We start from the raw sequence: 57,671 nt of genomic DNA on the forward strand, positions 1-57,671 counted from the left end.
CAGTGAAGCATGAGGCTCTGTAAGTATGCGTTTAAAGTCATTTGCAGTGAGTGCTTCAAGCTCTACGCGAATAGGTAAACGGCCTTGTAGTTCAGGGATCATGTCTGATGGTTTAGCCATTTGGAATGCGCCAGAGGCGATAAATAGCATATGGTCAGTTTTAACCATACCGTGCTTAGTATTGACAGTCGAGCCTTCAATAAGCGGTAGCAAATCTCGTTGTACGCCTTCACGGCTAACATCTGGGCCTGATGAATCACCACGTTTACAAATTTTGTCTATTTCATCAATAAACACGATGCCATTTTGCTCTACAGCAAAAATAGCTTGCTCCTTTAGCTCTTCAGGGTTTACTAATTTACCGGCTTCTTCTTCGGTAAGTAGCTTAAAGGCTTCCTTAATTTTTAGCTTGCGCTTAGTACGCTTATCGCCACCCATGTTCTGAAACATGCTTTGCAGCTGATTGGTCATATCTTCCATGCCAGGAGGCGCCATAATTTCTACGTTTGGCTGTACTTGTGCTAAATCGATTTCAATTTCTTTATCGTCTAGTTGGCCTTCACGTAGCTTTTTACGGAATGTTTGGCGTGTAGATGAGTTTTCATCACGCTGAGTTTCACCGTATTGATCTTTAACGGGTGGTAAAAGCGCATCTAAAATACGATCTTCGGCCGCTTCTTCTGCACGGTGCTTAAACTTTTTAGTTTGTTGTTCACGTGTCATTTTGATAGACACTTCAACTAAGTCACGAATAATGGTTTCAACTTCTTTACCAACATATCCAACTTCGGTGAACTTAGTTGCTTCTACTTTGATAAAAGGGGCATTAGCAAGCTTAGCTAGGCGACGTGCAATTTCTGTTTTGCCGACACCTGTAGGACCAATCATTAAAATATTTTTTGGTGTTACTTCTGCACGTAAATCATCGTTTAATTGCATGCGGCGCCAGCGATTACGAAGGGCAATAGCAACGGCTTTTTTTGCGTTAGCTTGGCCAATAATATGTTGGTCTAACTCGTGAACAATTTCTCTTGGGGTCATAGCAGACATAGCGGTTCCTATTATAATTCTTCGATAGTTTGGAAGTTGTTGGTAAATACGCAGATATCACCTGCAATAGTTAGGCTTTTTTCTACTATTTCACGAGCGCTTAAATCGGTGTTTTCTAATAACGCGGTTGCTGCCGATTGGGCAAAGTTACCACCACTGCCAATTGCGATTAAGTCATTTTCAGGTTGAACTACGTCACCGTTACCGGTAATGATTAAAGAGGCCGTTTCGTCGGCTACAGCTAAAAGGGCTTCTAACTTTCTCAGTGCACGGTCACTTCGCCAATCCTTTGCCATTTCAACGGCGGCTTTGGTGAGGTTACCTTGGTGCATTTCTAGTTTGCTTTCAAAACGTTCGAAAAGTGTGAAGGCATCAGCAGTACCGCCGGCAAAGCCTGCGATTACTTTGCCATTATAAAGACGTCGAACTTTACGGGCATTGCCCTTCATTACGGTATTACCCAATGAAACTTGGCCGTCGCCACCGATCACAACTTTGTCGTCGCGGCGTACACTTACAATAGTGGTCATGTTATTCCTCATCATCGAGTTGCAGGGGCAACTCGTTAAAAACGATTATGATGAGGTTATATGGGTGAATGGTTTATTTTCAAGTCCAGCCCCAAATTCCGCAGCCGACGACTTTTACACGCTTGAGTTTATTTTTATCACTTTCTGCTTGGCGCTTTGTTTTATAAGGCCCTAAACGTACTTTATACCAAATACCCGTTTCGCCTTTGGTTTCTCTTATTTCAGATATAAGCCCAGCAAACGCTATTTTCGCTTTTAACGATTCAGCTTGCTGATAAGTTCTGAACGAGCCACATTGCATGACGTAAGGGCCTTTTTGTTCAATTTCTTTTACTTCAACTTGTACTTCATGGTTTCTTATTTCTTTTATAAATTCAGGCGCACGAGGAACGACCACTTCTACTTTTTCTTTTGCGGCTGGGTTAGTTTGTTTTTCAACAAGCTTGGGGTCGGCGTTATTTTTAATAAACCATAATCCATAGGCAAAACCGCCTACGAGCAAAGCTGCAACAATTACCAAAAGATAAGGAAATGGCTTTTTAGCGGGTTCTTTTTTGGTGTTTTTTCTATTTTTGGGTTTTTTGTTAATGTAATCGTGCTGTGCCATAGCGTTATTTTGGCCTTAACCTAAATCATATCTATAGGGTCTACATCTAAACTCCAGCGAACTTTTTGTGCAAGTTTGCTCGTGCTTAAATAATCAACCATTTGCGCAAGATACTGATGTAATATGCGGCGATCTTGCGCTTGAATGTGCAATTGAAACCGATACATACCCGCTATTCTCTCTAAAGGGGCAGGGATCGGACCGAGCAATTGTATACCAGATACACCGTTAACTGGAACCAAATCTGTCAAAAAGTCGACGACTAGTTTAATACTAAGCCCTTGTGCACGGACTATGGCCATATGAGTAATAGGCGGTAAGTCAGCGTCATCACGCTCGCTTAACGCAAAGCGTGCAAAATCTTGGTAACCATTATTGACTAAATCTTGTAATAGTGGATGTTCAGGGAAATGTGTTTGCAATAATACTTGGCCAGGCTCTCCCGATCGGCCAGCTCGCCCTGCCACTTGAGTTACTAACTGCGCCAAATGTTCAGTTGCTCTGAAGTCGCAGGAGTAGAGGCCGCTATCGACATCTAAAATAATCACTAAGCTTACATCGGCGAAGTGATGACCTTTAGCAAGCATTTGCGTGCCCACTAATATGCGCGCACCGCCTAAGTTAATTTCGTCGAGGGCTTTTTCTAAACTGCCTTTACGGCGGGTGGAATCGCGATCAATACGGGTTACAGGCGTCTCAGGAAACTCGTTTGTTAAAAACTCTTCTATTTGCTCGGTTCCTTTTCCATTAGGGAATATTTGCGTGCTACCACAATCAGGGCATTGATGAGGTACCTGATGTTGGTCACCACAATGGTGGCAAATCATTTGACCAATCGCCTTGTGGAACGTGGCACTGGTACTGCAACGGTTACATTCACTCAACCAACCACATTCATGGCAAATAAGCGTAGGCGAAAAGCCGCGACGATTTAAAAACACCATAACCTGTTTGCCACGATTTAAGTGTTGGCGCATGGTAGCAAGGCTTGCATGAGCTATACCTGCCTGATCGGGCTGGCCTTTCATATCGAGTAATTTAAACTGGTTATCGGTTGAAGTTTGAGCGCGCTCTGTCAGGCTTAAAAGTTGGTACTTATTATTAATGGCTTTATGCAAGGTTTCGAGCGCAGGAGTTGCACTGCCCAGTATAAGTGGAATTTTATGCTGGAATGCACGATAAGCTGCTAAATCTCGTGCATGGTAACGAAGGGTGTCTTGTTGTTTAAATGATGAGTCGTGTTCTTCGTCAACGACAATCATACCGAGCTTTAAAAAGGGTAAGAAAATACTTGAGCGCGTACCTATTACAATCGCGCAACTCCCTTTTTCGCAAAAGCGCCAGGTTTGTAGGCGTTCGTTATCGGTAAGTGCAGAATGCCATAACATGATGGGAGTATCTGGAAAGCGCCGACGAAAACGGTTTACCGTTTGAGGGGTAAGGCCTATTTCGGGTACGAGCACTAAGGCTTGCTCACCTCGCTTTAACACTTCCTCAAGACATTGAAGATAGACTTCGGTTTTACCACTACCGGTAACCCCTTCTAATAAAAATGTGTTAAAGCCATCACTTTGATTAATTGCAGTGCAAGCTACGGCTTGCTCTTTATTTAGTGTAGGCTTGCTACCCACTGTTGGGGCTGTACTTTGCCACTGATTATCATGTTCTATGGTTTGTGTAATCAATGCTTTTGCAATAAGGCTATCGATAGTTTTTTTACTAAAGCCTAATGCTTTAAGCTCGGTTAATGATGATTTACCAGACTGCGCAAGTTGCTTTAATAAGTTAAGTTGAGTTTTTGCTTTGAGTGACGGAAGTTTTGCCCCTTTTTCTGTCAGCATAACCATGTTGATACTGGTTTTATCCGGTGATTCACCTTGGCGTAGCGCACTAGGTAGCGCTATATGAATTGTTTCGCCAAGTGGGTAACAGTAATAGCGGGATGTAAAACTCAAAAGCGCAATGTGCTCAGATGATAAAATAGGCGCATCATCGATGACTTCAATGATAGGTTTTATTTTGTTTTCGGGCACATCGGTCTTGCTTTTAATAGCTAAAATAACGGCTACTTTTTGTTGGTTACCAAAAGGCACCAACACACGCATTCCGGGTTCTAGTGGTGATGCCATACCATCAAGTTGCTTATCTACTTTGTAATCAAAGGTGCGCGGTAAGGGAACTTTTATAGCGACTTCAACAAAATGCATAGCAACTCAACTCATAAAATTAATGATGTAATGTACTAAAAATAACGTTAAAAACCTACTAGCAAATGTTGCTTGCTTGAGTGCCTGGCTACTTTTTTAGCAAAACAGTTAATAATAGCTTGTGTGTTTGATGGTAGTTGGATAAAATCCGCGACCAACAAATTTGTTTTAACGACGTATGGTGCCAGACTTCGGGTTTGGAGAGCGATGCGGCCTTAACTAGAGGTTTCTATGAAAGAAGGTATTCACCCTAAGTACGAAGTAATTTCTGCAACTTGTTCATGCGGCAATAAATTCGAAACAAGCTCTACTTTATGTAAAGACATTCACCTTGACGTATGTTCAGCGTGTCACCCTTTTTACACTGGTAAGCAAAAAGTTTTAGACACTGGCGGACGTGTTGATCGTTTCAACAAGCGTTTCGGTGCACTTGGTAGCAAGAAGTAATTTTTGCTGTCTCGTTAAATTAAGCACCTTAGGGTGCTTTTTTTATGCTTTTAATTTAATTGTGGCAATTTGCGAGCGATACCGTCTCAATTTGAATAATTAAATTTTACGCGAGCTGCGTTAAAATTTTTTAATATAGAACAGCTAAGTAACAAATTTTTAGCTTATTACTCGATTTTCTTATTTCTCTGCAATGCATAACTATTTCCTGTTCTTATTCTGAATATGCATAAACCCTTACAGACAAACCGCAAATTATTCTCTATATTTTTCATTAGTTCATTTTTTAACTAAGTGGTTAAATGCAGCTAACGTGAAGTTATATGTTTTTAAAGTATTTGAATAAGTCTATTTTTGCTTATTTTAATAAGACTTTATTAAGATGTTTTATAAAAAATAATGAAAGAACAAATGTGCCTTTAAAATCCGTTATTGGATGAATTTTTATTTATAAAGTGTCGATATAATTTACTAAAGTTATTGAAAAACCTCTTAAAATTAATCGAACTAGCATATAACAGGATAGACCTGATATTGCTTGGAATTTAAAAATAATAAGGGTATCGTAGCCTAAACTTCACCTCTCACTTTTACTTTAATTGCAGGATACAATCGCGTTATGTCAGACTTTCGTGAACAAGCACTACACTATCATTCGCACCCCGTTCCAGGAAAAATTAGCATTGAGCTAACCAAGCCTGCTGAAACGGTTAAAGATCTCGCATTAGCATATAGCCCAGGAGTTGCAGAACCAGTACGCGAAATAGCTGCTGACCCTGCAAACGCTTATAAATACACCGGCAAAGGGAATATGGTTGCGGTTATCACTAATGGTACTGCAATTTTAGGCCTGGGCAATTTAGGCCCACTTGCTTCAAAACCTGTAATGGAAGGTAAGGCGTTACTGTTTAAGCGATTTGCTGGCCTTGATTCTATTGATATTGAAGTTAAACATCGCACCACGGAAGATTTTATTAATACAGTGGCTAATATTGCCGACACATTTGGCGGTATTAACCTCGAAGATATAAAGGCGCCAGAGTGTTTTGAAATAGAAAAAGCGTTGATTGAACGCTGCAGTATTCCTATATTTCATGATGATCAGCACGGTACAGCTATTGTAACCGCTGCGGGTATGTTGAACGCGCTTGAGGTGCAGGGCAAGTCTATCGAAAATGCCACTATTGTGTGTTTGGGGGCGGGTGCTGCTGCGGTTGCTTGTATGGAGCTTTTAATAAAGTGTGGCGCTTTGCGTGAGCACATATACATGCTTGACCGTAAAGGTGTTATTCATACTCGTCGTGATGACTTAAATGAATACAAAAAACTTTTTGCAAACAATACAGACAAGCGCACGTTGCAAGATGTGATTGAAGATGCAGATGTTTTTGTTGGTGTATCGGGTCCTAATCTATTAGCTGCCGATGATTTAAAATTAATGGCAGAAAAACCAGTTGTGTTTGCTTGTTCAAACCCAGATCCAGAAATTGATCCTGCACTGGCTCATTCTGCTCGAAACGATCTAATTATGGCAACGGGTCGCTCAGATTACCCTAACCAAGTTAATAATGTACTGTGTTTTCCGTTTATATTCCGCGGTGCTCTTGATGTACGCGCCAGTGCAATTAATGATGAAATGAAAATAGCTGCCGTAGAAGCAATTAGAAGTATTGCTAAAGAGCCTGTGCCTGCTGAAGTACTGACGGCTGCGGGTGTTGATAAGCTGGAGTTTGGCGATAAGTATATTATTCCAAAACCAATGGATCCTCGTTTACTACCACGCATTGCAAAAGCGGTTGCAATGGCTGCGGTAGAGTCAGGTGTTGCACGAATTGATTTACCTGAAAACTACATGGAATAAGTGTTAGGTTGTAATTTTAGACACAAAAAAACCTCAATTAATTGAGGTTTTTTTGTGTCTAAAATTACGTTTAGTCTTCGTTTAACACAGGCACTTCTAGACCCATTTCTTGCATTATTTTTTTCACTTCTTCAGGGACTTTTTCGGCGTTATCCTTACGTAAGTCGTCATCGTTAGGCAAAGGTTGGCCGGTAAATGCATGTAAAAACGCTTCACAAAGTAGTTCACTGTTTGTTGCATGACGTAGGTTATTAATTTGACGACGCGTGCGCTCGTCCGTTAATACCTTTAATACATTTAGTGGGATCGAAACGGTAATTTTTTTTACTTGTTCTGATTTTTTCCCGTGTTCTGCGTATGGGTGAATATACTCACCATTCCATTTAGCCATAAGATGTATCGTCGCCTCAGATTAATAATTGCTCACATGCGCTACAATGCATATGAATATGCGTGAAATTCTATCGATTTAAAAAAGATAGTCAAATACTAGTTATTTAGCCATCTAGAGCTTTAAATGTTTTGACATCTTTAATGAGATAAATTACTCTTTTAGACGTCTAAACATCCAAATTGAACAGGTGACGAATATGAGCGAAAAAAATAAAGCAACCATTGCAGTGAGAAGTGGTGTTGAAGCCGACAAGCATCATGGCGCAGTTGTCGCACCTATTTATTTATCGACAACATATTCGTTTGCCGACTTTGATAAAAAACGCCAATATGATTACGGACGAAGTGGTAACCCCAATCGTGATATTTTAGCTGAAACGTTAGCCGAACTAGAGGGCGGAGCACGAGGCATTATTACTGCTACGGGCATGTCTGCCGTTCATTTGGCTACGCAAATTTTGAATCATGATGATACGTTGGTGATCCCTCATGATTGTTACGGCGGCAGCTATCGTTTATTTACTTCACTGCAAAAGCGCGGTTTGCTTAAGCTGGAAGTTTTAGATTTAACTCAAGCACAAAGCTTGGACAAAATTTTAGCAATTAAACCTAAGCTAATTTGGATAGAAACACCCAGTAACCCATTACTGCGCTTAACTGATATTAAAGCAATAACCGATATTGCTAAGCAGTGCGGTGCTTTAGTTGCTGCTGATAACACATTTTTATCACCGGCATTACAAAACCCCATAAAATTTGGTGTTGATATAGTGGTGCACTCGACCACCAAATACATTAATGGCCATTCAGATGTAGTAGGCGGTGCGGTAATTGCAGCTTCACAAGCGCTGGGCGATGAATTGGCATGGTGGGCAAATAATATAGGTATTACAGGTGCGCCATTTGATAGTTATTTAACATTACGTGGTTTGCGAACACTTAATGTGCGTTTAAAACAGCATCAAGAAAACGCATTAGCGATTGCTAAATATTTAGATGAGTCTGAATTTGTTCGTCAAGTGTATTACCCAGGCCTTGAATCGCACCCACAGCATGAATTAGCTAAAGCTCAGCAACTGGGCTTTGGTGGCATGGTGAGTTTTGATATTAAAGGCGACATAAACGATGCTGCGGCGTTTTTAACAAGCCTACGTGATTTCAGCTTGGCAGAGTCTTTGGGCGGAGTTGAGAGCTTAATATGCCATCCTGCAACGATGACACACGCTGGAATGGAACCTAAAGCACGGCTTGAAGCAGGGGTTGGCGACACGCTTATTCGAGTTTCAGTCGGTATAGAAGATATAAACGACTTATTAGCTGATTTAGAGCGCGTGTTTCAGCTTGTAAAGCCTGGGCAAAATAAAAACATTGGCCGTGTTGGTAAAGGGGCTGGCTCGCCTGAAGGCAATGTAAAATTAAGTGCAGCCCGCCCGGCGCTTTGGTAAGTAATACCAATCCGCAATAATACCTAATCAATTTGAGGGATTAACCGGCGCTAACTTCGTTAAAAATTTTTCATATAGAACAAATAAACAACGAAATTTTTGCCTTGTTATCGACACGGTTTTCTTATCCTCAAAATAGACAATCTAATTAAGCGAATTGGTATAAATATGGTCAATTGTGTACATAAATTTGGTGGTTCAAGTTTAAGCTCTAGTGAGCGCTATCAAAGCGTAGCTAAAATAATTATTGGCCACTCACAACCGGGTGACTGTGTTGTGGTATCTGCTGCTGGTAAAACCACAGATACCCTTGTGTCGTTGTGGCAAAGTTATCAGCAGCAAGACACACAAGCTGTCGCTGATATTTTACTGCAGTTAAATAATCATCAGAGCGATTTAATTGAGCAATTATTACAAGCTGATTTAAAGCGCAGCGCACTTAAAACATTACTCGAAGAACTAAATATAATTGCAAGCTTAGCGCAAAGTGAGCAACTCAAAGAGGCGCAATTACTTGCCCATGGTGAGGTATGGTCTGCGCGATTATTGGCTGCATATTTACAACAGTTAAACGTACATGCCTGCGCACACGATGCTCGCCTGCTTTTTACTTTAAATGATGGTGAATTACGCCATGCTCAAAATAAGCGGCAATGTAACAGTGTCATTGATGCCAATAAAGTGAATGTAGTAACCGGGTTTATAGCGGCAAATACATTTGGCGATACGGTAACGCTTGGCCGAAATGGTAGCGATTACAGCGCAACATTACTTGCCAGCTATTGTGATGCTAAGCAGGTATGTATTTGGACTGACACGCAAGGTGTATTTAGTACCGATCCGCGCAAAGTAAAAAAGGCAATTAAGTACGCTAAAGTGTGCCGCACTCAGGCCAATTTACTAGCGCGATTAGGCAACCCCGTTCTGCATGCTAAAACGTTATCGCCCTTAAAAAATACCAATGTAAAGCTAGCTGTACGCAGTAGTTTTGATGTTCAAGCAAGCTCAACTCATATTGTTAAAGAAGGTCTAGCTAAGAAAAAGCGCTTTATTACGACGCTACAAAGTGTTGATTTATTAACAGTAGAAGGTTTGAGTGAAGGTGAGGTTGCAAATGTTAGCCAGCTTATTCAGCATAGTCTTCATCACTTTAACCATAATGGCGAAGTGTATTTAGTCGTACCGGCTGCACAAACATATCAGGTTATTAATTACTTTGCTGGTAGAGCTAATATTAGTGAGTCGAATTTAAACGGCTGTGCAGTTGTTGCCCCAGAGCAAGACATCAGCACACTTAAACTACAAGCTTTAGAAGTATTAGCTGAGCAAACTATAAAACCGCGTTTTGTGCATCAAGGTAATGGTTATGTTTTATTACTAACTGATCAATTTATTGATAGCGATGTGCTAAGCACATTGCACGATAAGCTAGTCAATAAAGGTCAAGAAATTGCGATTATAGTTGCAGGGTTAGGTAATGTAGGTGAAGTGTTTATACACCAACTGGCGGATCAATTTGAGCGCCTAAGCGGTGACTTTAGTATTAAATTAGTTGCTTTGGTTCGCTCTCAAGAGATGCTGTTTAATCCAAGTGGAGTTAACCCTCAAACATGGCAAAAACAATGGCAGCTTGAGGCCAAAAAATACCAAAGTAGTGATTTATTAAATTCAATTAACGAGCTTGATTACGAGCATAAAGTAGTCATTGATATTACTGCTAGTGAGCAATTTAGCCAGCTTTATGCTGACTTTGTGCAAAGCGATTGCCATTTAATTAGTGCAAATAAATATGCCGGCACAGCGCCTACACATTGGTATCAAACACTTAGGCATAATTTGGCAGAGCGCAACTTACATTGGCGTTATAACACAAGTGTAGGAGCAGGCTTACCTATAAACTTTGCTTTAGCTGATTTACAAAATAGTGGCGATAAAATCACGCGAATAGAAGGTGTGTTTTCTGGCACGCTATCGTGGTTATGCAGTAAATATGATGGCAGTGTTGCGTTTTCAGAGTTGGTGCTTGAAGCGCAAAAAATGGGTTTTACAGAGCCAGATCCACGTGAAGACTTATCTGGGCGTGATATGCAGCGTAAGCTACTTATTTTAGCCCGAGAGCTAGGTGTAGAGCTTGAGCTTGGCGATATAAGTCTCTCGGCACTTATGCCAGTTGAACTTGCTCGGGGTAGCTGGGACGATTTTATAGATAAAAAAACGAAGCTTGATACGTTTATTGAAGAACACGCTGCAGCAGCGCAAGCTAAAAATGCAGTGCTTAGATACACAGGGTTGTTAGAAATTACATGCGATAAAGTCGTTGCAAAAGTAGGCATTGCATACGTGCCAAACGGTGATGCGCTAGCAAACTTAACACCTGGCGATAATATTTTTGTGATAAACAGTAAATGGTACAGCGACAATGCATTAGTTATTCAAGGCCCAGGGGCGGGTAGTGAGGTAACTGCGGCGGGTGTTCATTCAGATTTATATTGGCTTGTGCAAAACTTGAAATAAGCTTGTATATTGATATAAAAACGGCGGCTTAAATTAAGCCGCCGTTTTTTGTTTATAAATGCTTTAAAATAGCTCTTCTTCTGTTTTTGTATCTTCTTCAAATATATCGTTAGGCTGAGATAGCACATATTTAGTAGGTGCGGTTCCTTTGTCAAAATACTCAAAGCGACTGGTGTAATCGTTTTTGTGACTCAATAAACCGGTTTCTAAATCAATCCTAATAGACACTAAGCCTTCAGGCGGCTCGATGGGGGCCTCAGGTTTACCTTCAAGCGCGACTTTCATAAACTCAACCCAAGCAGGTTGTGCTGTTTTAGCGCCAGATTCAGCCCCTGATATTTGACTGCTATCAAGGTTGTTATTGTAAGAAGTCCGGCCCAATGGATTACCTGGGTTATCAAACCCAACCCAAACTGAAGTTATTACATTTCGGTTAAAGCCACTAAACCATGTATCTACAGAATCATTAGTTGTACCTGTTTTTCCTGATAGATCACGACGGCCTAATGCTTGAGCGCGCCAACCTGTGCCTGACCAACCCGTTTTACGTGACCAGTTACCACCACCCCAAACAGCGCTATGCAATGCTTGAGCTATTAAAAATGCATTTTGTTTGGATATGACCTGTGGCGCACATTTTATCTCTGGCATGTCAGAGTTTTGTGACTGGAATAATTCGGAGTTTATTACTGGCGTTAGCGATTCCGCAGAGTTGTCTTCACATACTTTTGTCGGGCTAGCTTTAAATAAGCTATTGCCAAACGCGTCTTGAATTTCAGCGATAAAGTATGGCTCAATTAAATGCCCGCCATTGGCAAATGCACTCATACCACGCGCGAGTTCAATAGGGGTAATTGAAGCACTACCCAGTGCCAATGATTCACTACGGTTTATGTCTGAATTTTTAAAGCCAAATTTTAATAAGTGATCTGCTGTACGTTGTAAACCAACACCTCTAAGCAAACGAACTGAAATTACGTTTTTAGATTGCGCTAACGCGCGGCGAATTCTGATCGGGCCATTGTAAACAGCCGGACTATTTTTAGGCCGCCATGCTACACCTTGGCTTTTGTCCCACTGATTGATTGGCGCATCATTTAAAATAGAGGCGAGCGTATAGCCGTTTTCAAGCGCGGCAGAATAAATAAACGGCTTTATGTTTGATCCCACTTGGCGTTTTGCTTGAATAGCTCGGTTGTATTGGCTTTGCTCAAAGCTATAGCCACCAACAATGGCTTTTATACGGCCATCTTGCGGGTCAAGTGAAACAATCGCACTTGAAGCTTCAGGTAGTTGGCTTAGTTCATACTCGTTTTTGCTGTTTTTACGCACCCAAATTTGCATGCCAGGGGTTAATATTTCAGTAGCGGTTGTTGGAGCAAAGCCTTGTCGGTAACGCGTTATGTATTTACGTGCCCATTTTAAATTGTCCCACGATAGGGTTATTTGCTCTGCATTTTTAAGCATTACCGTGGCATTGAGTTCATCCACATTTAAAACAGCCGCCGCTTTTAATGTGCCTATTTCTTTAGCTTCATTAAGTTTGGTCAGTATTTTTTCTTCGCTAAGAGCTGGTTGCTGCTCAGGATCCCATAAAATAGCGTTGGGTCCTCTAAAACCATGGCGCATATCGTAGTCATGAAGATTATTAACTAACGCGGTTTGCGCCGCTTTTTGTACTTTAGACTCAACAGAGGTGAATATTTTAAAGCCTGAGTTATATGCTTTGTCTATTCCGTAGCGTGCAACCATTTCTGCACGCACCATCTCAGAAATATACGGCGCGTATAAATCTATTTCTGCGCCATGAAAATACGCAGTGATAGGTTGGCTTGTTGCATCATCATATACTTCTTGAGTTATGTAGTTTTCAGTTAATAGGCGACCCAGTACAACATTACGGCGTGCTTTTGCACGGGTGGGGTTACGAATAGGGTTTAACGCAGAAGGAGCTTTAGGCAAGCCTGCAATCATCGCCATTTGAGCAAGCGTTAAGTCTTTTAACTCTTTTCCGTAATAAACTTGAGCTGCAGCCCCAATACCAAAGGCACGGTTACCTAGCTCTATTTTATTGAGATAAAGTTCTAATATTTCGTCTTTGGTAAGAACATTTTCAATATGCAGTGCAATGAATATCTCTTTTATTTTACGAATATACGCTTTTTCTCGGGTTAAGAAAAAATTACGCGCAAGCTGCATAGTAATGGTACTTGCCCCTTGCTTTTTTTCGCCGGTAGAAATAAGCACAATTGCAGAGCGAACTATACCAATAGGGTCTATACCTATATGATCATAAAAGCGATTATCTTCAGTTGCTAAAAATGCATCAATGAGTGGTTGTGGGATTTCGTTAATAGTAACCGGAATACGACGTTTTTCACCAAATTGATTGATTAAGAGGCCATCTTTGGTGAATACTTGCATAGGAGTTTGTAATTGCACGTCTTTTAAAACTTGCACACTGGGGATATCAGGTTTAACGTAGTAATAAAGACTGACCAAAGTTATCAGACCGATTAACGTACAAATGATAAAAAATTGTAAAGTTCGTTTTAATAAAATCACTTATATTTCCCTAAATGGACTCCCAATTGCGAGTTTGGACTGATAGTATATATTGATTAAAAAATGAATAATATTTTTTCAGAAAAAAATTATAACTTGTTTATTATTAAAACAAAGGCCAAGTTGCAAACATGCTAAGTCAACTATTTCAAAAGCCGTCACCGATGATGGTAGGAATTGATATCGGATCGCACTCGATTAAAGCGGTGCTTCTGAGAGAAATTGAAACTGGATTTCGATTAGAAGCGCTAGCAATTGAGCCAATGCCTAAAGGCGCTATGAGTGAACGAACGATTCAAGATATTGAAGCGATTGGTAATGTAATAACAAAATTAAAAAGAAAATTACCAAAATCACTTAAAAATGCAGCTGTGGCCGTCTCGGGGCAAACGGTTATAACTAAAGTGATTTTTATGGACGTGTCGTTAAGCGATGCAGAGCTTGAGTCTCAAATTGAAATTGAGGCCGACAGTTTAATACCTTACCCACTTGACGAAGTGAGCCTAGACTTCGAAAAGCTTTCAACCAATGAAGCTGATCCGAGCAAAATGAACGTGTTACTTTCTGCTGCGCGAACTGAAAGTGTAGAAGCGCGTGTTGGCGCACTAGAAGATGCAAACCTAGATACCAAAATTGTAGACGTAGAAAGTTATGCACTTAGTCGTGCTATGGATGTTTATTACCAACAGCTGCCAAGTGATGCCTTCAACAAATGTGTGGCGGTAGTTGATATAGGGGCTGTATTAATGCTTGTGAGTGTTGTGCAAGCCGGTGAAACTATTTATACCCGTGACCAGGTTTTCGGTGGCGATCAATATACAAACAGTATTGTTAACTACTACAACAAAGGGTTTGATGAGGCTGAAATAGGTAAAACATCTGGCGACTTGCCTCCTAATTATACTTTTGAGGTGTTGGCGCCGTTTCAAACAGCGTTATTACAGCAAGTACGTAGAGCGGTACAAATGTTCTTAACCACCAGTGGTAAAGAGCAAATCGATTACATTGTACTGACAGGCGGCACATCTATGATCAAAGGAATAGATCGCTTGTTAATAGAGGAACTAGGTATCCATAGTGTTGTTGCAGAGCCTTTTGCAAATATGGAAATTTCGCCCAAAGTAGATCGTAATGTAATGCAACGCCATAGAACACAGTTTGCGATTGCGACAGGCTTGGCATTAAGGAGTTTTTCATCATGCCACATATAAATCTACTGCCTTGGCGAGAGCGACAACGCGAAGAGTCTAAAAAGAAATTTGTAACCATATTGATTGGAATTGTGCTGGCGTGTTTTTTAAGTATGTACTTGTTAAGCATGTTTTATGGCGCCTTAAAAGATGGGCAAAACCTAAAAAACAATTATTTAAGTTCAGAAATCAGTATGCTTGATCGAAAGATAAGTGATATCAGAGAACTAGACAAACGAAAAGAAAACCTACAGCAACGTATGCGACTAATTGAAGAGCTGCAAAGTAGTCGTAACCTTGGCACACAAATTATGGATGAAGTAACAAAAATAGTGCCTCAAGGTATTTATTTAACAAAGCTTGAGCGCAGAGGTAGCCAAATTTATGTGCTTGGGCGCAGTGAATCAAATAACCGTTTATCCACTATGATACGTCAAGTACAAGGTTCTTATTTATTAGAGCGCTTAACAATGCAAGATATTGTTGCAGGCGATCAGTCTTCGCGTTTACTCAGTGACTTTAGTATGGAGTTTTACGTAAAACCATTTGATGAGATTGGTGAGGTGCGTGATGAACCTTGATTTTAAAGCGCTTGGCGAAATAGATTGGAATGAAATTGAATTAGATAACATTGGTGATTGGCCTGCGGCTGTAAAAGTGATTTGTTGTGCATTTGTGGCTGGCCTTATTTTGTTTTTTAGTTATAGCTTATTGGTTTCTGACGAAATTGACAGTTACCACAATGCAGTTTCCAAAGAGGTTGATTTAAGAAGTACATACCGAACAAAGTATGCTGTGGCGAGTAAGTTGGATATTTATCGTCAGCAAATGATAGAAATGGAAGATAAGTTTTCTCAATTACTTAAACGTTTACCTACTTCAAATGAAATACCGGGCTTACTTGATGATTTATCGTATGTTGGCACAACAAGTGGACTCACTTTTTTAAAAATTGGCTGGTTACCTGAGGTTCAAAAAGAATTTTATACCGAACTGCCCATTAAAATCGAAGTCGTAGGCACGTATCACGAATTTGGTGAATTTGTTGGAAAAGTGGCTCAGTTGCCACGAATAGTTAGTTTACATGACTTTTCTATTACGTCTTCTGGTGAAAAACAGCTAACATTTAGTGTTGTAGCAAAAACTTACCGCTATGAAGAAGGAGCTAAAAAATGAGGCTTCTTCATTTAATCCCGGTTTTGGCTGTTGTTGCGTTAGTAGGTTGTAACGATGATACATCGGAACAAAAAGAGTTTATTGATCAGGTAAAAGCAAGCACTACGCCTAAAGTTGAGTCAATTCCTGAACTTACTCAATTTGAAATTTTTGAATATAGTGCAGGTAATTTGAGAAGCCCATTTGTGGCACCCCAACCTGAAATAATTCAGAACAAATTGACACAAATAAAAAACTGTTTACACCCAGATCCAGACAGACGCCGTGAGCCACTAGAAAAATACCCGTTAGATAATCTGGCAATGAAAGGTACAATTGGCTCAAGTGGTCAAGTTTGGGCACTTATAACCGCGGCAGATGAAACGTTACACCGTGTAACGATTGGTAATTATTTGGGTAGTTACGATGGCAAGGTAAAAGCTGTGAGTAATGATTTCATAGAATTAGTTGAATTAATCCCTGATGGGTCTGGTTGTTGGAAAGAGCGCCTGACTAAACTGGAAATGTTAGAGGCGGCAACTGATGGCGCAAATTAATAATAAAAAAGGTAAAAATAACATGCATAAGGATGTTCTTTGGTTTAATCGCATTGCGAAAAGTTTACTTGCAACAGCCGCTTTGGTTTGTGCTAGTAATGCTTTGGCAGGACCATTGCTTTACGATGTACGTTATAATCCATTACTTAAAGGTGAAACCGAACTACAGCTTGTTTTCGACGAAGAGATAACGCTAGAGCCGCAAATTCAAGTGTTTAACAGCCCAGCGCGCATTGAAATGTTTTTTGACACCGCAGAGTTAGAATTAGGGTTAAATGACGTTGAAGTTAATCAAGCAGGTATTAGTAGCGTCACTAATGTTTTATCTGAGCAAGGTTTAAAGGTAACGGTTAACCTAGACAGATTAAAAATGTATGAAACAGAAGTTAACAATAACCTAGTTTCAATACGTGTATCAGATAATCCATTAACTGGTTCAGTGACCGAAGATGAAGCTTTACTAACAGGTGATGTGAGTGGAAACTACATCAACCGAATTCAGTCGATTGATTTTAGACGTGGTGAAAAAGGTGAGGCGAAGGTGCTTGTATTTTTACAAGATACTCAAGCTGCAATAGAAGTGCATGAAAGTGGCGGCAAAATTTACGCAGATTTTCACCATACTGACATTCTTGACGATTTACTCTATGAGTTAGATGTTTTAGATTTTGGTACCATTGTTAGTACCATCGAAACATTTAAAGAAGAAGGGCGTAGCCGCGTTGTTATTGAACCAAATGCGGAATTTACGTTCACGTATCAGCAAATAGACAATATTCTTACTCTTACGGTTGAAAAAGATGAGACTCAGAATGCCTATTTAGATGGTGGTAAAGAGTATCAAGGTCGACCAATGACCTTAAACTTTCAAGATATTTCGGTCCGTGCCGCATTACAAATTATCGCAGGTTATAACGACTTTAACTTAGTAACGAGTGACTCTGTTACGGGAAATATTACGCTGCGTCTAGACGGTGTGCCTTGGGATCAGGCTCTTGATGTAGTATTACGCATCAAAGGGTTGGACAAGCGTATGGATGGCTCTATATTGATGGTAGCGCCAGCTGAAGAACTTGCCGCCCGTGAAGCTAAAGATTTAAAAGCAAAGCAACAAGTTGAAGATTTAGAGCCGCTTTACAGCGAATATATGCGTTTAAATTATGCCAAAGCTGAAGACTTTGCTGATTTATTAAAAACTGATATTAATAGCATCATTACTCCACGCGGAAGCGTGTCGGTTGATCAGCGTACTAATACGCTACTCGTTAAAGATACTGTTAAGAGTATAGAGAATATTAGACGCATGATTGAAACCCTAGATATACCGGTTCAACAGGTTGTCATTGAATCTCGTATGGTAACAGTTCGTGATAATGTAACTGAGGATCTAGGTGTGCGTTGGGGGTTTAGCGATCAGCAAGGTAGTGATGGCATATCAGGTTCTTTGGAAGGCGCTGAAACAATTTCAAATGGGGTAATACCTGACTTAACAGATAGGTTAAATGTAAATCTGCCTATTACAAATCCAGCGGCAAGTATTGGCCTGCACATAGCAAAGCTCGCCAACGGTACACTCATCGATTTAGAGTTAAGTGCACTTGAAGAAGAAAATAAGGGTGAGATTATTGCAAGCCCGCGTATTATTGCTGCCAACCAGCAAAAAGCGCGTATTGAGCAAGGTACTGAAATACCTTATACAGAATCAGCTTCTAGCGGTGCAACAACGGTTAGCTTTAAAAAAGCAGTACTGAGTCTAGAGGTTACGCCGCATATAACGCCTGATAACAAAGTAATATTAGACTTAATTATCACGCAAGATACACGCGGTGATACTGTACAAACGGGCACTGGTGAGGCTGTATCAATTGATACGCAAGAAATTCAAACACAAGTGCTAGTAGAAAATGGGCAAACTATTGTACTCGGTGGTATTTTCCAACAACAAATAATCAACACCACAAATAAAGTGCCGGTATTAGGTGATATTCCTTATGTTGGTAGGTTATTTAAAAGCACTAGTGAATTTAATGAAAAGCGCGAACTGCTTATTTTTGTGACACCGAAAATACAAATAGATTAAAATAAGGTACTTTTTTGTTAATCGACGGGTGATTATCTAGTTTAATTGCTCGTTATGTGGCTTTTTATTCTAATTGACTTGAAATACCCCTGCAATTACTGAGATAATCCCCTCCTTAATTTTGGGGCCAGGTCGTTAGGCGGGGTTTTATTTCAAATTTTAGAGTTCGTTTGTACTAAAAGATATGGCTGAGAAACGTAATATATTTCTAATTGGCCCCATGGGGGCTGGAAAAAGCACAATTGGTCGTCACATTGCCGATCAGTTACACCTTGAATTTGTTGATTCTGATCAAGAAATCGAACGCCGTACGGGTGCAGATATTGCCTGGGTATTCGATCTTGAAGGTGAAGAAGGCTTTAGACTTCGTGAAGAATCTGTTATTGGCGACTTAACTGAAATGCAAGGTATTGTACTTGCTACAGGTGGTGGTTCAGTAATGAGTAAAGAAGTTCGAAACAAGCTTTCGGCTCGTGGTATCGTTGTATACCTAGAGACACCTATTGAAAAGCAAGTTGCACGCACACAACGCGACAAGCGTCGCCCGTTACTGCAAACCGAAGAAGCACCTCGTGATGTACTAGAGCGCTTAGCAGAAGAACGCGAACCGTTATATAAAGAAGTGGCTGATTTTGTTGTACGCACTGATGAGCAAAGCGCTAAAGTTGTTGCAAATCAAATCATTGAGAAACTAGATTTTTAAAACCAATAAATAATAAAGGATTAGCTGAGCATGCTTAAATTAACTGTTAATTTGGACGAGCGAAGTTATCCTATTTATATTGGGCAATCTGCACTTCAAGATAATGGCCGTCTAATTCACCATATTGGTGATTGTCGGCCTATCATCATTACTAATGACACAATTGAACCTTTATACTTACAAGGCTTGCTTGATTCATTAGCTGAATTAAACCCTCTTTCCTTTATCATACCTGATGGTGAGCAATACAAGTCGCTTGATTGGTTTGAGAAAATATCTGCATTTTTACTGCAAAATAACTGTGGTCGCGATACTTGCTTAATTGCACTAGGTGGCGGCGTAGTTGGCGATTTAACTGGATTTGTAGCTGCATGTTACCAACGCGGTGTGCCGTTTATTCAAATACCGACAACACTTTTATCGCAAGTAGACTCATCTGTTGGTGGAAAAACAGCAGTGAACCATCCGTTAGGGAAAAACATGATTGGGGCGTTTTATCAGCCACAAGCTGTTTTTATTGATACCCAGTCTTTGCATACACTCCCAAAAAGAGAGTTTGCGGCAGGAATGGCCGAAGTTATCAAGTATGGTTTAATATACGATACCGAGCTATTTGCTTATTTAGAACAAAATGTTGAAAACCTACAGCTGCTAAATGAGACATGCCTACAACATATTATTTACAGGTGCTGTGAGATTAAAGCGTTAATTGTTGCTGAAGATGAAAAAGAGCAAGGTCTTAGAGCACTGCTAAACTTAGGGCATACTTTCGGTCACGCAATTGAGGCCCAAATGGGCTATGGTAAGTGGCTCCACGGTGAAGCTGTTGCTACAGGTATGGTATTAGCTTCTCGGTTGGCTAGTACACGAGGTGACTTAACGCAGCAAGATGTAGAGCGTATAATAGCTGTTATTAAACAGTATAACCTGCCAACTGAAGTGCCTGCTGATATGACGAGCGAGCAATTTTTATTGCACATGCGTAAAGACAAAAAAAATAAAAAAGGGACTATCCGTTTTATTTTACCCACTCAATTTGGTCAATGTGCACTTGTAGATGATGTATCTGACGATCAAGTCCGAGCATTAATCGAGCACTAAATGCAGTCACAAATTTTACCAAGCCGTGCGGCTTTGGTGGATAGAATCGCACTGCAATTTGAATATGGCCAAAACCTCATTGTTTTACTGGGCACATCAGGCTTAGGTAAGAGTTATCTGCTTGAAACCTTTATTACCGATAAATACAACGACTTTAATAAGGCATTTGTACAATCAAGTGCAAAATTAACGGACGCTCAGTTAATGAGCGACCTATTAGAGCAGAGCTTTAACAACCCGTTAGTTGATCATAATTTGAGTTTGTCTGAAAATTTTTATCAGTTACTTAATCAACAACAACCGGGCTCATGTTTGTGGGTTATTGACGGTGGTAGGCACTTATCAGAAGAGTTTTTGATTGAGCTTGAGTTGCTAGCTAAAAATAGTCTAATCACTCTTTATATTATGATTGCCTCAGCTGCAAAACTGCCAGTTGAACATGCAGTTGAAATTCATCTTGAACGGCTCCCCATTCATGAAAGCAAGCAGTTAATGGGGTGGTATTTTGAAAAACTTCCTCATGATGAAGACCCTGTTTTCCAAGCTTTTTTAGCTGAAGCTAACGGTAACCCTAGTTTATTGCTTGCTTGGCAACAAGATGAGTATATTGCTGATATTAAAGTCAAAGATAAAGTATCATGGCGTGTACATTTACTGGTACTGATGTTGCTCATTATGCTTTTAATTATAGGCTTGTTGTATAAATCAGACATGAGTGACTGGTGGCAAAAACATTATGAACAAGGCACCATTGAGGTTGATAGCACTGCTATTCCAGTGAGTCAGGTCACAGCACCTTCTAATTTTGAAGACAATACAGCAAGTATGACTTATGTATCAGCCGACACAGAAACAAGCACCAAGCAGAGTGAGCCACCAAAAGTTGAGCTGCAAAGTACAAACGATATACCTGCAATAATGCAAAGCTTAAGTGCTGGAAGTCAGGACAATAATTCAACTAAGTCAAATAGCCCTATAGAGGATGAGCCAGTTGAAGAGTTTCTAGAGGAGAGGCAAACAAGCACTGAAGCAGGTGAATCACCAATGCCGCAGCCTATTGACGGAGCCAGCGTGTGGTACTCTCAGCAAAATGATTCAAATACAGTTATTCAGTTACTTGCAGTCACACAAAAACAAGTTGTAGATGATTTTATAGAAGAATATGCACTTCAATTAACAGCGTACACCTATCAAACACAAAGAAACGGTAAAACATGGTGGGTGGTTACAACAGGCAGTTTTACAAGCATAAGTGATGCGCAGCAAGGTATGAAAAACTTACCTGCTAGTATCTTAAAAAATAAACCGTTTTATAAAAAAATTAGTAAAATAAAACAAGAAATTGCACTACTTGATCAGTAATATAAATCGCTTTAGTGTAAAATCGCGCAACACCAGATTGAAGTAAAGAACCAATGCAGCAAAAGAGTAGAGCCTTCCTTAAATGGGCTGGCGGAAAATACAGTCTCGTTGATGATATTAACGCGCGATTAAACCAAGCAAGTTCGCATGCTGATACCTTGGTTGAACCTTTTGTTGGTGCCGGTTCAGTTTTTTTAAATAGCAATTTTAAGCATTATGTTCTTAACGATATTAATGCTGATTTAATCAACTTGTATAAAGAATTAAGAAATTCACCCGATGAGTTTATTAGTGACGCAAAAAAACTATTCGTTGATTTAAATAACCACCCCGACGCTTACTACGAATACCGAGTTCAATTTAATCAAAGTCGCGATGTATACGAACGGTCAATGCTGTTTTTATACATGAATCGTTTTGGTTACAACGGATTATGCCGTTATAACTTAAAAGGTATTTTTAATGTACCATTTGGTAAATATAAAAAGCCTTATTTTCCTGAAAAAGAAATGTATTTTTTTGCTGAAAAAGCACAGCAAGCGACGTTTACGTGCTTAGGCTACGATGACGTATTTAAATTGGTTCCCAATAACGCGGTTATATACTGCGATCCCCCGTATGTCCCTTTGAGTAAAACGGCTTCGTTTACTTCTTATGCTAAGGGCGGGTTTAATTTAGATGATCAGGCTAATCTAGCTAACTTGGCAGAGAAAGCTGCGTTTGAAAATAACACGCCAGTGCTTATTTCAAATCACGATACTGTATGGACACGAAAAATATATAGCCAAGCGTCTCTTGATCAAATTCAAGTTAAGAGAACGATAAGTCCTAAGGGGGGAACTCGTAACAAAGTCGGCGAGTTAATGGCTATGTACTTACCACTAAAGCAACCACAGCGTAAATTGAAAGCGCAAAAGCGATAAAAAGTATTACCGCAATGGCAATAATTGATGAAATCGAGTGTTCTTGAAAATCGGCACGGCGTTTTTGTTCTGATTGAACACCAAAAAATGCGGCTAGCACACTTTGCAACGCGCTAATAAAGTGCCGCATTGTTTAGAATAAAGGCTTTAAAGAAGGTGTTTTTTTGCTGTCGTCTGAGCTTGTTAATAGCTCTAATAAATCTAGGTAATGAAACTGAGCACTGCGGCTATCGCCTGTGATCCAAGAAAACCACGAAGAGTCTTCTTCAAGTACATGTAAACAGGGTTTACTTGTCTCTATTTCGTGTGTTGCTTGCGAGGCACAATTATTAACCGAGCTTAATTCTTGCCCTGAGCTTGGCGTAAAATTGACTACCCCAATCACTAATAATGCTGAAGCAATTAATATCCCAATTTTAAAAGCGCGCATGGTTTAAACCTAATATTTTGTTACTTTTTTAAGCATAGCAAAAACTGTTCAAATAACAAACTTGTTTCTAATAAAGACGATTAATTAAATTCAAAAATAGCCACTTAACCACTTTAAAAACAGCAGGTTTACGCCTTAGTTGCTTGGGTAACGTCATCAATTGAGTTACATTAACGTAATATTTGACTCATTGGTGAATCTGCTATGTTTAGCCCAGAACAAAAATACTTAATTGCCCCATCAATTCTTTCAGCTGATTTTGCAAAACTTGGTGAAGATGTTGATAACGTTTTAGCCGCCGGCGCAGATGTAGTTCATTTTGATGTAATGGATAATCACTATGTTCCAAACTTAACAATTGGGCCGATGGTGTGTAAAGCACTTAGAGATTACGGTATCACCGCGCCAATTGACGTGCATTTAATGGTTAAGCCTGTCGATAGTATCATTCCACAGTTTGCTGAGGCGGGGGCATCCATTATCACGTTTCATCCCGAAGCGAGCGAGCATATTGATCGCACTATTCAGTTAATAAAAGATCAGGGCTGTAAAGCGGGTTTGGTATTTAACCCCGCAACAAGTCTAAGTTATTTAGATCATGTGATTGAGAAGCTAGATACCATTTTGCTTATGTCAGTAAACCCTGGGTTTGGTGGGCAAAGTTTTATTCCTCACACACTTGAAAAACTAGCGCAGGCAAAGCAGCGTATTGTTGAGTCAGGCCGAAATATTCGACTTGAAGTGGACGGTGGTATCAAGGTAGACAATATTGCTGCAGCAGCTCAAGCAGGTGCAGATATGTTTGTAGCAGGCTCAGCTATTTTCAATCAACCAGACTACAAAGTGGTTATTGATCAAATGCGTAAGCAACTTGAGAGTGTAAAATAATGCAGTATGATGCCGCATTTTTTGATTTAGATGGCACGTTAGTCGATAGTGTATACGACCTCTATATTTCGATTAATTTAACTTTGAGCGATTTAGCATTTCCTATTGTAAGCCAACGCTTGGTCGAAAGCTGGGTTGGTAATGGTATAGACATGCTGGTAAAGCGAGCACTGAGTGGTGATATGCAAGTTAGTGAGCATTTAGATGAATCGCTAACGAATAAAGCCATAGCACAGTTTCATAAGCATTATGAAGAACAAGTAGGCCAATACAGCGTGCCATACCAACATGTTGAAACAGGACTTGCTGCTCTACGTGGTATGCAAAAAGCATTGATAACTAATAAGTCTCGAATTTTCACAGAAAAGTTACTCGATAAGCTAGCCCTTACCAATCATTTTGAGCTGATTATTTGTGGTGATGATATGGCAAAAAAACCGTCACCTGAGCCATTATTATTTGCGTGTGAAAAGTTAAATATTGAGCCTGCTAAAGCAATAATGATTGGCGATTCTAAAAGCGATATACTTGCTGCAAAAGCGGCGGGTATTGATGTAATAGCAGTAGGCTATGGTTATAATCAAAGTGAAAACCTTGCTGATTATAATCCACAGTACCTATGCGATAACTTCTTAGATATAATACCTGTTCTAACGCAGCGTTAAATATTAATAATTAAGTAAATAAAGGAAAATCATGAGTAAACCAGTAGTTTTAAGCGGCATTCAGCCAACCGGTGGTATGACAATAGGCAACTATGTTGGCGCTATTAACCAGTGGCTAAAGTTACAGGAAGATCACGAAAGTTTCTTTATGTTGGTTGACTTGCATGCTATCACCGTTCGCCAAGAGCCTGAATTATTACGCTCTCGTGTACTAGATGGTGTTGCGTTGTATGCTGCGTGCGGTATCGACCCTGAAAAGTCAGCGTTATTTGTTCAGTCTCAAGTGCCAGAGCATGCGCAGTTAGCGTGGGTGCTTAATTGTTATGCGCAAATGGGTGAACTTAACCGCATGACACAGTTTAAAGATAAGTCGTCAAAGCATGCTAACAATGTAAACGTGGGCTTATTTTCGTACCCAGTATTACAAGCAGCTGATATCTTACTTTATCAAGCCGATCAGGTGCCGGTAGGCGAAGATCAAAAACAACACTTAGAGCTAACGCGTGACATAGCGACGCGCTTTAATAACTTATACGGTGACGTTTTTAAGCTGCCTGAGCCATATATTCCAGAATTTGGCGCACGTGTAATGAGCTTGCAAGATCCACTCAAAAAAATGTCTAAGTCTGATGAAAATCCAAATGGCTACATTATGTTGTTAGATGAGCCTAAAAAGATTGAGAAAAAGCTTAAAAAAGCAGTAACCGATTCAGATGAGCAAGCACGTATTTACTTTGACCGAACTGAAAAGCCAGGCGTATCAAACTTACTTACTTTATTAAGCGTTGCGACTAAGCGCTCAATAGAAGACCTAGTGCCAGAGTTTGAAGGTAAAATGTATGGTCACCTTAAAAAAGATACAGCCGATGCAGTAGTAAGCATGATTGAACCAATTCAAGCACGGTTTAAAGAAATTCGTGAAGATCAAAACTTACTTGATAACATAATGAAATCGGGTGCTGAAAAAGCAAGCGTACGTGCAGAGAAAACGCTAAAATCGGTATACGATGCGTTAGGGTTTATTCCACGCGGATAGGTTTATTGAAATAAAAATGCCGCTTATTAGCGGCATTTTTCATATGGCACATATCAACATGATAGACCCAAATAAAAACAGTAGTGATACTGCTAATTTGTCTGTTTTATCCATTATTCGGCTCCTTTTGCAGTAATTTCTTGTGCGTTATTAATGCTCACTAAAGAAACGTTGTAGCCTTTATTTTCAAGTAATGTAAGCAAGCTATCTTGGCCTACAAGGTGTCCAGCTCCAACTAGTACAAACTCACTGCTATCGTTATTAAACATTGCCTCTATTTTTGGTAACCAATTATTATTTCTATCTTTAAGTAGCTGCTTGTAGCTTTCTGGGTCATTTTTCTGAATATTTTCAACCGCTACCTTGTTTAGTGCGTCGGTATCACCTTCTCGCCATGCAGCTAATAACCCTTTAAACATATCATTAAAATTATTTAGGTCTGCTAGGTTACGCTTAATAAAGTCATTTTCGTTACCTTGACCCATTGTTTTAAATAACTCTAACTGAAACTCCATTGTTTCTAAGTAGTTTTTTGTTTTGTTGTCTTTAGTCGCTTTTTTCGTATAGTAAGCATCAACACCTTCACCCAGTAAGTTTTGTTTTTGCAGTTCCATCGACATTAAAACGATACCCACCATGGCTGGGCGAAAACCATCTAACTTATCGAGGTTAGCGCCAAACTCACTCAGTTTATTTTCAAGTGAAGCTTTAACCTCAGGCTCTAACTTTTCGCTTAACGTTTCATTATTTGTATATGAAAGCGCGCCAAGCATTTGCATTTGAGCATTAGTATCAGCTGGGTCTGGTACTGGCGCTTCAAAAACAATTGTATCGGCTTGTTCATAAGCATGATTAAACTCAACAGGTAATGGCATCTCAGCTTTAGGCAAAATATGTACAGTACCGCCAATAAATAACGAGTCATTCCCTTTGCTTACTTGCCATACAGAGCTTTGTGCATGTGCTGTATTTGCTACCAAGCTACAACCAAGTAAAACGCTGGCAGACACTAATTTTTTTGTAAAATTTTTCATGATGATTCCTTAATGTAATTTCTAAATTTATTGTTTTTAGTTAGATAAAATATTGCTGAAATAAGCAGTGATTGACGATGTTACTTTTGAAAGGTTTTTGTCAATTTCTGTGTTTATTTTGCTCATTGAAGAATCAAGTTCAGCTGCTATTTTTTCATCTATTGAAGAAAGCAGTGTTTGCGTATCGACATGAGTTTTTAAAGACTCAGTTGCATTTACTGTGTTAGTTTTTTGCTGCTTTTTGTTAGTTGGTTTGTTTGTTTCTGTATGTTCACCAATTACACACTGCTCAACGCTTTTTTTAAATATGTGTTGTTTAGTATCAACTGCGAAGGCTGATGTAGTATTAAAAGCAGTTACTAGTAGTAGAGTAGATAGACCTTTTTTCATTGTGCTGTTCATAATTAAACCTTTTATATTTTTAATTGCAGCTAATTTAGAATCGCAAATGATTTTTAGTAAGCTGCTTGTTGATGACGGTTTAAAGAATATCGCTGAATTTACTGAGAGTCGCTTATCTAGTTATGAGCAATTAATAGATAAGCTTTTATTGTAAATTAATCCTTTTAATTTAATTGGTTAGAGTTAAACCTTATATTGTTAATATAAGGTTTTAAATGCTTTTTATACAAAATAATGGATACATGTGATACGGTTTATAAAAATAAAAACATGTAAAGACTATGAATTATCAAATCGGACCTTGGCAATTTATTAGTAATCGCTGTGTGATTACTTCAAACAACTTAGAAAGGGAATTAGATCCACTCTTAGTAAAGTTATTACTGCACTTTATAAGTAAGCCTCAACAAATAGTTTCCCGCCAAGCGCTTATTGAAAGTGTATGGCAACAAACTTTCGTAGACGATAATGCGATTAACCGAGCTATCTCAGAGCTAAGAAAACAGCTTGCCCATCCAATTGAAAAAGCACCTCTTTTAAAAACGCACTATCGAAAAGGCTATAGCCTAACGGTTATTCCAGAGCATTTATCGCAAGCTAATGACGCTGACAACTACGTACAAGTATTGAATGAGTCATCTGTTTTAAGTTCAAAAAATGTGGATGCTGCAGAAACAACCTCCACTCAACCTTTTAAAAAAAGTAGTTTAAAAAAGCCTATCTTTTATTCTTTATTAGCCATTGTCTGTTTATGTTTTTTTGCATGGTTGGTGTGGCTGTTTGTTAGCACTCCTTCTAAAGATGAAGTTAAACAGATCACGGTAAATAAGGTGGCGAGTACATGGAATATAGGGAGTGAGGTTCATCCTGAGCTATCTTCAGATAAGCAATATTTAGCTTATACCAATGTTGAACCTGAACAGGATTTTAATCGTGCATTTGTTAAACGTCTTTCTGATCAACGAGAAGTGGAAATTACATACCCTGGTTTTCAGGTATCTATTTTGTCGTGGCAGCTAAACCAACAGGCTGTGCTACTACAAGCTACAAACTTAAAGCAGCAGCAATGCGAAATGGTATTGGTTGATTTAAGCCAGTTTCCACTTGTTGGGAATGCTAAACGAATAAAAAAATGTGATCTAAGGTACACAGGTTATGCGCAATTAGATCAAAATGGTGAGTATATATATTATACCGAGTACAAAAATGAACAAGATGGCTCAGGTTTATATAAATTTGACTTAGATTTACAAAAAGAGTCGATTGTTATTCCTCCGCCAGGTGTAATGTATGGCGTAATAATGCCACGCTTATCTCATTCGGGTAATAAAATAGCGTACATATTGAGCCAAAAAGGCCAACCATTTTCTGTATTTAGTTACGACTTTACTTCGCGTGAAACTAAGCGATTATTTAAAGCAAAGAGAAGAACAGTTAGTTTCGCGTTCGATTGGCTTTCAAATGATAAAGGCGTCATTGTGTTTGAAGATTCAGACCTTTCAACCATTACGTTTGATAAAAATAATATAATTAAACATACACAGACGATTACCCCTGCAATTTCACCTTATTATATTACAGTTCAATCTGCTAATAGCCTGTTTTACTCAGCAAATAAAACACAAGCATTTTCATTAATTAAAGCAACAGATACCTTTGGCGATAATCCAGTTTATGAATCTTTGTATAAAAGTGATAATGATGACTACAGCATTGTTGAAGTAATAAATAAAGCAGGACCAGCGCATGTTTTTGTATCAGAGCGTTCTGGTAGTAGCCAATTATGGATTGCTCAAAATGGACTAACTAAGCAACTTAGTTTTTTTAATTACGATGACGTCTCATCTGCCTATAGGTTAAGAGGGTTAAAAGTATCTCCTAATAAGGAACGTATATTATTAATAAAAAATAAGCGCTTTTCACTTTATGACGTAAATACTCAAAAATTCTATCCGTTGGAAATGTTGAGTGGGCGTAAAATAGAGAGTTATATTTGGTCAAAAAACAACGAAAGTATTATTTATATTGAGCAGCTTGATTCAAAAAATAGAGTTGTTGAGCTGAACTTGCTAACCCGTGATACCCGCGTAATAGAAGACATTAAAGCTAATAAACTCATTTCAGATAGTGAAGGTAACCCCTACGCAATTAGCCTTGATCAGTTGATTCGTTTCGCGGATAAGCAAAGCTGGGCATTACCTAAAAATGCTAGAAAGGCGAATGTATATGGAATTAGTAAAGACTATTTCTATTATTCAGACTCTATTTCAAGAATCGCTAGGTTAAATTTAAAAGATGACAGCGTGCAAGATACTCACGTTGATTTTCGGCCTATCGCTTTTGAAGTAAGCTCAGATAACGAAATTTTATTTACGGGTGCAAAGTACAAAGATATGCAAATTATACAAATTAGTTGGGATGAATAGCGAAGTTTATAAAGGACTAACAGTCGGGCGCTAAATATAAAAAAGCACCAAACAGTTAAACTGCTTGGTGCTTTTTATAATCTATATTAAAGCAATGGCTTTAGGTAATGCCCGGTGTGCGAGCGCTCACATTCAGCTACGTCTTCAGGCGTACCTGCAATAAGTATTTCACCGCCGCCAGCGCCTCCCTCAGGACCTAAATCAACCACCCAGTCTGCGGTTTTAACCACATCTAAGTTATGCTCAATAACTACGATGGTATTACCATGATCGCGCAGGCGATGTAGTACAACAAGTAGCTGTTCAATATCGGCAAAGTGAAGGCCGGTTGTTGGCTCATCAAGTATGTACAGTGTTTTACCTGTATCGCGTTTAGAAAGCTCGCGGGCAAGTTTTACACGCTGAGCTTCACCACCTGAGAGTGTGGTAGCGGCTTGTCCTAAACGCACATACGATAAACCAACATCCATTAGCGTTTTAAGTTTACGTGCTATTGCAGGTATTTTATCAAAGTAGTCATGCGCGTCTTCAACAGTCATTTCTAGTACTTGGTGAATGTTTTTACCCTTGTATTGTACTTCTAGGGTTTCGCGGTTGTAGCGCTGCCCTTTACACACATCACATGGTACATATACATCAGGTAAAAAGTGCATTTCTACCTTAATTACGCCATCACCTTGGCAGGCTTCACAGCGTCCACCTTTAACGTTAAAGCTAAAGCGACCCACTTTGTACCCGCGAGAGCGTGACTCTTGTGTACCGGCAAATAGCTCACGAATGCCTGTAAAAATACCGGTGTACGTCGCAGGGTTTGAACGCGGCGTACGTCCAATTGGGCTTTGGTCAATATCAATTACTTTATCAAAATGATCAAGGCCACTAATTGATTTATACGGTGCTGCTTCTGCTGTAGTTGCGCCGTTTAATTCAGTATGCGCAAGTTTAAATAACGTATCGTTTATAAGTGTTGATTTACCAGAGCCCGATACACCGGTAATACACGTCATTAACCCAAATGGAATTTTCAAATCGACATTTTTAAGGTTGTTACCGGTCGCGCCAAATAGCTCAAGCCATTTATCGCCGGTTGGATTACGCTCTTTTGGTACTTCTATTTTGCGCACGCCAGATAAAAACTGGCCAGTTACCGAGTCTTTAGTGGCTAGAATATCGTCGCGTGTACCTTGTGCAATAATATGCCCACCGTGAACACCTGCACCTGGGCCAATATCAATAATATGATCGGCGGCACGAATAGCATCTTCATCATGTTCAACAACAATAACGGTGTTTCCTAGGTCGCGCAAATGCACTAATGTTTGCAGTAGGCGGTCGTTATCGCGTTGGTGTAAACCAATTGATGGTTCATCCAATACGTACATTACCCCTACAAGGCCTGCACCAATCTGACTGGCTAAACGAATACGCTGCGCTTCACCACCAGAAAGGGTATCGGCACTGCGCTCAAGCGATAAGTAATTAAGACCAACATTGATTAAAAACGATAAACGGTCGCGAATTTCTTTTAGGATTTTTTCAGCTATTTGGGCTTTTTGACCCGTAAGTGATAAGCCTTCAAAAAAGTTCATCGCTTCGCCAATGCTCATAGTAGTAATAGCAGGCAGGTTTGTTTGACCTATAAATACGTGACGTGCTTCTTGGCGTAAACGCGAACCATGACAACTAGGGCACGCTTGGCTAGTTTGATATTTAGCGAGCTCTTCGCGTACAGAGTTTGACTCAGTTTCGCGATAGCGACGGTTCATGTTGTTTAACACGCCTTCAAACTCGTGGTTGCGTGTTATTAAATCGCCTCTGTCGTTACGGTAATTAAAAGCAATTTTAGTTTGCCCTGAGCCCTCTAAAATAATTTTTTGAGAGTCTATAGCTAGCTTTTCAAACGGTACATCTAAATCAAATTTATAATGCTCGGCGACCGCCTGTAGCATTTGAAAGTAGTAAAAACTGCGCTTATCCCATCCTTTTATAGCACCACCGGCCAAGCTTAGCTCAGGGTTATGTACTACGCGGTTAGGATCAAAATATTGACGTACGCCTAAACCGTCACAGCTTTGACACGCACCGGCAGGGTTATTAAACGAAAATAAACGAGGTTCTAATTCAGTCATTGCATAGCCACAGGTAGGGCAGGCAAAGTTGGCTGAAAACAGCATTTCCTCTATCGTGCTATCGTCCATGTAAGCTACATTTGCCACACCGCCCGACATTTCGAGCGCTGTTTCAAATGACTCGGCTAAACGCTGTTGTTGGCCATCTTTTACTTTAAAGCGGTCAACTACTACTTCAATAGTGTGCTTTTTGTGAAGTTCAAGTGTTGGCGGATCTGATAGATCGCATACTTCGCCATCTATTCGTGCTCGTATATAACCTTGACTTGCTAGTTGCTCAAGCAGCTTAACATGTTCACCTTTACGCTCTTTTACTACCGGTGCCAAAAGCATTAGCTTAGTGCCTTCAGGCAGTGCTAAAACGGTATCAACCATTTGGCTAATTGTTTGTGCGGCTAAAGGTAAATCATGTGTAGGACAACGAGGTTCGCCCACGCGAGCAAACATTAAACGTAAGTAATCGTATATTTCGGTAATGGTACCCACGGTAGAGCGTGGATTATGCGAGGTTGATTTTTGTTCTATTGAAATTGCAGGAGATAGGCCTTCAATATGATCAACATCGGGCTTTTCCATCAAGGATAAAAACTGTCTTGCATACGCAGAAAGTGATTCAACATACCGGCGTTGCCCTTCAGCGTACAAAGTATCAAATGCAAGTGATGACTTTCCCGAACCAGATAGGCCTGTGATAACAATTAATTTATCACGTGGGATGGTTAGGCTGATGTCTTTTAAATTGTGCGTACGGGCGCCTCGGACTTCAATGTTTTCCATGCTATCTCGTTAATTACCAAAATTATTTACTGAGTATCTCATAATACGCTGCAATATTAATCCTTGATCATGAAAAATCCTTAGCTTTAAGCGATTAATTATTGCCAAGCTTGTGATAGAATCCTTGCCTAATTTTTTCACATCGTAAGATTTTGCTGATAATGACTGCATCTTCACTTAATTCACGAGAAAAGCGCGCCGCTGTATCGCTAGCGAGTGTGTTTGCATTTAGAATGCTCGGCTTATTTATGCTGATGCCGGTATTAGCGATTTATGGCCAGTCGCTTGACGGCTTTTCACCGATTTGGATTGGTTTTGCTATTGGTGCGTATGGCTTAACACAGGCGGTATTGCAAATACCTATGGGCCGTTTGTCAGACAAAATAGGCCGTAAAAAAGTTATTATTGGTGGTTTAGTTGTGTTTGCTATCGGCTCAGTCATAGCCGCATTGGCTGAATCTATCCAAATGGTCACTGTAGGGCGTGCCTTACAAGGTATGGGCGCTATTGCTAGTGCATTACTGGCTTTTGCCAGCGACTTAAGTCGCGACGAACAACGCCCTAAAGTAATGGCTGTAATTGGTATGAGCATAGGCATGAGCTTTGCCTTTGCGATGTTATTAGGCCCAATTGTTGCCGCTTCGTGGGGTGTAGCTGGGGTATTTTGGTTAACAGCAATACTTGCCGTGCTCGGTATTGGTATTATTTTATTTTTAGTGCCAAACGCAGTAAATAAAGCGCCCAAAGGGGATACCTTGGCAAGCTTTAGCGATATTAAAAAACTGATTAAACATCCAGAGTTATCACGTTTAAATGCAGGCGTATTATTACTGCATTTAACATTAACCACTATTTTTGTGGTACTACCAAGCCAGCTGATAAAAGAAGGTTTGGCGGCAGAGCAACATTGGTATTTGTATATTCCGGTCTTGTTTTTGGCATTTTTATTAATGGTACCTATTATGATTGTGGCCATTAAAAAAGAAAAAGAAAAGCAAGCGTTTATCGGTTCTGTAGCGCTGTTAACAGTCAGTATGCTGGCCATGTCAGTATGGATTAATAGTGTGGTAGGTATTGCTATATGTATGTTGCTTTATTTTGTCGCATTTAACTTTTTAGAAGCCACAATGCCAGCGCTTGTATCGCGTATAGCCCCTGCTAACCAAAAAGGATCAGCCATGGGGGGATACTCGTCTAGCCAGTTTTTAGGTGCCTTTTTGGGCGGGGTGTTAGGTGGTTATATTGCTCAAACTACAACAACGCAAGCTGTGTTTGCGGCAGCAGCACTTGTTGGGTTAATATGGCTTGTTGTTGCGTGGAAAATGCAAGTACCACCCAAAAGTAAAGTTATTAGTTTAATGACCAAATTAAGTTCTGAGGAGCATGCCCAAACATTGGCTTCTCAGTTAGTTGCTTTACCAGGTGTAATAGAAGCAACAGTAGTGCGCGATGAAAGCCGTAGCTACTTAAAGATTAATGATAAAGAATTTGACCTAGACCAAGCACGTAAAGTAGCTGGTTTAATCTAACGTTTATAGGAGATGGTTCCATGGCACGCGGTGTGAACAAAGTAATTTTGGTTGGTAATTTAGGACAAGATCCTGAAGTTCGTTACATGCCTAATGGCAATGGTGTAGCAAATATTACCTTAGCAACGTCAGACAGCTATAAAGATAAAAACACTGGCCAAATGGTTGATAAAACTGAATGGCACCGTGTTGTGTTTTTTGGAAAGCTGGCTGAAATTGTTGGTGAGTATTGTCGTAAAGGCTCACAAATTTACGTTGAAGGTAAACTTCAAACACGTAAATGGACCGACCAACAAGGCCAAGAAAAATACACCACAGAAATTGTTGTTGATGGCTTCACGGGTCAAATGCAAATGCTAGGCGCTCGCGGTGGCGATCAGCAAGGTGGTGGTGGCTATCAAGGTAATCAAGGCGGCCAACAAGGTGGCGGTTACCAAAATAATCAGCAAGGCGGTGGCTATGGTCAAAACAACCAAGGTCAAAACAGCCAGCAAGGTGGATATGCACCACAACAGCAAGCTGCACCTGCTGCACAGCCTCAATCAGCACCGGCTCCACAGCAAAGTAATCAGTATCAGCCACAAAATGGCGGTTTTGCTCCACAGCAAAATAGTGCGCCACAGCAGCAAGGTGGTTTTGCACCTAAGCCGCAAAATGCACCACAGGGCGGCGCATCAAATCCAATGGAACCAACTATAGATTTTGATGACGACATTCCGTTCTAACCAAAGACAAAAATTAGAATGTTGAAAAACTATTGAAGACCGCTACTTAGCGGTCTTTTTGTTTTATAGGGTTATTATACCAATCCGCAATAATACCTAATCATTTTGTGTGGCTAAACATGTTGCTACTTGCGTTAAAAATTTGTTATTTAGAATAGCTAAATACCAAAATGCTTGTCTTGTTATCGACAATGTTTTACTGCCTATAAATAGAACACTCAAGTAAGCGAATTGGTTTAAAAGTAGCGATTAGCTTACTTACGATTTTATATTTAAAGTTGATTAGCTACCTTGTACTTATGGCTTTTTTGAACAACACTTCAGTTATTAATATAACGTTTGGGTGAGCTATGTTTAAGGGGCGCTATTGGTTATCAAATCATTTAAAACCGGTATGTTTGGCCTTGCTTATTGTCTTGCTGATTGGTTTTAATTTTATATTAAGTAATGCATTACATTTAAAAATATATAGAGCTGGGCACCAGCTTGTAAAGCAAGTGTATGAATTGCAATTAAATGCGCCATTAGATCAAAAAACTTTAGCTGTTTTAGTTAAAAGCAATGGATTTACGCTTTCAGCGGAGCCGTCTTCTGGGCATTTTAAAAACCTAATGAAGCCAGAGCTTAAAGTGTTTTCGTATAAAACGTTAAATTTAGGCCTTTATCACCCTCCTGTCTGGATAATGGAAAGTTACCTCTTCATTTTACTCAACCTTATTGTTTTAGGAGCTGCAAGCTCGCTTTATCGCTGGGGAAATGCAGTTAATTTAAAACAATTGAAACGACTCAATAGTCAGCCTAAGGAGTTAAAATTACCAAGCGACACGTGCGATAGGGTAGATATAGTTAAAACCGTTAAAAGCGATGAACTAGGGTCGCTCTATGCAGCGGCTGAGCAGTATCATAGTTTATTTATTTTAGTGAGTTGGGATTGCGAGTTTGATAAAAATACTGACTTAGAAACAAGCTTTAAAGTATTAATACTTAAAAGCGTTCCTGAAATAAAAAAAATTGCTGTGAAAGTCATTAATCCTGAACAACTAACCATTACACTCTACAATGTGCCTATCGCTGAGCTTGATCGTTATACTGAACGTCTATACAAAATTATTTTTAATGTGTGTCAAAGCCATCAGAAAAATACGACTCGTAAACATGTTAAGTTAGGTGCATGTAACTTTCGCTTAGGTGCCGATCAATCCAAGGTATTGCAAATAGCAAAAGCGGCTTTAACGCTTTCTCAAAATAGTATGTTATTGCACCGTCATCGATTAGCACTGAGCAAAAGCCAAGAAGTGTTATTTTGTAATGAGCAGGTTATTAACAATATTAAAAAGAATAAGTTTATGCTTTCTTTTCAGCCTGTGTTCGATTTGATTAGTGGCGATATTATTCAGCATGAGGCATTAATAAGAGTAAGGCACGACATGCATGGTTTGCTGGCGGCTCAGTATTTTATTAATCAAGTTGAGAGTAAAAATGACGCGCTAATACTCGATAAAGCGGTGTTATCGCAAATACTCACTCTGGTAATGGCTGAAAAGTCACCATTAAGCGTTAGCATTAATATGCACCCTAACAATTGGCTTAACGAAGAGTTTTGGAGCTGGTTAAGCACACAAATGGATAGGCTGAATTTAAGCTGCCAATTACAGTTTGAAATGAGTGAAGCTTTTTTTTGCAACAACAAAGATGCGTTAGCAAATACGCTAAATATAATAAAAAAACACAGATCTAATATTATTATTGATAATGTAAAAACGAGTGAAAACATTCCTCTGCTTATTCACTGTGAAGAGGTAATAGGCTTAAAGCTAAGTTACGATCTAGTGCACTTAGTCAATGAAAAATCGCATAATCAAAAATGCATCAAAAACATTGTTAATGCAGGAAAAATGTTAAACCTTCCTGTTTATGCGGTAGGAGTAGAAACTCAAAAAGAACTTATTATGCTTACACAACTAGGTGTCGCGGGCGCGCAAGGCTTTTATTTTTCGGAACCTTTACAAGAGCTAACTCAGGCTGTTTTTCATTGATGTACTTTAGCTTTTTAATTAAACCCTACGCATTGGGTGCTCGACTGAAAAAGTATGCTTAAATAAGTTTTCTGTACTTAAGCCCTTCTAATCCTTGTAAGCCGCCGGTATGAACTGCAATTATTTTACTGCCAAAAGGAAAGTAATCTTGCTCTATTAACTGCCACAGAGCGTACAGCATTTTACCACTATAAATAGGCTCTAGCGGTAGATTGTGTGTAGTGCTCATATGTTGGCAAAACGCCCATAACTCAGGAGTGAATTTACCATAGCCACCGCCATGAAAATCGCAAAGCAATTGCCAGTTAGTTTGTGACCTTGCTTTAGCGCTTAGCTTACGGACTTCCTCTATTAAATATTGTGCTTGCTTTAAAACTGCAATTCCTATTATTTGTGTTGTTACATTACTGCCCTCAATAAGGCCCGCAAGCGTTCCACCACTACCTGTAGGGCATACTAAGTAATCGTGTTTTGGCAAACTTTGTGCAAGCTCTGCGCAGCCTGGTATTGCATAGGTATTTGTGCCACCTTCAGCAAGAAAATACGCATTGGGGAATTTTGTTCTAAGGTCTGCGAGGTATTGCGCATCGTTTCGCAACTTATATTCAATACGGTTAACAACATGAAGCTGCATGCCACACTGCTGTGCAAATTGGATGGTTGGGTTGCTTTGATCTAAATTAGGCCCGCGAATAATCCCATGCGTTGTTAAACCAAACATTTTTCCCGCTGCAGCGCACGCATGTATATGATTTGAAAATGCGCCACCAAATGTAAGCAACTCGGTTTTATTCTGGGACTGCATTTGTATTAAATTATATTTTAGTTTTCGCCACTTATTCCCGTTTATTAAAGGGTGGAGCAGATCATCTCGCTTTACTAATAGCTCAATGCCTTTACCTTTTAACCACGGATCATCGATTTTTTGCGTAATAGTGGTTTCATTTATTTCGAAAGATGCAGGCATTTTTTCTCAATTAAAAGGATAAATAATAAAATACACGGCTAATTTTATAGCTTATAAATAGAAGGGGCTATACAAAATTACGATGGATTGTTTTGTGTAACAGTGCATTGATTAAATTTTGAGTAGCTAGATTGGTTAACATGTTTTAAAGTTAACCAATTGTAAAGGGAGTTTAGTTATGAAAAAACAATTTAAGAAAACAATACTTATAAAAAAACAGATTGGCTTTTCGTTACTGCAGCTAATAATTGTTATTGTCACTTTTGGCGCGTTAGCTGTTTATTTTGCCCCGCGCTTTTTAAACCTTCAAGGGGAAGCACACGCATCCATCCTTGAAACACTGCAAGTATCAATTCAAGCTGAAATAAGCGTTGTACATGGAAAAGCCATTATTAAAAACCTCCATAATAAAGCAAATGCCAGTATCGAGCTTGATTCAGGAAAAATGGTTGATATTGTTTATGGCTATCCTGCTGCAACTGAGGCCGCTTTTAGGGCGATTTTAGATACTAAATTTGCAACTGAACACACTGGGGATTTTAATATTACGAATAGCCCACAAGCTGCTAAAGCTATTATTTACCCCAACAGTTATTCTGCAGTGGATAATTGCCGTATTGAATATGTTGAAGCTAAAAACAACACGAAACAAAATGTAATTACTGCGCCCGCTTTAAGCGTATTTATGTCTGAGTGTTAGTGCAAAAAATAAGTGTTTATAAGTTTGCTAGTTTATTTGATAACGTAATTTTTAATGGTTAACGGTTAAATAACGCAAATACGCTAGGTTTAATACAATGTGATACTCAACGGTGATGAATAACCTAAAATAAAATAGTTTCACTGTTAAGTGTAAGTTTATGAATTTAAGTAAGATCTAAGCCGTGTTTTACAATTTATTGGCTTTAGAGTAAATGATCAGGTTATTTACTAGCGTGAAACGGGCGAATAGTTGTAAACTAAGATAATAATTGAACAAAGCTTGTGTTTTGCGCTGCAAGTACATAGCATAAGACTTTAATTATAAAAAAATAATAACGACCAAATAATTGCCGCTTTTTGGGACTGGAATATATGCGAATTACTCCTTTATCTCTGTTAATTACAGCTAGTTTGTTAGCAAGTAGTGCATTTGCACAAGACACAGCTACCGTAACTGGAATTGAGTCAGAGATTAGTGTTAAACAGACAGAATACGATAACTCGACAAGAATACTTGATAAACATTTAAAAGAAGAAAGTCAGTTACAAAATCAATTAGAGCTACTTCGTTCTCGTTCAACTGAGCTAGACAAAGAAAAAAACCAAGCGCTCGACGCGATGAACGAAATGTATCGCCGTTTAATTGATGATCCATCAATAAACATTACAAGCGCTCAATCTCGCTATCAACAGGCGGTAGTTGATCACAAGCAAAATAAAGATGATATCTCTATGCAGTTGGCGGCAATTGCATCCCACCGAAAAGATATTGAGCAAATTAGAGTTGCTAAGCACACTTTACTAAATACTTTAGAAAGCCTGAAAGAGCAGTTAACAACGGCTCGTGTAGAGCGCTTGCGTAACGAGTTTACGCGTGAAGGTACGCTTGAGGTTAACCATACAATAAATTGTAAGCGCACAGAAACACTTGCGGCGTGTGAGCAACGTGGTCAGCAAATGGGGTTACAAAAAGCAACCAAACGCTTTGTAGACCAAATTTTTGCAAACTTAACAGAAGAACGCATCGTTGAACCAAAACGCAATTTAGCTGGTGCGCAAGTACAAATTTTAAGTAGCCATGTAGTGAGTAGTGCATTTAGCGGCCAAGGTAATTATAACGTTAACTTAAGCGTTTCAATGCGCGGTGAAGTTAATAGCAGCCGTTTATGTAACTTATTAAGTATAGATAACCGCTATTGTTCAGAATACGGTTCACCCCTTAATACCGCTTACCAGCCAACTTATGGCACAACGTATACGGATAGTCAGTTAACATTCAGCAATAGCGCGGATAATAACAGTGCAGTTTCGGTATCGCGCTTAAACAATAAGCCTGTACGCGATTATTCTGTTAAGCAGCCAGTACAATCTAAACCTGATTACACGGTTGTTGAACAAAAAAAAGATCAGTCGGTAGAGCTAACACTTCGCTCTAACGTTTACGACGATGAAGTGTTTATTAATGGTGTGAGCTTTGGTTCTACACGCTTAATTACGCGTTTACCAAAAGGTGTGCATGAAATTGAAATTCGTAAGTTAGGCTACAAGCCTTACCAAGCACGTGTAAACCTAAATAAAGCGCAAACAATTAATGCTAACTTAGTAAAAAAGCCTAAGTCGATTGCTGCACCGACCTATACTCGCGAGCAACCAGAAACACAAACACGTAGAGTAAGCGAAAATGTTAACGTTTTAAACGCAAATGTAGAAACACCTGTTGTGGTAATTCCTGCTGGCAAATTTAAAATGGGTGATATTAATGGTAACGGATTGGCTAATGAGCGCCCAGTTATTGAAAAAGCCATTGCTAACTCATTCGCTATGCAAAGCAAGGAAGTAACCGTAGGCGACTATGAAAAGTTTGTTGCTAATACAGCGTATAAAACAGAAGCAGAAATAAATAAAGGCTGTGCATATTATTTAAATGGCGAGCCAGTATGGGAGGCGGCTTTAAATTGGCGCAATCCTGGTTTTGAACAAGGCAGTGATTTTCCGGCTGTATGTTTAACTTACAACGATGCAAAAGCATATGCTGAGTGGTTATCGGGCCAGACAGGTCAGCAGTTTCGTTTACCTAGCGAAGTTGAGTGGGAATATGCAGCTCGTGCAGGTACAGAAACTGAGTACCCTTGGGGTAACGAAATTGGTAAAAACTTAGCTAACTGTGGTTGGTGTGGTAGTGAATGGTCAAATAAGCGTGCTGCACCCGTGGGATCTTTTTCTCCAAACGCGTTTGGACTTTACGATACGGTAGGTAACGTATGGGAATGGACCAATAAAAAATCAGGTCAATCGGATGTTGCCGTAAGAGGTGGAGCATGGAATTTTGCACCAAGTCTTGCGCGTGTATCAACACGACTAATTTTAGCGCCTGATTTTAGATCAAACTACATTGGTTTTCGCTTAGTTCGCGAGAGATAAACTTTATAAGGAAGCATTGCTTCCTTTTTTAACAAATTCACAAAGGCGCCACACTTTATATTGCTCATCAAAATAGGCATGTTAAAGTGAGGCAGCTAATATAAGAACGTATTTCAAAGGTCATCCAGCCTCATGTTTAAAAAACTCCGTGGTATTTTTTCTAACGATCTATCGATCGACTTGGGTACAGCCAATACCCTAATTTATGTAAAAGAAGAAGGTATTGTTCTAAACGAACCTTCAGTTGTTGCTATCCGTCAAGAGCGTGCTGGTGGCCCTAAAAGTGTTGCATCGGTAGGTACCGAAGCAAAACAAATGCTAGGTCGTACGCCGGGTAATATTAAAGCAATCCGCCCAATGAAAGACGGCGTAATTGCTGACTTTTATGTAACAGAAAAAATGTTACAACACTTTATCAAGCAAGTGCATAACAATAACTTTATGCGCCCAAGTCCGCGTGTACTTATTTGTGTACCATGTGGTGCAACGCAAGTAGAAAAACGTGCAATCCGCGAATCGGCAATGGGCGCTGGCGCCCGTGAAGTTTACCTAATTGAAGAACCAATGGCTGCGGCAATTGGTGCAGGTTTACCAGTATCAGAAGCAACAGGCTCTATGGTTGTTGATATTGGTGGTGGTACAACTGAAGTCGCCATTATTTCACTAAATGGTGTGGTTTACTCATCATCAGTACGTATTGGTGGCGATAAATTTGACGAAGCGATTATTAACTATGTGCGCCGTAATTTTGGTAGCTTAATTGGTGAAGCAACCGCTGAAAATATTAAGCACCAAATTGGGTCTGCGTTTAAAACAGACGAGCCAATTGAAATTGAAGTACGTGGGCGTAATCTAGCTGAAGGTGTTCCACGTTCATTTACGCTTAACTCACACGAAATTTTAGAAGCCCTTCAAGAGCCACTAATGGGAATTGTAAGCGCAGTGATGGTTGCCCTTGAACAGTCGCCACCAGAGCTTGCGTCAGATATTTCTGCACACGGTATGGTACTTACTGGCGGTGGTGCACTATTAAAAGATTTAGATCGTTTACTAATGGAAGAAACAGGTATCCCTGTTGTTGTAGCCGATGACCCACTAACGTGTGTAGCACGTGGCGGCGGTAAAGCATTAGAAATGATTGATGTTCACGGTGGTGACGTTTTTAGTTACGACTAATGAAATTAATGTTCGGGCGCACTGTCTCTTTGCAACTGCGACTTTTTGTCGCAGTGCTTTTGAGTATCGTACTCATAGCTGGAGACCGTTACACAGAAGGTGGAACCGTTGTGCGCACCAGTTTAAATACGTTGGTTAGCCCGCTTATTTATGTTGCCAACTTACCTTATGAGTTATTTAGCATTGGCGCTAAAAGCTTACACACTCGCGATCAACTTCTCACTGAAAATGAAGCACTGAAAAAAAAGCAAATGCTACAAAGTGAGCAGTTGCAACAGTATCAGTTTTTAGCCAGAGAAAACCAAAAGTTGCGCGCATTACTTGGCTCATCAGCAAAACAATCTAACCGTAAAATTATTGCGCAAGTACTTTCCGTTCACTCAAACCCCTACAGTCATCAAGTTGTTATTAACCGTGGCACCACCGACGGCCTTAGTGAAGGCCAAGCTGTAATAGATGAAATGGGAGTGGTAGGGCAGCTGACAAAAGTAGGCTCCACTACATCGCGCGTACTACTGATGACCGACACAACTCATGCAACACCGGTGCGTATACTTAGAAACGACGTGCGAACCGTCGTTGAAGGCATTGGTAAAATTAATGTAGTTAAGCTTTCGCATGTGCCTCATAGTTTAGATGTACGTATTGGTGATGTATTGGTGACTTCTGGGTTAGGTGGCACATTTCCTGAGGGGTATCCGGTGGCGATAGTCACAGAAATTAACCGCGATGAAGGCCGCCCATTTGCACAAGTATTTGCAGAGCCAATCGCGCTGCTCGACCGAATTCGCTTGTTGGTTATTTTATGGCGCAACCAACAGGAGCAAATAAACGATGATTAACCGTTATTCATTGTTAATTGCGCTGAGCATATTTTTTGCTTTAATAATGGCGCTAATGCCGCTGCCATTCTCGTTTGAACCATTCAGACCGGATTGGGTCTTATTAGTACTTATGTATTGGTCATTAGCCGTGCCACATCGGTTAAATATTGGTACTGCTTGGGTCGTAGGTTTACTCATTGATTTAGCGTCAGGCTCACCTTTAGGTGTTAACTCGCTGACATTTTCGGTTTGTATATTTATTACCGCAAGCAACTTTCAAAAAATTCGTAACTTCTCGCTTTGGCAGCAAAGTTTGTTAATTGGTTTGTTTTTAACGCTTTATCATTTAATGCAGTTTTGGCTAAACCATTTTTTGCTTGGTGTTTACTTTAACCCACAATATTTATGGCCAGTATTTACTGGCATGGTAAGTTGGTTTTGGGTGTTTTTATTACTTCGTAAGTACCGCAGACATTTTAGGATCAGATAATGAATACTGCCGTATATCTGGCATCAGCTTCTCCTCGTCGAAAAGAGCTACTTGCCCAATTGGGTATTGAATTTTCTCAATTTAGTGTTGATGCAGACGAAAGTCAGCTTCCCAATGAACTCCCTCATGATTACGTAGAGCGTTTAGCACGCCTTAAAGCGCGTTCAGGTGTTGAACTTGGTTACACAGACCGGCCAGTGCTTGGTAGTGATACGGTTGTTGTTATTGGTAATGAATCATTATGTAAGCCATGCGATGAAGCCGATTTTACTCATACACTAAAGCGCTTGTCTGGAAATACACATCAGGTACTAACTGCGATTGCTTTTGCAACCAAAGATAAAGTACTTAGCCAAGTTGTCAGTACCGACGTCACATTTAAAAAACTGAGCGATGAAGAGATCAAAGCCTATTGGCAAAGTGGTGAGCCACAAGATAAAGCGGGTGGTTATGGCATTCAGGGGTTAGGTGGTCGCTTTGTTACACATATTTCAGGTAGCTATTTTAGTGTTGTCGGCTTACCTTTATATGAGACTGAACAATTATTACACGCATTTTTGAGAGGGTAGCATGAGTACAGAATTACTGATCAACGTAACGCCGAGTGAAAGCCGTGTTGCCCTAATCGAAAACGGTGTGCTTCAAGAGATTCAATTAGAGCGCATTGGTAACCTAGGTATTGTTGGCAATATTTACTTAGGTAAAATAAGCCGTGTTCTACCGGGAATGCAGGCAGCATTTGTTGATATTGGCTTAGAGAAAGCCGCATTTTTACATGCATCAGACATAGTAAACAGTGCCTCCATTGTTGAAGGCGTAGACGATGTACCAATAAAAAAAGTGCAAGACATACGCGAACTGGTTCGCCAAGGCCAATATATTATGGTGCAAGTGGTGAAAGATCCATTAGGCACAAAAGGTGCAAGGCTAACGACCGACATTACTATTCCTTCTCGTTACTTAGTATTTATGCCTGACGCAACGCATGTTGGTGTGAGCCAGAGAATAGAAACAGAAGAAGAGCGTTCTCGCCTTAAAAAAATTGTTGCAGAATATGGCGATGAAAATGGCAGCTTTATAGTTCGCACAGCGGCCGAAGGCGCAAGCGAAGAAGAGTTAAGACACGATGCTGGTTTTTTAAGGAAGCTGTGGGAAAAAATAACCGCACGCCGTAAAAAAACTAACAAAGCAACCATATTACATGAAGACCTAACGCTTGCCTTTAGAACACTGCGTGATTACGTGGGTGAAGACATGGAGCGTATTCGTGTTGACTCAAAGCTTACCTATCAAGAGCTAAAAGTATTTACCGAAGAATTTGTACCGCAACTTTCACAAGTACTCGAGTACTATCCGGGTGAGCGCCCTATATTCGACTTATTCGATGTAGAAAACGAAGTGCAAAAAGCGCTGCATCGTAAAGTAACGTTAAAGTCCGGCGGATACATTATTATTGATCAAACAGAAGCTATGACTACGGTTGACGTAAATACAGGAGCATTTGTAGGGCATCGTAATTTAGAGGAGACTATTTTTAATACTAATGTTGAGGCAACGTCTGCCATTGCGCGTCAGTTAAGACTTCGTAATTTAGGTGGAATAATTATTATCGACTTTATCGATATGATCAGTGAAGAGCATAAATGCCGTGTATTACACTCGCTTGAATCGGCGCTTGCTAAAGATCGTACTAAAACAAATATTAATGGTTTGTCAGCGCTTGGGTTAGTTGAAATGACCCGAAAACGTACCCGAGAGAGCTTAGAGCATATTTTATGTGATGTATGTCCTGCATGTTCAGGACGTGGCTCACAAAAAACAGTCGAAACGGTATGCTACGAAATATTGCGTGAAATTGTACGCGTAAACCGCGCCTATGCAGCCGATAAGTTTATGGTTTATGCAGCACCAGCTGTAAGTGAAGCCTTACTTAATGATGAGTACCACAACTTGGCAGAGCTTGAATTATTTATAGGTAAGCAAGTACACATACAAACAGAAAGCTTATACAGCCAAGAGCAGTTTGATGTGGTAATGATGTAATGAAAGCAAAAGCGGTCTGTTTTTTTTGTTTTAGAAAGTTATGGCAAACCTGCGCCATAATTTTGGTATTACTGGCCGTTATTGTTTCAATATTAAAATACACACTCCCTTACGCAAACGATTATAAAGGTGACATAGAAACCTACCTAGATGAAAAATTTGCTATTAGTTTATCTATTGGTGCTATTTCAGCAAGTTGGCAGGGAAATGGTCCTGCTCTTGTGCTTGAAGACTTGTCGTTTAAAGATAACGAAACTGCACCTATTTCGCTAACCATTGCAAAAACCAGCCTAGAGCTTAATTTATGGGAAAGCATAAAAACACTGCAATTAAAGTCTAATTACTTTGTTATAAATGGCTTTCATACCACAGTAAATGTGACAGACTTGTTTGAGAGTAGTACTCAAGATGATGTTTCGTTTGAGCAAAAAGAGCTTATAGAAGGGTTATTTTTAGGTAATACAGGTCATTTTGCAATAGAAAACTCCAGTATTAATTTTGTTTTAGACGACAACAAAGAGCGTAAACTCCTGCTTGAAAATATCATTTGGCAAAATGAAGAGTCACAACATTTAGGCAGTGGAACATTAGCTTTACCTGGTATTTCGGTTGGCACCTTTGACGCGCGCATTGCTCTGAAAGGGGAAAGCTTAGAAGAAGTTGCGGGCAACATGTATGTCCAAGCCAATAAGGTAGATGTGTCTAATTGGTTGGCGCAATATATAAATACTGAAAAACAACAGTTAACTAGCGATATCAATTTACAGGCTTGGTTAAAAATTGAAAAAGGCCTGATTGACGATATAAAAATGCAATGGCTACCAAGCTCCGTTACTTGGTTTAATGAAGCGCAAAGCCAACAAGTTAGTTTAAGTGAAGGTGGCTTTCACCTTTATCCTGAGCAAGGTAATTGGCATTTAAAAAGCACCGGTTTAGCGTTTAATAACAACAATACGACATGGCCAAGCCTAGAGTTTGAGGCTCAACTAGGTGAAAATAATCAAATTTGGTTAAATCAAATAGATATAGCGCTGCTGGCTAACTTGGCAGCATTGACTAATTTTGATTCTCTCGATGCTTTTTTAAAGCGTAAACCAAGTGGGCAAATACAGCAGGCATACGTTAATTATGAAAGTAACCAGCAGTGGCAGGTATGGTTTAACGCCAATAACATTGGCTGGCAAGAGCTTAACTCAGTACCTGCAGCGCAAGGTTTACGCGTAAACGGGTTAATAAACCAAAATAAAGGTCGTATCAGCCTATTTGGCGAAAACGGCACCTTAATAACTGGCGACAGCTTTAGTGACAACATTAAGTATAACCAGCTAAACATAGAATTAGATCTCGCAAAGCAAAATAATAATTGGCGTATTAGCAGTGACAATATTTGGTTTGATAACAATGAGGTCACACTCGCTGCTGAGATGCAGCTTAGCTTTGGTGATTCACCGCGCCTTTATTTATACGCAGAGGCGTTTGCAGAGGATGCCAGTATTGCGGGTCATTATTTCCCGTTAAAAGCAATGAGCCCAGAACTCGTTAGCTACTTAAACGGGGCTATAAAAGGCGGTGAAATATCAAAAGCTCAAGTTTTATTTGCCGGGCCATTATCTGGGTTTCCGTTTAAAGATGGCTCAGGGCAATTTGATGTACTTGCCCAAATTGATGACGCCACGTACCAGTTTGATCCGCAGTGGCCAGCTGTAACAGATGCAAAGGTAAAACTACATTTTGCTAATGAGCGCATGGACATTTACAGCCAACAAGGCACCTTGGTTAATTTAAATGTGGGTAATAGCGTTAAAGTTAGCATTAATGATTTAATGAATGCCGATGAGCTTGTGGTGCAAATAGATAAAAAAGCGCCGATGGAAAACCTGCACACCTTCTTTAAAGCCACACCTATTGCGAGCCCGCTAGCTGATATTTTTGAGGTCATACAAGGTAAAGGTGAAGCCGATGCCAGCATTGAGTTACTGGTAGGTTCAAAGTTTGAAGGTGGTGCAAGTGTTAGCGGCACCGTCAAGCTAGATGACTTGCCAGTATTTATTGCCACACCCGGTATTGCATTAAATAACTTAACCGGCGTGCTTAACTTTAAAAACGATAATATCGAACTTAAAAATGCGAGCGCTACATGGCTTGGGATGCCGCTGGCAATTAATTACACTAGCCAAAGTGAAGCGAGTTACTATAAAGCAAACATAAATATTAATGCACAACTTGATGCCAATACCCTAATTGATAGCGGGCAAGGTATTTTAAAAGGCTCACTAGAAGGGCAAAGTGCGGTTGATATAGGGCTTGTGCTTAATTTTACCGAGCAAGGGTTTAATTACCGTGCACAGGTTAACTCTGACCTTATTGGGTTAACAAGTAAATTACCAGCACCATATAATAAAATCGACACACAACCGTGGGTTCTTAATGCGGTTGTTCAAGGCGATGACATTTCAAACCTTATAACAACACAGGTAAATAAGCAGTTTTATTTTAATGCAATATTAGAAAATGGAAAATCGCAATTTAGCAATGCGCACTTTATTATAGGTAAGCAAGACTTAGGCCTTAACTCACAAGACTTAAGCGTTACGATAAACCTAGAGCAAACAGAGCTTGTTCCTTGGGTAGATCTTATTGATCAAATTATTAGTGCAGCCCAAAACGATGACGATCCTCAATCTCAAGGCATTATGCCACCACTGAATGAAGTAGTCGCCAATATTGGCATGCTCGATATTAGCAGTATGGTATTTAACGACTTTGAAATGCGCTTAGCCCCTGAGCAAAGCAATGTGTATTTAAAATTAAACGCCAAAGAACTGCGTGCAGGTGTATTTATTCCTACATCGCAGCGCAGCCAGCCTATTAGAGTTAACGCAGATTATTTACGCGTTAATTTTGCAGAGCAAATTGAAGCCCCCATTACTGAAGCTGCAAAAGCAGAACCCGAAACCGATTTAACGTGGCTGACGAACTTACCTGCTATAGAGTTTGAATGTGCAGATTGTAAAATTACCAACTACCAACTAGATAAAGTAAGCGCTTCGTTACTTGGCGACGGTAAGCGATTGGTTATTTCTGAACTCGTTGTTGATAAAGGCGACCATATTTTACGTACTAAAGGGCAATGGCAAAATGGGCTTACCCAGCTAAGTGGCGAGGTTAAAAGTGATGATATAGGGGCCTTGTTTAATGAGTTTGATATTACCACTGCAATTAAGGGCTCTAAAGCGACTATAAACTACAACCTTGCATGGCAAGCTGCACCTTACTCATTTGATGTTCCGAGCCTCAGTGGAGAAATTGATTGGGACTTAGGAGAAGGGCACCTAACCGAAATTAGCGACGGTGGCGCCCGAGTCTTTTCGTTGTTGAGCTTAGATTCGTTGGTGCGTAAATTAAAACTTGATTTTAGAGATGTATTTTCAAAAGGGTTCTTTTACAACAGCATGCAAGGTTCTATGCAATTAGAGAACGGTATCGCTTATACAAAAGACACTAAAATGGATGGCGTTCCGGCTGATTTAACTATCAAAGGGTATGCAAATTTAAATACGCTTGATATTAACTACGATCTTGCTGTTGCACCACAGGTTACCTCAAGTATTCCGGTTATTGTGGCATGGATGGTAAATCCTGTAACAGGGCTAGCAGCGCTTGCACTAGATAAAGTAATACACTCTGCGCGCGTTATTTCTGAAATTAATTTTAAAGTGACTGGCACTATGAGCGAGCCTGTTGTTCAGGAGCTAGATAGGAAAAGCCGTGAAGTTACCTTACCACAAGCGGCGCAAAACCAGCCCCAAGCATCAGTCGATTTAAAACTTAAAGATGCTGAAGTAACCGCAACTAATGACTAATTTAGCGACGCCTAAAAACCACAATATATTTGCTTTGCAAATGTGCTCTGGCTTAAATGCCGACGACAATATTGCAGAGTTAAAAAAAGCGTTAAGCACACTCCCTGCTAAGCGGCCACTGCTTGTATGCCTACCTGAGGCCTTTTTGGTGTTTAGCAAAAGTGGTCACGATACGCTGTTAATAGCTAAACATATTGAGCAATACAAACGTCAAATAAGCCAGTTGTGTAAACAACATAATATTTGGTTAAGCGCAGGGACAATTCCTGAGCCTTACAACAATACTAAATATTATGCCGCCTCACATTTATATAATAATCAGGGTGAGTGCGTTGCAACGTATAATAAAATACACCTATTTGATGTAAACGTAGATGATAAAACGAGGAGTTACCGCGAATCCGATTTTACCCAAGCTGGTAGCGATGTGGTTGTGGTTGAATCCCCCTTTGGTAAACTAGGTCTAACAGTATGTTATGATCTGCGTTTTAGTGGCTTATTTACTGCGCTTGTGCGTAAAGGAGCAGAGGTTATTTTAGTGCCAAGTGCATTTACAATGGTGACAGGCCAAGTACATTGGCAGGCATTATTAGCGGCGCGAGCAATCGAAACCCAATGTTATGTCGTTGCTGCAGCCCAATATGGCACACATGAAAATGGCCGACAAACGTATGGTCACAGTATTATTATTTCACCCTGGGGTAACATTTTAAGTAATTTACCCAGCGGTACAGGTTTTATTAGCGCTAACGCTGATTTAGAGCAGTTAAAAAAAATTAGACGAGATATGCCTGTGCAGTCTCATCAACGATTTAGAGAGCATTTATTATGAATTCGGTTGAACAGCATTTATTACACGACAGCCAGCTAAATAGAGAAGAGCTCGAAAAAACGCTCGCTTACATACATCAGCACAAAGTAGACTACGCCGATTTATACTTTCAATCGAGTCATCACGAGTCGTGGGTACTTGAAGATGGCCTAGTAAAAGAAGGCTCTTACAATGTAGAGCGCGGAGTTGGCGTACGTGCAGTAAGCGGCGAAAAAACGGGCTTTTCATATTCAGATGCTATCAACTTAGAAGCGCTTAACAAAGCGGCTACAGCAGCTCGCAGCATTGCCGATGCAGGCGAAGATAAAGCCATTAAAGTATTTAGTGATGTATCAGCAAAAGTGCAATTTGCACCGCATCAGCCAATTTCAAGTATGAGCGATAGCGATAAAGTTAGTTTATTACGGGAGCTTGAAAACTACATTCGAGAACTCGCCCCCGATGCAGAGCAAGTAATTAGCTCTATGTCAGCAGTATACGAAGAAGTATTAATTGCAGCCAGTGACGGTACATTTGCTACCGATATTCGCCCGCTTATTCGTTTAAACTGTTCAGTATTGCTTGAAAAAAATGGCCGTCGTGAGCGCGGTGGCGCAGGCGGTGGAGCACGTTTAGATTACGGCTATTTTAAAGAGCTGGTAAACGGTAAACCACGTTGGATGGAGTTTGCACAAGAAGCTGTTCGCCAAGCTAAAGTCAACCTAGAAGCCATTGACGCGCCAGCTGGCACTATGGAAGTGGTATTAGGAAATGGTTGGCCAGGTGTGCTTTTACACGAAGCGGTAGGCCATGGCCTTGAAGGCGACTTTAATCGTAAAGGCGCATCTGCATTTAGCGGTAAGGTAGGCCAAAAAGTGGCTTCTGAGCTATGTACCGTCGTTGATGATGGCACCATGGCCGATCGTCGTGGTTCTCTAAACGTAGATGATGAAGGCACTCCTGCTGCATATAACGTGCTTATCGAAAACGGTATTTTAAAAGGCTACATGCAAGATAAGCTAAACGCACGTTTAATGGGGGTTAACCCAACCGGAAATGCGCGTCGTGAGTCGTATGCGCACTTACCTATGCCACGCATGACAAATACCTACATGTTAGGTGGTGAGCATAGCCAAGCCGATATTATCAGTAGCGTTAAAAAAGGCGTGTTTGCACCTAACTTTGGTGGCGGGCAGGTTGATATTACCTCGGGTAAGTTTGTGTTTAGTGCATCAGAAGCGTACTTAATTGAAAACGGTAAAATTACACAGCCAATCAAAGGCGCCACCCTCATTGGTAATGGCCCTGAAGTCATGCAGCATATTTCAATGGTAGGTAACGACTTAGCACTTGATAAGGGCGTTGGCGTGTGTGGTAAAGATGGCCAAAGTGTTCCGGTTGGCGTAGGGCAACCTAGCCTTAAAATTGATCAGCTAACGGTAGGTGGAACAGCTTAAAGGCCTAACCGATAAAGTTTAGGCGCGAAACCCTTCGCGCCTAGTCGTTCTATGAGCTAGTTGCTTGGTTATTTACTTCGCTTAACGCAATTTTATGCTTCATTTCTTCTTCATACCATAGCGCCATAAAACACTCTGTGAGTTTATACTCTATGTCCAGTGCCTGCTCGGTTGGGCAAAATAGCGTAAAGCGCGCTCTAAACTCACCCAATTCGGTTGTTCCAAAATGTATTTCTGGTGCAGGGCCCGATATTTTTGCATCTAGTTTTCGCTCAATAATCGAGTTATAACGAGTGGCGAGCTCTTCAAACTCTTCGCAATACATTTTAGCTTTCACCGAGAGCGTGTCGTAAATTGGGTAAGGGTTAAAGCTCTCTTTTCGAACAATAGAAAAGCTATGTGTTGCAAAGCGTTTTACATAATTTAGATTTTTAATTGGGCTGGTAATGAGTTTATTATTAGGTATGTAAATCGTTTTTCTTGAAAACTGATAAGTGTGCATGTCTATTTCATGCATGGTTGTTTTTATCCAGTCTGTTTCTGCTACTTCACCGTAATATTCACCGACTTGCACCCAGTCGCCGACCCTAAATGGCCGTGTGGTGACTAAGTAAAAAAAGCCAATAACACATTGAATAAACTCACGAGTGGCTAAAACAATGGCAACCGCAAAGGCCGCAATAGATAACGCAAAATTTTGAATTTCAGTCGACCACACAAACAACAGCGACAGCACCAACACAAAATTAATAAAATGTTTAATGTTATGTGCAATGTAGCGAATATCTTTGTCTTTTTTTTCTGCGCGGTTTCTCGCTAATTTATCAACAAGTACTTTTAATCCAAGTGCAAAACTAAGCATAACAATTGAAACAAGAAACGGGTGTAGCAATATATCAGTAATCATAATATCCAGTTGTAGGTATGTTGATAAACACACGCTAGTATATTGAGTTATTTAGCTAATAAGCAAATTTTACCCTAATAAAAAGGCCCCTTAACACATAACTGTAAGGGGCCTAGGGCGTGTTGATCTTTGATGGTTGAACATGCGCTGCCCTTCGGGTTCTGCCTAGGGGCGATAAACTCTTTGTTACTCGGTTTTTACTTAGCCCACTAGGTTACAAACCTCGCGCCGCGATTTAATCGCCCCTAGATTGAACAAACTTTAATCCGCAAAGGTCAACACACCCTAGTTAAATTAGTAAATAACTTGAACTCTGGTTAAGAGATTTATTATCCAGAGTTTAGGTTAAATAGCTTAGCGCATAGTAACAAACTCTTCAGAGCCCGTTGGATGTAGTGCAACAACAGCATCAAAGTCAGCTTTAGTTGCGCCCATTTTCATCGCTACGGCAAAGCCCTGAATCATTTCATCAACGGCAAAACCAAGCCCGTGTAAGCCAACCACTTTTTCCTCTTCCCCTGCGCAAACTAGCATCATGTTGCATGCTTGGCGGTGCTGAGTTACCGCGGTGTACATAGCAGCAAAGCTTGATTTATACACTTTCACGTTTTCGCCACCGTATTGAGAAATCGCTTCTTGCTCGGTTAAACCAATGGTACCAATAGGCGGATGACTAAATACCACGGTAGGTACTAGGCTATAATCCATTTTTAAGTCGTCAGGGAGATCTTTATTAAATAAGCGCTCAGATAGGGTACGGCCCGCTTTAACTGCAACAGGCGTAAGCTCAATACCGCCTTCGATAATATCACCCACGGCATAAACATTTTCAGCCGTCGTATTTTGGTATTCATCTACTTTTACATAACCACCTTCGTTTACTTCTACCCCCGCTGCTGCAAGGTTTATTTTGTCTGTTGTAGGTGTACGGCCAATGGCCCAAATAACCTGATCAACATTTTGGCTGTAACCGTTTTCAAAATGAATAGTTAAACTGCCGTCACTTTCTTTGATTACTTCTTTAGGGGAGCAGTCAGTATGAAGAGTCGGACCTTCTTTAGCCATAATATCGACGAGCGTGTCGATAATATAAGGGTCAAATGTACGCAGAGGCTTACTCTTACGCACGAATAAATGTGTTTCTGTGCCTAAGCTATGTAATACACCCGCAATCTCTACGGCAATGTAACCCGCACCAATAACAGCTACGCGTTTAGGTTGTTCGTTAAGCTCAAAAAAGCCATTTGAGTCAATTCCATGCTCAGCGCCCGGAATGTTTGGAATAGTAGGGCGCCCACCTACGGCCACTAAAATATGATCGGCGGTGTAGTGTTCACCATTTACTTCAACAGTTTTGCTATCAATAAATGTAGCAAAGCCTTTAATGACGGTAACGCCATTGCTGGCTAGTCCGTTATCGTAACCTTTATGAATTCGGCCTATGTAGGCTTCACGACTTTCTACTAACTTGCTCCAGTTGAAATCTTTTACTTCAACGTTAAAACCGTAATCTGGCGCATATAAATTGATTGCTTCAGCTACTTGGGCACCATGCCACATAACTTTTTTAGGCACACAGCCTACGTTTACACAGGTTCCGCCCATGTGTTTTGCTTCAATAAGTGCGACTTTAGCGCCACGCATAGCAGCTCGGTTTGCAGAGGCAATACCCCCACTACCACCGCCAATTGCAATGTAATCAAAGTGTTGTGTCATTTTAAGTCCTTAGGCGTTGAGTTTTATGCGCATTAGCATAACATTAAGTTTTAAAAATAAAGAGTATTTAGGTGACCTATGTTTAGTAAAAAAACATTCGAATTTACAGCCTTATCGATATAAACCTATACGCTAAGTCAGTACCAAACAGAATATCTGCAGTACGTAAACGGACTCGCTTTAGATTGCATTACCTGTAGGCATTCGTTATTACCGAGTCTAAAAGTGGTTTTTAATGGCTTTTGAATAGCCAGATTAATAAAAGTAAGTTGTTTTTTAACTTTTAGACCCAATCTAAAAATGAAATGCATTAACGCAAAGAGAGTATTTATGAGCAACCCACTGATTGGCCTTGAAGGCTTACCACCATTTTCTAAAATTAAGCCTGAATTTGTAGTACCGGCACTTAAAGACGGTATAGCAAATTGCCGAAAAGCTATCGATGACGTACTTGCCAAAAAGTCATACACGTGGGATGACTTAGTGTTACCACTTGAAGAAGCCGACGATAAACTATCGCGACTATTTTCGCCTGTTTCTCATTTAAATTCAGTAATGAACAATGACGAACTACGCGAAGCGTATGAGCAATGTTTACCCCTTATTTCTGAGTACTCAACCTTTGTAGGCCAACATCAAGGTTTATACGAAGCGTATAATGCCTTGTACAACAGTGACGAATTTAAAACACTGACCACAGCACAACAAAAATCAATTACCAATGCGCTGCGCGATTTTAAATTGTCGGGTATTGCATTAGCGAGCGATCAGCAAAAGCGCTATGGCGAAATTAGTGCGCGCTTATCTGAGCTTTCATCTAAATTTGGTAACAATGTAATGGATGCGACGTTGGCGTGGCATAAACACATTACTGATGAAGCCGATTTAGCTGGGCTACCCGAGTCTGCACGTGCACTTGCTGCTGACACTGCCAAAAGTAAAGAGCTAGAAGGTTGGGTATTTACGCTTGATTTCCCATCTTACTTGCCAATTATGGCATACGCTGATAACCGTGAGCTTCGCAAAGAAACCTACACGGCATTTAGTACACGCGCATCGGATCAAGGTCCAAATGCGGGTGAGTTTGATAACTCAGACATTATGAAAGAAGCACTTGCACTTCGCCATGAGCTTGCTCAGTTATTAGGGTTTAACAGCTACGCTGAGAAATCACTAGCGACAAAAATGGCTGAAACACCAGAGCAAGTATTTTCGTTTTTAGAAGATTTAGCCGCTAAATCTAAGCCGCAAGCAGAGCAAGAAGTGGCAGAACTAAAAGCGTATGCTGCACAAAAACACGGAATTACAGAGTTAGAAGCGTGGGACTTTGGCTACTACGGCGAAAAATTAAAACAAGAAAAATATGCAATTTCTGATGAAGTACTGCGCCCATATTTCCCTGCTGATAAAGTGTTAAGTGGCTTATTTGAAACGGTTAACCGTTTATTTGGCATTAGTGTTAATGAAGTAACCGATTTTGATACGTACCATAAAGATGTACGCTTTTTTGAAATTGTTGATAGCAATGACACGCTACGAGGTCGCTTTTACTTAGATCTATACGCACGCGACCGCAAACGCGGTGGTGCATGGATGGACGATTGTATGGGTCGTAAGGTACGCGCTAATGGCGAGTTACAAACGCCTGTCGCTTATTTGGTATGTAACTTTAACAAAGCGGTAGGCAATAAACCGGCTTTATTTACCCATAACGAGGTAACCACCTTATTCCATGAATTTGGCCACGGTATTCACCACATGCTAACTCAAATTGATGCTGCACCTGTAGCAGGTATCAATGGCGTAGCATGGGATGCCGTAGAGCTACCAAGTCAGTTTTTAGAAAACTGGTGTTACGAGGAAGAAGCGTTGCGCTTTATTTCGGGTCACTTTGAAACCGGCGAGCCACTACCCAAAGAACTACTTGATAAGTTATTAGCTGCTAAAAACTACAACTCAGGCATGCAAATGCTGCGTCAAATTGAGTTCTCGTTATTTGATTTCAAAATTCATAACGATTATGTCGCAGGCGAGCCGTGTCAAATTCAGGCGGTATTGAATGATGTTCGCAGCCGTACCTCGGTTGTTCAAGCTCCTGAGTTTAACCGTTTTCAGCATGGGTTTAGCCATATTTTTGCGGGTGGTTATAGCGCCGGATATTATTCTTACAAATGGGCTGAAGTATTATCGGCTGATGCGTATGCTAAGTTTGAGGAAGAAGGTATTTTTAATCCCCAAACAGGGCAAGCCTTTATGCAACATATTTTAGAAAAGGGCGGTAGTGAAGAGCCTATGGAGTTATTCAAAAACTTCCGAGGCCGCGAGCCACGTGTTGATGCGCTACTTCGCCATAGTGGCATAGCAGCTTAAAAATATGCCATTTATTAAATGTAACAAAAGCGCCTAAACGGCGCTTTTTTATTGTGTAGATAATAGGCTATAAACGTTAGTAATTTCAGCACGCCGTACTATGCTCTAAGCATACTCAGCTGAACGGATTTGTGTATGACAAAGTTAGTACTTACCATTGATGACGATAAATTAACCCACCTTATTATTGAAGAGTCTTTAACTGGGTTTTGCAAACTTCTTCACGCTAAAGAAGGCGCTGAAGGGCTTAGATTAATAAACGAACATAAACCCGATATTATTCTTCTTGATATAGAAATGCCGGGCAAGTCGGGTTATCAAGTCTGCCAAGAAATAAAACAAAATCCCGATACGAAAGATATTCCGGTTATGTTTTTGTCATCAAAAGAAGCGCTTATCGACCGAGTAAAAGGCTACAGTGTTGGTGCGTCTGACTACATAATGAAACCGTTTAACGCAGAAGAGCTAATGGCACGTATTAAAATACTGTATGCGTATCGCCAACAATGCGTCAAACTCGAAAGCGATATAAATAAAGCCAACAAAACTGCCGCAATGGCGATGACCGAGTCGGGAGATATGGGGCGAATTATGCGCTATGTTGGCCAAAGTTATCATGCCAACAGTTTAGACATTTTGAGCGAGTACTTTTTGGGGTTTTTTACCCCCTTCAATTTGGATGTGGTGGTTGTATTTTGGTACCAACATAAAAGTGAATTTTACAGCTTGCAAGGCGGCGTATGCCCACTAGAGCAAGAGTTATTGGCGCAACACAAAGACGCACAGCGGTTTGTTGATATAGGTGACAGCACTATTATCAACTACCCAAAGCTATCGCTACTGGTTAAGAATATGCCGGTCGATGACACCGAAAAATATGGGCGTTATAAAGATTTATTCCCTCATATTTTAGAGGTCACCAATGAAAAGGTCGTTACTATGGAAAGAAACGAAAAAACCTACGAGCAAGCTGATCAAATTAGCACGGCACTGGAAGATATAACAAGCCAGTTTAACGCTCAAAATGTCACGCAAAGTAATGTAGCCGATCAGTTTTGTGCACAACTAGAGGCACTAAATACAGCTATCGAGCTTCAAAAAAATAACTTAAATCCCGCCGATATTGATTTATGTATATCGCAACTTGAACACACGAT

Annotated in this window: 46 protein-coding genes (2 of these 46 cut by a window edge); 32 read left to right on the top strand and 14 right to left on the bottom strand. The window is 40.1% G+C overall.

Annotated elements, in window-relative coordinates; all coding sequences use genetic code 11:
• The 4 genes from hslU to priA all read right to left on the bottom strand — a co-directional run.
• Nucleotides 1-1,050, bottom strand: partial view of an ATP-dependent protease ATPase subunit HslU gene (gene hslU / locus AC27I2_RS00235; RefSeq protein WP_138530790.1) — the 5' portion only. It extends 279 nt beyond the left edge of the window; 1,050 of the gene's 1,329 nt are visible here — the first part of the coding sequence; its start codon is at nucleotides 1,048-1,050; its stop codon lies off the left edge, out of view.
• Nucleotides 1,051-1,061: 11 nt separating this feature from the next.
• Complete coding sequence (gene hslV / locus AC27I2_RS00240) at nucleotides 1,062-1,580, bottom strand: ATP-dependent protease subunit HslV (RefSeq protein ID WP_058403860.1); 519 nt, start codon at nucleotides 1,578-1,580, stop codon at nucleotides 1,062-1,064.
• A gap of 79 nt (nucleotides 1,581-1,659) precedes the next feature.
• Entirely contained in the window at nucleotides 1,660-2,187 is a 528-nt protein-coding gene (locus AC27I2_RS00245) for an SPOR domain-containing protein (protein WP_058403859.1), read from the bottom strand.
• 20 nt (nucleotides 2,188-2,207) lie between these two features.
• Nucleotides 2,208-4,394, bottom strand: coding sequence for a primosomal protein N' (gene priA / locus AC27I2_RS00250; protein ID WP_487203188.1), 2,187 nt, complete (start codon nucleotides 4,392-4,394; stop codon nucleotides 2,208-2,210).
• 231 nt (nucleotides 4,395-4,625) lie between these two features.
• On the opposite strand from priA, the gene rpmE reads away from it, so the two are divergent.
• Both rpmE and AC27I2_RS00260 read left to right on the top strand, forming a co-directional pair.
• Nucleotides 4,626-4,841: a 50S ribosomal protein L31 gene (rpmE, locus tag AC27I2_RS00255; protein WP_006793092.1), complete on the top strand. Its 216-nt coding sequence runs from the start codon at nucleotides 4,626-4,628 to the stop codon at nucleotides 4,839-4,841.
• A gap of 619 nt (nucleotides 4,842-5,460) precedes the next feature.
• Nucleotides 5,461-6,702 (top strand): malic enzyme-like NAD(P)-binding protein, encoded by a 1,242-nt coding sequence (locus AC27I2_RS00260; RefSeq protein ID WP_487203189.1) that lies wholly within the window; start codon nucleotides 5,461-5,463, stop codon nucleotides 6,700-6,702.
• Nucleotides 6,703-6,772: 70 nt separating this feature from the next.
• On the opposite strand, the gene metJ is transcribed toward AC27I2_RS00260, so the two are convergent.
• Nucleotides 6,773-7,093: a met regulon transcriptional regulator MetJ gene (metJ, locus tag AC27I2_RS00265; protein WP_006793094.1), complete on the bottom strand. Its 321-nt coding sequence runs from the start codon at nucleotides 7,091-7,093 to the stop codon at nucleotides 6,773-6,775.
• A 199-nt stretch (nucleotides 7,094-7,292) separates the two neighbouring features.
• On the opposite strand from metJ, the gene metB reads away from it, so the two are divergent.
• Together metB and metL are read left to right on the top strand one after the other, a co-directional pair.
• Nucleotides 7,293-8,540, top strand: coding sequence for a cystathionine gamma-synthase (gene metB, locus AC27I2_RS00270; protein WP_487203190.1), 1,248 nt, complete (start codon nucleotides 7,293-7,295; stop codon nucleotides 8,538-8,540).
• A 168-nt stretch (nucleotides 8,541-8,708) separates the two neighbouring features.
• Entirely contained in the window at nucleotides 8,709-11,054 is a 2,346-nt protein-coding gene (gene metL, locus AC27I2_RS00275; RefSeq protein WP_487203191.1) for a bifunctional aspartate kinase/homoserine dehydrogenase II, read from the top strand.
• A gap of 63 nt (nucleotides 11,055-11,117) precedes the next feature.
• Here metL and AC27I2_RS00280 read toward each other — a convergent pair whose 3' ends face one another.
• Complete coding sequence (locus AC27I2_RS00280) at nucleotides 11,118-13,619, bottom strand: penicillin-binding protein 1A (protein WP_487203192.1); 2,502 nt, start codon at nucleotides 13,617-13,619, stop codon at nucleotides 11,118-11,120.
• A 131-nt stretch (nucleotides 13,620-13,750) separates the two neighbouring features.
• On the opposite strand from AC27I2_RS00280, the gene AC27I2_RS00285 reads away from it, so the two are divergent.
• The 9 genes from AC27I2_RS00285 to AC27I2_RS00325 all read left to right on the top strand — a co-directional run bounded on the left by AC27I2_RS00285 (nucleotide 13,751) and on the right by AC27I2_RS00325 (nucleotide 22,690).
• The gene (locus AC27I2_RS00285) at nucleotides 13,751-14,830 is read left to right on the top strand and encodes a pilus assembly protein PilM (protein WP_058403854.1); all 1,080 of its coding nucleotides are present in this window, start codon (nucleotides 13,751-13,753) and stop codon (nucleotides 14,828-14,830) included.
• Nucleotides 14,818-15,390, top strand: a complete 573-nt coding sequence (locus AC27I2_RS00290; protein WP_138529521.1) for a PilN domain-containing protein — start codon at nucleotides 14,818-14,820, stop codon at nucleotides 15,388-15,390. Before AC27I2_RS00285 ends, AC27I2_RS00290 begins: the two co-directional genes overlap by 13 nt.
• Nucleotides 15,380-15,985, top strand: coding sequence for a type IV pilus inner membrane component PilO (locus AC27I2_RS00295; protein ID WP_058403852.1), 606 nt, complete (start codon nucleotides 15,380-15,382; stop codon nucleotides 15,983-15,985). Before AC27I2_RS00290 ends, AC27I2_RS00295 begins: the two co-directional genes overlap by 11 nt.
• Entirely contained in the window at nucleotides 15,982-16,521 is a 540-nt protein-coding gene (locus tag AC27I2_RS00300) for a pilus assembly protein PilP (protein WP_138529519.1), read from the top strand. The genes AC27I2_RS00295 and AC27I2_RS00300 overlap by 4 nt, the downstream gene beginning before the upstream one ends.
• Nucleotides 16,508-18,601, top strand: a complete 2,094-nt coding sequence (locus tag AC27I2_RS00305; protein ID WP_058403850.1) for a type IV pilus secretin PilQ — start codon at nucleotides 16,508-16,510, stop codon at nucleotides 18,599-18,601. Before AC27I2_RS00300 ends, AC27I2_RS00305 begins: the two co-directional genes overlap by 14 nt.
• 184 nt (nucleotides 18,602-18,785) lie before the next feature.
• On the top strand, nucleotides 18,786-19,304 hold the full coding sequence (gene aroK, locus AC27I2_RS00310; protein ID WP_006793103.1) for a shikimate kinase AroK: 519 nt from the start codon (nucleotides 18,786-18,788) through the stop codon (nucleotides 19,302-19,304).
• A 30-nt stretch (nucleotides 19,305-19,334) separates the two neighbouring features.
• Nucleotides 19,335-20,405, top strand: coding sequence for a 3-dehydroquinate synthase (gene aroB, locus AC27I2_RS00315; RefSeq protein ID WP_487203193.1), 1,071 nt, complete (start codon nucleotides 19,335-19,337; stop codon nucleotides 20,403-20,405).
• The gene (locus AC27I2_RS00320) at nucleotides 20,406-21,767 is read left to right on the top strand and encodes an AAA family ATPase (RefSeq protein WP_487203194.1); all 1,362 of its coding nucleotides are present in this window, start codon (nucleotides 20,406-20,408) and stop codon (nucleotides 21,765-21,767) included.
• A gap of 53 nt (nucleotides 21,768-21,820) precedes the next feature.
• A complete protein-coding gene (locus tag AC27I2_RS00325; protein WP_219422824.1) occupies nucleotides 21,821-22,690 on the top strand; it encodes a Dam family site-specific DNA-(adenine-N6)-methyltransferase in 870 nt (289 codons plus the stop codon).
• On the opposite strand, the gene AC27I2_RS00330 is transcribed toward AC27I2_RS00325, so the two are convergent.
• Nucleotides 22,635-22,820: a DUF2970 domain-containing protein gene (locus AC27I2_RS00330; RefSeq protein WP_058403846.1), complete on the bottom strand. Its 186-nt coding sequence runs from the start codon at nucleotides 22,818-22,820 to the stop codon at nucleotides 22,635-22,637. The genes AC27I2_RS00325 and AC27I2_RS00330 overlap by 56 nt on opposite strands.
• 3 nt (nucleotides 22,821-22,823) lie before the next feature.
• Complete coding sequence (locus AC27I2_RS00335) at nucleotides 22,824-23,120, bottom strand: hypothetical protein (RefSeq protein WP_058550596.1); 297 nt, start codon at nucleotides 23,118-23,120, stop codon at nucleotides 22,824-22,826.
• A 204-nt stretch (nucleotides 23,121-23,324) separates the two neighbouring features.
• Between AC27I2_RS00335 and rpe the strand changes: the two genes are divergently transcribed.
• Genes rpe through trpS form a run of 3 tightly spaced genes read left to right on the top strand, consistent with a single transcriptional unit; the run spans nucleotide 23,325 to nucleotide 25,709 of the window.
• Nucleotides 23,325-24,008: a ribulose-phosphate 3-epimerase gene (rpe, locus tag AC27I2_RS00340; RefSeq protein ID WP_487203195.1), complete on the top strand. Its 684-nt coding sequence runs from the start codon at nucleotides 23,325-23,327 to the stop codon at nucleotides 24,006-24,008.
• Nucleotides 24,008-24,673 carry a phosphoglycolate phosphatase gene (locus AC27I2_RS00345; RefSeq protein ID WP_487203196.1) on the top strand — a complete coding sequence of 222 codons (666 nt, stop codon included), beginning with the start codon at nucleotides 24,008-24,010 and terminating at the stop codon, nucleotides 24,671-24,673. Before rpe ends, AC27I2_RS00345 begins: the two co-directional genes overlap by 1 nt.
• A 31-nt stretch (nucleotides 24,674-24,704) precedes the next feature.
• On the top strand, nucleotides 24,705-25,709 hold the full coding sequence (gene trpS, locus AC27I2_RS00350) for a tryptophan--tRNA ligase (protein ID WP_006793110.1): 1,005 nt from the start codon (nucleotides 24,705-24,707) through the stop codon (nucleotides 25,707-25,709).
• A gap of 113 nt (nucleotides 25,710-25,822) precedes the next feature.
• Here trpS and AC27I2_RS00355 read toward each other — a convergent pair whose 3' ends face one another.
• Together AC27I2_RS00355 and AC27I2_RS00360 are read right to left on the bottom strand one after the other, a co-directional pair.
• Entirely contained in the window at nucleotides 25,823-26,743 is a 921-nt protein-coding gene (locus AC27I2_RS00355) for a TraB/GumN family protein (protein ID WP_487203197.1), read from the bottom strand.
• A gap of 36 nt (nucleotides 26,744-26,779) precedes the next feature.
• Nucleotides 26,780-27,145: a hypothetical protein gene (locus tag AC27I2_RS00360; protein WP_219422826.1), complete on the bottom strand. Its 366-nt coding sequence runs from the start codon at nucleotides 27,143-27,145 to the stop codon at nucleotides 26,780-26,782.
• Between the two features lie 281 nt (nucleotides 27,146-27,426).
• On the opposite strand from AC27I2_RS00360, the gene AC27I2_RS00365 reads away from it, so the two are divergent.
• A complete protein-coding gene (locus tag AC27I2_RS00365) occupies nucleotides 27,427-29,571 on the top strand; it encodes a winged helix-turn-helix domain-containing protein (RefSeq protein WP_487203198.1) in 2,145 nt (714 codons plus the stop codon).
• Between the two features lie 86 nt (nucleotides 29,572-29,657).
• Here the strand turns inward: AC27I2_RS00365 and uvrA are convergent, their stop codons facing one another.
• Nucleotides 29,658-32,477, bottom strand: a complete 2,820-nt coding sequence (uvrA, locus tag AC27I2_RS00370; RefSeq protein WP_487203199.1) for an excinuclease ABC subunit UvrA — start codon at nucleotides 32,475-32,477, stop codon at nucleotides 29,658-29,660.
• A 161-nt stretch (nucleotides 32,478-32,638) separates the two neighbouring features.
• On the opposite strand from uvrA, the gene AC27I2_RS00375 reads away from it, so the two are divergent.
• The 3 genes from AC27I2_RS00375 to AC27I2_RS00385 all read left to right on the top strand — a co-directional run bounded on the left by AC27I2_RS00375 (nucleotide 32,639) and on the right by AC27I2_RS00385 (nucleotide 36,767).
• Nucleotides 32,639-34,006: an MFS transporter gene (locus AC27I2_RS00375; RefSeq protein WP_058403838.1), complete on the top strand. Its 1,368-nt coding sequence runs from the start codon at nucleotides 32,639-32,641 to the stop codon at nucleotides 34,004-34,006.
• A gap of 20 nt (nucleotides 34,007-34,026) precedes the next feature.
• Entirely contained in the window at nucleotides 34,027-34,731 is a 705-nt protein-coding gene (gene ssb / locus AC27I2_RS00380) for a single-stranded DNA-binding protein (protein WP_219422828.1), read from the top strand.
• Between the two features lie 350 nt (nucleotides 34,732-35,081).
• On the top strand, nucleotides 35,082-36,767 hold the full coding sequence (locus AC27I2_RS00385; protein WP_487203200.1) for an EAL domain-containing protein: 1,686 nt from the start codon (nucleotides 35,082-35,084) through the stop codon (nucleotides 36,765-36,767).
• 58 nt (nucleotides 36,768-36,825) lie between these two features.
• Here the strand turns inward: AC27I2_RS00385 and AC27I2_RS00390 are convergent, their stop codons facing one another.
• A complete protein-coding gene (locus tag AC27I2_RS00390; protein ID WP_058404664.1) occupies nucleotides 36,826-37,734 on the bottom strand; it encodes a 1-aminocyclopropane-1-carboxylate deaminase/D-cysteine desulfhydrase in 909 nt (302 codons plus the stop codon).
• Nucleotides 37,735-37,912: 178 nt separating this feature from the next.
• On the opposite strand from AC27I2_RS00390, the gene AC27I2_RS00395 reads away from it, so the two are divergent.
• From AC27I2_RS00395 to tldD, 10 genes are all read left to right on the top strand, one after another.
• Nucleotides 37,913-38,434, top strand: coding sequence for a type II secretion system protein (locus AC27I2_RS00395; protein WP_487203201.1), 522 nt, complete (start codon nucleotides 37,913-37,915; stop codon nucleotides 38,432-38,434).
• A gap of 374 nt (nucleotides 38,435-38,808) precedes the next feature.
• Complete coding sequence (locus AC27I2_RS00400; RefSeq protein WP_058404662.1) at nucleotides 38,809-40,857, top strand: formylglycine-generating enzyme family protein; 2,049 nt, start codon at nucleotides 38,809-38,811, stop codon at nucleotides 40,855-40,857.
• A gap of 132 nt (nucleotides 40,858-40,989) precedes the next feature.
• Nucleotides 40,990-42,033 (top strand): rod shape-determining protein, encoded by a 1,044-nt coding sequence (locus AC27I2_RS00405; RefSeq protein WP_002958401.1) that lies wholly within the window; start codon nucleotides 40,990-40,992, stop codon nucleotides 42,031-42,033.
• A complete protein-coding gene (gene mreC / locus AC27I2_RS00410; protein ID WP_171034610.1) occupies nucleotides 42,033-42,875 on the top strand; it encodes a rod shape-determining protein MreC in 843 nt (280 codons plus the stop codon). Before AC27I2_RS00405 ends, mreC begins: the two co-directional genes overlap by 1 nt.
• Nucleotides 42,868-43,347, top strand: a complete 480-nt coding sequence (gene mreD / locus AC27I2_RS00415) for a rod shape-determining protein MreD (RefSeq protein ID WP_010555554.1) — start codon at nucleotides 42,868-42,870, stop codon at nucleotides 43,345-43,347. The genes mreC and mreD overlap by 8 nt, the downstream gene beginning before the upstream one ends.
• A complete protein-coding gene (locus AC27I2_RS00420; protein WP_058404661.1) occupies nucleotides 43,347-43,916 on the top strand; it encodes a Maf family protein in 570 nt (189 codons plus the stop codon). The genes mreD and AC27I2_RS00420 overlap by 1 nt, the downstream gene beginning before the upstream one ends.
• Nucleotide 43,917: 1 nt before the next feature.
• A complete protein-coding gene (rng, locus tag AC27I2_RS00425) occupies nucleotides 43,918-45,390 on the top strand; it encodes a ribonuclease G (RefSeq protein ID WP_487203202.1) in 1,473 nt (490 codons plus the stop codon).
• Nucleotides 45,390-49,253, top strand: a complete 3,864-nt coding sequence (locus tag AC27I2_RS00430) for a YhdP family protein (RefSeq protein ID WP_487203203.1) — start codon at nucleotides 45,390-45,392, stop codon at nucleotides 49,251-49,253. The genes rng and AC27I2_RS00430 overlap by 1 nt, the downstream gene beginning before the upstream one ends.
• Nucleotides 49,246-50,085, top strand: coding sequence for a carbon-nitrogen hydrolase family protein (locus AC27I2_RS00435; RefSeq protein WP_487203204.1), 840 nt, complete (start codon nucleotides 49,246-49,248; stop codon nucleotides 50,083-50,085). The genes AC27I2_RS00430 and AC27I2_RS00435 overlap by 8 nt, the downstream gene beginning before the upstream one ends.
• Entirely contained in the window at nucleotides 50,082-51,521 is a 1,440-nt protein-coding gene (gene tldD / locus AC27I2_RS00440; protein WP_058550610.1) for a metalloprotease TldD, read from the top strand. Before AC27I2_RS00435 ends, tldD begins: the two co-directional genes overlap by 4 nt.
• Nucleotides 51,522-51,570: 49 nt before the next feature.
• On the opposite strand, the gene AC27I2_RS00445 is transcribed toward tldD, so the two are convergent.
• Nucleotides 51,571-52,428 carry a mechanosensitive ion channel family protein gene (locus tag AC27I2_RS00445; protein ID WP_487203205.1) on the bottom strand — a complete coding sequence of 286 codons (858 nt, stop codon included), beginning with the start codon at nucleotides 52,426-52,428 and terminating at the stop codon, nucleotides 51,571-51,573.
• A gap of 354 nt (nucleotides 52,429-52,782) precedes the next feature.
• Nucleotides 52,783-54,144 carry a glutathione-disulfide reductase gene (gene gorA, locus AC27I2_RS00450; protein ID WP_058404655.1) on the bottom strand — a complete coding sequence of 454 codons (1,362 nt, stop codon included), beginning with the start codon at nucleotides 54,142-54,144 and terminating at the stop codon, nucleotides 52,783-52,785.
• 330 nt (nucleotides 54,145-54,474) lie between these two features.
• On the opposite strand from gorA, the gene prlC reads away from it, so the two are divergent.
• Nucleotides 54,475-56,514, top strand: a complete 2,040-nt coding sequence (prlC, locus tag AC27I2_RS00455) for an oligopeptidase A (RefSeq protein ID WP_487203206.1) — start codon at nucleotides 54,475-54,477, stop codon at nucleotides 56,512-56,514.
• A gap of 135 nt (nucleotides 56,515-56,649) precedes the next feature.
• Nucleotides 56,650-57,671, top strand: the 5' portion of a protein-coding gene (locus AC27I2_RS00460) for a response regulator (protein WP_138529482.1). 157 nt of this gene lie beyond the right edge of the window; 1,022 of the gene's 1,179 nt are visible here — the first part of the coding sequence; its start codon is at nucleotides 56,650-56,652; its stop codon lies beyond the right edge, outside the window.

The sequence above is a fragment of the Pseudoalteromonas sp. NH0006-46 genome, assembly GCF_057547735.1.

Bases quoted from the DNA above. Each gene is read 5' to 3' on its own strand.
- hslV (WP_058403860.1), bottom strand. From the start codon at position 1,580: ATGACCACTATTGTAAGTGTACGCCGCGACGACAAAGTTGTGATCGGT.
- AC27I2_RS00245 (WP_058403859.1), bottom strand. From the start codon at position 2,187: ATGGCACAGCACGATTACATTAACAAAAAACCCAAAAATAGAAAAAAC.
- priA (WP_487203188.1), bottom strand. From the start codon at position 4,394: ATGCATTTTGTTGAAGTCGCTATAAAAGTTCCCTTACCGCGCACCTTT.
- rpmE (WP_006793092.1), top strand. From the start codon at position 4,626: ATGAAAGAAGGTATTCACCCTAAGTACGAAGTAATTTCTGCAACTTGT.
- AC27I2_RS00260 (WP_487203189.1), top strand. From the start codon at position 5,461: ATGTCAGACTTTCGTGAACAAGCACTACACTATCATTCGCACCCCGTT.
- metJ (WP_006793094.1), bottom strand. From the start codon at position 7,093: ATGGCTAAATGGAATGGTGAGTATATTCACCCATACGCAGAACACGGG.
- metB (WP_487203190.1), top strand. From the start codon at position 7,293: ATGAGCGAAAAAAATAAAGCAACCATTGCAGTGAGAAGTGGTGTTGAA.
- metL (WP_487203191.1), top strand. From the start codon at position 8,709: ATGGTCAATTGTGTACATAAATTTGGTGGTTCAAGTTTAAGCTCTAGT.
- AC27I2_RS00285 (WP_058403854.1), top strand. From the start codon at position 13,751: ATGCTAAGTCAACTATTTCAAAAGCCGTCACCGATGATGGTAGGAATT.
- AC27I2_RS00290 (WP_138529521.1), top strand. From the start codon at position 14,818: ATGCCACATATAAATCTACTGCCTTGGCGAGAGCGACAACGCGAAGAG.
- AC27I2_RS00295 (WP_058403852.1), top strand. From the start codon at position 15,380: ATGAACCTTGATTTTAAAGCGCTTGGCGAAATAGATTGGAATGAAATT.
- AC27I2_RS00300 (WP_138529519.1), top strand. From the start codon at position 15,982: ATGAGGCTTCTTCATTTAATCCCGGTTTTGGCTGTTGTTGCGTTAGTA.
- AC27I2_RS00305 (WP_058403850.1), top strand. From the start codon at position 16,508: ATGGCGCAAATTAATAATAAAAAAGGTAAAAATAACATGCATAAGGAT.
- aroK (WP_006793103.1), top strand. From the start codon at position 18,786: ATGGCTGAGAAACGTAATATATTTCTAATTGGCCCCATGGGGGCTGGA.
- aroB (WP_487203193.1), top strand. From the start codon at position 19,335: ATGCTTAAATTAACTGTTAATTTGGACGAGCGAAGTTATCCTATTTAT.
- AC27I2_RS00320 (WP_487203194.1), top strand. From the start codon at position 20,406: ATGCAGTCACAAATTTTACCAAGCCGTGCGGCTTTGGTGGATAGAATC.
- AC27I2_RS00325 (WP_219422824.1), top strand. From the start codon at position 21,821: ATGCAGCAAAAGAGTAGAGCCTTCCTTAAATGGGCTGGCGGAAAATAC.
- AC27I2_RS00330 (WP_058403846.1), bottom strand. From the start codon at position 22,820: ATGCGGCACTTTATTAGCGCGTTGCAAAGTGTGCTAGCCGCATTTTTT.
- AC27I2_RS00335 (WP_058550596.1), bottom strand. From the start codon at position 23,120: ATGCGCGCTTTTAAAATTGGGATATTAATTGCTTCAGCATTATTAGTG.
- rpe (WP_487203195.1), top strand. From the start codon at position 23,325: ATGTTTAGCCCAGAACAAAAATACTTAATTGCCCCATCAATTCTTTCA.
- AC27I2_RS00345 (WP_487203196.1), top strand. From the start codon at position 24,008: ATGCAGTATGATGCCGCATTTTTTGATTTAGATGGCACGTTAGTCGAT.
- trpS (WP_006793110.1), top strand. From the start codon at position 24,705: ATGAGTAAACCAGTAGTTTTAAGCGGCATTCAGCCAACCGGTGGTATG.
- AC27I2_RS00355 (WP_487203197.1), bottom strand. From the start codon at position 26,743: ATGAAAAATTTTACAAAAAAATTAGTGTCTGCCAGCGTTTTACTTGGT.
- AC27I2_RS00360 (WP_219422826.1), bottom strand. From the start codon at position 27,145: ATGAACAGCACAATGAAAAAAGGTCTATCTACTCTACTACTAGTAACT.
- AC27I2_RS00365 (WP_487203198.1), top strand. From the start codon at position 27,427: ATGAATTATCAAATCGGACCTTGGCAATTTATTAGTAATCGCTGTGTG.
- uvrA (WP_487203199.1), bottom strand. From the start codon at position 32,477: ATGGAAAACATTGAAGTCCGAGGCGCCCGTACGCACAATTTAAAAGAC.
- AC27I2_RS00375 (WP_058403838.1), top strand. From the start codon at position 32,639: ATGACTGCATCTTCACTTAATTCACGAGAAAAGCGCGCCGCTGTATCG.
- ssb (WP_219422828.1), top strand. From the start codon at position 34,027: ATGGCACGCGGTGTGAACAAAGTAATTTTGGTTGGTAATTTAGGACAA.
- AC27I2_RS00385 (WP_487203200.1), top strand. From the start codon at position 35,082: ATGTTTAAGGGGCGCTATTGGTTATCAAATCATTTAAAACCGGTATGT.
- AC27I2_RS00390 (WP_058404664.1), bottom strand. From the start codon at position 37,734: ATGCCTGCATCTTTCGAAATAAATGAAACCACTATTACGCAAAAAATC.
- AC27I2_RS00395 (WP_487203201.1), top strand. From the start codon at position 37,913: ATGAAAAAACAATTTAAGAAAACAATACTTATAAAAAAACAGATTGGC.
- AC27I2_RS00400 (WP_058404662.1), top strand. From the start codon at position 38,809: ATGCGAATTACTCCTTTATCTCTGTTAATTACAGCTAGTTTGTTAGCA.
- AC27I2_RS00405 (WP_002958401.1), top strand. From the start codon at position 40,990: ATGTTTAAAAAACTCCGTGGTATTTTTTCTAACGATCTATCGATCGAC.
- mreC (WP_171034610.1), top strand. From the start codon at position 42,033: ATGAAATTAATGTTCGGGCGCACTGTCTCTTTGCAACTGCGACTTTTT.
- mreD (WP_010555554.1), top strand. From the start codon at position 42,868: ATGATTAACCGTTATTCATTGTTAATTGCGCTGAGCATATTTTTTGCT.
- AC27I2_RS00420 (WP_058404661.1), top strand. From the start codon at position 43,347: ATGAATACTGCCGTATATCTGGCATCAGCTTCTCCTCGTCGAAAAGAG.
- rng (WP_487203202.1), top strand. From the start codon at position 43,918: ATGAGTACAGAATTACTGATCAACGTAACGCCGAGTGAAAGCCGTGTT.
- AC27I2_RS00430 (WP_487203203.1), top strand. From the start codon at position 45,390: ATGAAAGCAAAAGCGGTCTGTTTTTTTTGTTTTAGAAAGTTATGGCAA.
- AC27I2_RS00435 (WP_487203204.1), top strand. From the start codon at position 49,246: ATGACTAATTTAGCGACGCCTAAAAACCACAATATATTTGCTTTGCAA.
- tldD (WP_058550610.1), top strand. From the start codon at position 50,082: ATGAATTCGGTTGAACAGCATTTATTACACGACAGCCAGCTAAATAGA.
- AC27I2_RS00445 (WP_487203205.1), bottom strand. From the start codon at position 52,428: ATGATTACTGATATATTGCTACACCCGTTTCTTGTTTCAATTGTTATG.
- gorA (WP_058404655.1), bottom strand. From the start codon at position 54,144: ATGACACAACACTTTGATTACATTGCAATTGGCGGTGGTAGTGGGGGT.
- prlC (WP_487203206.1), top strand. From the start codon at position 54,475: ATGAGCAACCCACTGATTGGCCTTGAAGGCTTACCACCATTTTCTAAA.